The organism is Pseudoflavonifractor phocaeensis, assembly GCF_016901735.1.
Taxonomy (GTDB): Bacteria; Bacillota; Clostridia; order Oscillospirales; family Oscillospiraceae; genus Pseudoflavonifractor_A.
Window position 1 is genome coordinate 1 of sequence record NZ_JACLZC010000001.1, and the last position, 54,842, is coordinate 54,842.

Annotated in this window: 60 protein-coding genes, 2 tRNA genes, 1 other RNA gene and 1 riboswitch (1 of these 64 running past the window's edge); of the genes, 52 read left to right on the forward strand and 11 right to left on the reverse strand. The window is 63.2% G+C overall.

Annotation, left to right across the window (positions count from 1 at the left end; all coding sequences use genetic code 11):
- Nucleotides 1-127 precede the first annotated feature (127 nt).
- From H7U37_RS00005 to H7U37_RS00035, 7 genes are all read left to right on the forward strand, one after another.
- A complete protein-coding gene (locus H7U37_RS00005; RefSeq protein ID WP_204872594.1) occupies nucleotides 128-313 on the forward strand; it encodes a hypothetical protein in 186 nt (61 codons plus the stop codon).
- A complete protein-coding gene (locus H7U37_RS16540) occupies nucleotides 310-1,866 on the forward strand; it encodes a peptidoglycan recognition protein family protein (protein ID WP_204872596.1) in 1,557 nt (518 codons plus the stop codon). Before H7U37_RS00005 ends, H7U37_RS16540 begins: the two co-directional genes overlap by 4 nt.
- Nucleotides 1,866-2,339, forward strand: a complete 474-nt coding sequence (locus H7U37_RS00015; protein ID WP_204872598.1) for a phage holin family protein — start codon at nucleotides 1,866-1,868, stop codon at nucleotides 2,337-2,339. The genes H7U37_RS16540 and H7U37_RS00015 overlap by 1 nt, the downstream gene beginning before the upstream one ends.
- 743 nt (nucleotides 2,340-3,082) lie before the next feature.
- Nucleotides 3,083-3,310, forward strand: a complete 228-nt coding sequence (locus tag H7U37_RS00020; RefSeq protein ID WP_204872600.1) for a hypothetical protein — start codon at nucleotides 3,083-3,085, stop codon at nucleotides 3,308-3,310.
- Nucleotides 3,311-3,388: 78 nt separating this feature from the next.
- Nucleotides 3,389-3,613 carry a hypothetical protein gene (locus tag H7U37_RS00025; protein WP_204872602.1) on the forward strand — a complete coding sequence of 75 codons (225 nt, stop codon included), beginning with the start codon at nucleotides 3,389-3,391 and terminating at the stop codon, nucleotides 3,611-3,613.
- Nucleotides 3,610-3,933, forward strand: coding sequence for a hypothetical protein (locus tag H7U37_RS00030; protein WP_204872604.1), 324 nt, complete (start codon nucleotides 3,610-3,612; stop codon nucleotides 3,931-3,933). Before H7U37_RS00025 ends, H7U37_RS00030 begins: the two co-directional genes overlap by 4 nt.
- A gap of 13 nt (nucleotides 3,934-3,946) precedes the next feature.
- Nucleotides 3,947-4,168, forward strand: coding sequence for a hypothetical protein (locus H7U37_RS00035; RefSeq protein WP_204872606.1), 222 nt, complete (start codon nucleotides 3,947-3,949; stop codon nucleotides 4,166-4,168).
- Nucleotides 4,169-4,371: 203 nt separating this feature from the next.
- On the opposite strand, the gene H7U37_RS15960 is transcribed toward H7U37_RS00035, so the two are convergent.
- Complete coding sequence (locus H7U37_RS15960) at nucleotides 4,372-4,500, reverse strand: hypothetical protein (RefSeq protein ID WP_272873439.1); 129 nt, start codon at nucleotides 4,498-4,500, stop codon at nucleotides 4,372-4,374.
- Between the two features lie 264 nt (nucleotides 4,501-4,764).
- Between H7U37_RS15960 and nusB the strand changes: the two genes are divergently transcribed.
- The 14 genes from nusB to tyrS all read left to right on the forward strand — a co-directional run bounded on the left by nusB (nucleotide 4,765) and on the right by tyrS (nucleotide 17,254).
- Entirely contained in the window at nucleotides 4,765-5,268 is a 504-nt protein-coding gene (nusB, locus tag H7U37_RS00040; RefSeq protein WP_204872608.1) for a transcription antitermination factor NusB, read from the forward strand.
- Entirely contained in the window at nucleotides 5,265-6,194 is a 930-nt protein-coding gene (locus H7U37_RS00045) for a Kae1-like domain-containing protein (protein ID WP_204872610.1), read from the forward strand. The genes nusB and H7U37_RS00045 overlap by 4 nt, the downstream gene beginning before the upstream one ends.
- Complete coding sequence (gene xseA, locus H7U37_RS00050) at nucleotides 6,191-7,420, forward strand: exodeoxyribonuclease VII large subunit (RefSeq protein WP_204872612.1); 1,230 nt, start codon at nucleotides 6,191-6,193, stop codon at nucleotides 7,418-7,420. The genes H7U37_RS00045 and xseA overlap by 4 nt, the downstream gene beginning before the upstream one ends.
- Nucleotides 7,398-7,634, forward strand: a complete 237-nt coding sequence (xseB, locus tag H7U37_RS00055; protein WP_204872614.1) for an exodeoxyribonuclease VII small subunit — start codon at nucleotides 7,398-7,400, stop codon at nucleotides 7,632-7,634. Before xseA ends, xseB begins: the two co-directional genes overlap by 23 nt.
- The gene (locus tag H7U37_RS00060; RefSeq protein WP_204872616.1) at nucleotides 7,631-8,509 is read left to right on the forward strand and encodes a polyprenyl synthetase family protein; all 879 of its coding nucleotides are present in this window, start codon (nucleotides 7,631-7,633) and stop codon (nucleotides 8,507-8,509) included. The genes xseB and H7U37_RS00060 overlap by 4 nt, the downstream gene beginning before the upstream one ends.
- A 16-nt stretch (nucleotides 8,510-8,525) precedes the next feature.
- Nucleotides 8,526-8,999: a divergent PAP2 family protein gene (locus H7U37_RS00065; protein ID WP_204872618.1), complete on the forward strand. Its 474-nt coding sequence runs from the start codon at nucleotides 8,526-8,528 to the stop codon at nucleotides 8,997-8,999.
- A 48-nt stretch (nucleotides 9,000-9,047) separates the two neighbouring features.
- Nucleotides 9,048-10,889, forward strand: a complete 1,842-nt coding sequence (gene dxs / locus H7U37_RS00070) for a 1-deoxy-D-xylulose-5-phosphate synthase (protein WP_272873447.1) — start codon at nucleotides 9,048-9,050, stop codon at nucleotides 10,887-10,889.
- The gene (locus tag H7U37_RS00075; RefSeq protein ID WP_204872622.1) at nucleotides 10,882-11,694 is read left to right on the forward strand and encodes a TlyA family rRNA (cytidine-2'-O)-methyltransferase; all 813 of its coding nucleotides are present in this window, start codon (nucleotides 10,882-10,884) and stop codon (nucleotides 11,692-11,694) included. Before dxs ends, H7U37_RS00075 begins: the two co-directional genes overlap by 8 nt.
- The gene (locus H7U37_RS00080; protein ID WP_204872623.1) at nucleotides 11,691-12,557 is read left to right on the forward strand and encodes an NAD(+)/NADH kinase; all 867 of its coding nucleotides are present in this window, start codon (nucleotides 11,691-11,693) and stop codon (nucleotides 12,555-12,557) included. Before H7U37_RS00075 ends, H7U37_RS00080 begins: the two co-directional genes overlap by 4 nt.
- A 10-nt stretch (nucleotides 12,558-12,567) precedes the next feature.
- Nucleotides 12,568-13,020 (forward strand): arginine repressor, encoded by a 453-nt coding sequence (locus H7U37_RS00085; protein ID WP_204872624.1) that lies wholly within the window; start codon nucleotides 12,568-12,570, stop codon nucleotides 13,018-13,020.
- A 148-nt stretch (nucleotides 13,021-13,168) separates the two neighbouring features.
- Nucleotides 13,169-14,866: a DNA repair protein RecN gene (gene recN / locus H7U37_RS00090; protein WP_204872625.1), complete on the forward strand. Its 1,698-nt coding sequence runs from the start codon at nucleotides 13,169-13,171 to the stop codon at nucleotides 14,864-14,866.
- Nucleotides 14,856-15,380, forward strand: a complete 525-nt coding sequence (locus H7U37_RS00095) for a YcxB family protein (RefSeq protein WP_204872626.1) — start codon at nucleotides 14,856-14,858, stop codon at nucleotides 15,378-15,380. The genes recN and H7U37_RS00095 overlap by 11 nt, the downstream gene beginning before the upstream one ends.
- A 327-nt stretch (nucleotides 15,381-15,707) precedes the next feature.
- A complete protein-coding gene (locus tag H7U37_RS00100; RefSeq protein WP_204872627.1) occupies nucleotides 15,708-16,007 on the forward strand; it encodes a zinc ribbon domain-containing protein in 300 nt (99 codons plus the stop codon).
- Between the two features lie 17 nt (nucleotides 16,008-16,024).
- Nucleotides 16,025-17,254 carry a tyrosine--tRNA ligase gene (gene tyrS / locus H7U37_RS00105; protein WP_204872628.1) on the forward strand — a complete coding sequence of 410 codons (1,230 nt, stop codon included), beginning with the start codon at nucleotides 16,025-16,027 and terminating at the stop codon, nucleotides 17,252-17,254.
- 330 nt (nucleotides 17,255-17,584) lie between these two features.
- Here the strand turns inward: tyrS and dapB are convergent, their stop codons facing one another.
- From dapB to asd, 3 genes are read right to left on the reverse strand one after another with little or no spacing between them, the layout of a single operon-like run.
- Nucleotides 17,585-18,340: a 4-hydroxy-tetrahydrodipicolinate reductase gene (gene dapB / locus H7U37_RS00110; protein ID WP_204872629.1), complete on the reverse strand. Its 756-nt coding sequence runs from the start codon at nucleotides 18,338-18,340 to the stop codon at nucleotides 17,585-17,587.
- Nucleotides 18,341-18,347: 7 nt separating this feature from the next.
- Nucleotides 18,348-19,241: a 4-hydroxy-tetrahydrodipicolinate synthase gene (dapA, locus tag H7U37_RS00115; RefSeq protein WP_204872630.1), complete on the reverse strand. Its 894-nt coding sequence runs from the start codon at nucleotides 19,239-19,241 to the stop codon at nucleotides 18,348-18,350.
- A 4-nt stretch (nucleotides 19,242-19,245) separates the two neighbouring features.
- A complete protein-coding gene (asd, locus tag H7U37_RS00120; protein ID WP_204872632.1) occupies nucleotides 19,246-20,337 on the reverse strand; it encodes an aspartate-semialdehyde dehydrogenase in 1,092 nt (363 codons plus the stop codon).
- A 175-nt stretch (nucleotides 20,338-20,512) separates the two neighbouring features.
- Nucleotides 20,513-20,695, reverse strand: a riboswitch (Lysine riboswitch).
- Nucleotides 20,696-20,798: 103 nt separating this feature from the next.
- Between asd and H7U37_RS00125 the strand changes: the two genes are divergently transcribed.
- The 10 genes from H7U37_RS00125 (at nucleotide 20,799) to xerD (ending at nucleotide 29,768) form a co-directional block, all read left to right on the forward strand.
- Nucleotides 20,799-22,442 (forward strand): SpoIID/LytB domain-containing protein, encoded by a 1,644-nt coding sequence (locus H7U37_RS00125; protein WP_204872633.1) that lies wholly within the window; start codon nucleotides 20,799-20,801, stop codon nucleotides 22,440-22,442.
- Between the two features lie 3 nt (nucleotides 22,443-22,445).
- Entirely contained in the window at nucleotides 22,446-23,492 is a 1,047-nt protein-coding gene (queA, locus tag H7U37_RS00130) for a tRNA preQ1(34) S-adenosylmethionine ribosyltransferase-isomerase QueA (RefSeq protein WP_204872634.1), read from the forward strand.
- Between the two features lie 304 nt (nucleotides 23,493-23,796).
- A complete protein-coding gene (locus tag H7U37_RS00135; protein WP_204872635.1) occupies nucleotides 23,797-24,192 on the forward strand; it encodes a hypothetical protein in 396 nt (131 codons plus the stop codon).
- Nucleotides 24,193-24,205: 13 nt separating this feature from the next.
- Nucleotides 24,206-25,336: a tRNA guanosine(34) transglycosylase Tgt gene (gene tgt, locus H7U37_RS00140; protein ID WP_204872636.1), complete on the forward strand. Its 1,131-nt coding sequence runs from the start codon at nucleotides 24,206-24,208 to the stop codon at nucleotides 25,334-25,336.
- Between the two features lie 69 nt (nucleotides 25,337-25,405).
- Nucleotides 25,406-25,744, forward strand: a complete 339-nt coding sequence (gene yajC, locus H7U37_RS00145; RefSeq protein WP_243413706.1) for a preprotein translocase subunit YajC — start codon at nucleotides 25,406-25,408, stop codon at nucleotides 25,742-25,744.
- Between the two features lie 75 nt (nucleotides 25,745-25,819).
- Nucleotides 25,820-26,236 (forward strand): TIGR04086 family membrane protein, encoded by a 417-nt coding sequence (locus H7U37_RS00150; protein WP_204872637.1) that lies wholly within the window; start codon nucleotides 25,820-25,822, stop codon nucleotides 26,234-26,236.
- A 64-nt stretch (nucleotides 26,237-26,300) separates the two neighbouring features.
- Nucleotides 26,301-26,441, forward strand: coding sequence for a six-cysteine ranthipeptide SCIFF (scfA, locus tag H7U37_RS00155; RefSeq protein ID WP_204872638.1), 141 nt, complete (start codon nucleotides 26,301-26,303; stop codon nucleotides 26,439-26,441).
- A gap of 168 nt (nucleotides 26,442-26,609) precedes the next feature.
- Nucleotides 26,610-27,971: a thioether cross-link-forming SCIFF peptide maturase gene (scfB, locus tag H7U37_RS00160; RefSeq protein ID WP_204872639.1), complete on the forward strand. Its 1,362-nt coding sequence runs from the start codon at nucleotides 26,610-26,612 to the stop codon at nucleotides 27,969-27,971.
- Between the two features lie 259 nt (nucleotides 27,972-28,230).
- Nucleotides 28,231-28,863: a hypothetical protein gene (locus H7U37_RS00165; protein ID WP_338049719.1), complete on the forward strand. Its 633-nt coding sequence runs from the start codon at nucleotides 28,231-28,233 to the stop codon at nucleotides 28,861-28,863.
- Nucleotides 28,864-28,883: 20 nt separating this feature from the next.
- Nucleotides 28,884-29,768, forward strand: a complete 885-nt coding sequence (xerD, locus tag H7U37_RS00170; protein ID WP_204872643.1) for a site-specific tyrosine recombinase XerD — start codon at nucleotides 28,884-28,886, stop codon at nucleotides 29,766-29,768.
- A 273-nt stretch (nucleotides 29,769-30,041) separates the two neighbouring features.
- Here the strand turns inward: xerD and H7U37_RS16145 are convergent, their stop codons facing one another.
- From H7U37_RS16145 to H7U37_RS00190, 4 genes are read right to left on the reverse strand one after another with little or no spacing between them, the layout of a single operon-like run.
- Nucleotides 30,042-30,638 (reverse strand): DUF4340 domain-containing protein, encoded by a 597-nt coding sequence (locus H7U37_RS16145; RefSeq protein ID WP_204872645.1) that lies wholly within the window; start codon nucleotides 30,636-30,638, stop codon nucleotides 30,042-30,044.
- Nucleotides 30,557-32,047 (reverse strand): DUF7088 domain-containing protein, encoded by a 1,491-nt coding sequence (locus H7U37_RS00180; protein WP_204872647.1) that lies wholly within the window; start codon nucleotides 32,045-32,047, stop codon nucleotides 30,557-30,559. The genes H7U37_RS16145 and H7U37_RS00180 overlap by 82 nt, the downstream gene beginning before the upstream one ends.
- Before the next feature lie 15 nt (nucleotides 32,048-32,062).
- The gene (locus tag H7U37_RS00185; RefSeq protein ID WP_204872649.1) at nucleotides 32,063-32,767 is read right to left on the reverse strand and encodes an ABC transporter permease; all 705 of its coding nucleotides are present in this window, start codon (nucleotides 32,765-32,767) and stop codon (nucleotides 32,063-32,065) included.
- The gene (locus H7U37_RS00190; protein ID WP_204872650.1) at nucleotides 32,764-33,777 is read right to left on the reverse strand and encodes an ABC transporter ATP-binding protein; all 1,014 of its coding nucleotides are present in this window, start codon (nucleotides 33,775-33,777) and stop codon (nucleotides 32,764-32,766) included. Before H7U37_RS00190 ends, H7U37_RS00185 begins: the two co-directional genes overlap by 4 nt.
- 236 nt (nucleotides 33,778-34,013) lie before the next feature.
- On the opposite strand from H7U37_RS00190, the gene H7U37_RS00195 reads away from it, so the two are divergent.
- Nucleotides 34,014-34,101 (forward strand) — tRNA-Leu (locus tag H7U37_RS00195).
- Between the two features lie 82 nt (nucleotides 34,102-34,183).
- On the opposite strand, the gene H7U37_RS00200 is transcribed toward H7U37_RS00195, so the two are convergent.
- A tRNA-Leu gene (locus tag H7U37_RS00200) sits at nucleotides 34,184-34,270 on the reverse strand.
- A gap of 138 nt (nucleotides 34,271-34,408) precedes the next feature.
- Here H7U37_RS00200 and ruvC point away from each other — a divergent pair.
- The 11 genes from ruvC (at nucleotide 34,409) to H7U37_RS00255 (ending at nucleotide 42,805) form a co-directional block, all read left to right on the forward strand.
- Nucleotides 34,409-34,939, forward strand: coding sequence for a crossover junction endodeoxyribonuclease RuvC (gene ruvC / locus H7U37_RS00205; protein WP_204872651.1), 531 nt, complete (start codon nucleotides 34,409-34,411; stop codon nucleotides 34,937-34,939).
- A gap of 32 nt (nucleotides 34,940-34,971) precedes the next feature.
- The gene (gene ruvA / locus H7U37_RS00210; protein ID WP_204872838.1) at nucleotides 34,972-35,577 is read left to right on the forward strand and encodes a Holliday junction branch migration protein RuvA; all 606 of its coding nucleotides are present in this window, start codon (nucleotides 34,972-34,974) and stop codon (nucleotides 35,575-35,577) included.
- A gap of 115 nt (nucleotides 35,578-35,692) precedes the next feature.
- A complete protein-coding gene (ruvB, locus tag H7U37_RS00215; RefSeq protein ID WP_204872652.1) occupies nucleotides 35,693-36,751 on the forward strand; it encodes a Holliday junction branch migration DNA helicase RuvB in 1,059 nt (352 codons plus the stop codon).
- A gap of 43 nt (nucleotides 36,752-36,794) precedes the next feature.
- Nucleotides 36,795-38,147, forward strand: a complete 1,353-nt coding sequence (gene glmM / locus H7U37_RS00220; RefSeq protein ID WP_204872653.1) for a phosphoglucosamine mutase — start codon at nucleotides 36,795-36,797, stop codon at nucleotides 38,145-38,147.
- 87 nt (nucleotides 38,148-38,234) lie between these two features.
- On the forward strand, nucleotides 38,235-38,906 hold the full coding sequence (locus tag H7U37_RS00225; protein WP_204872654.1) for a sigma-70 family RNA polymerase sigma factor: 672 nt from the start codon (nucleotides 38,235-38,237) through the stop codon (nucleotides 38,904-38,906).
- Between the two features lie 79 nt (nucleotides 38,907-38,985).
- Nucleotides 38,986-39,264: a zinc-ribbon domain containing protein gene (locus H7U37_RS00230; protein WP_204872655.1), complete on the forward strand. Its 279-nt coding sequence runs from the start codon at nucleotides 38,986-38,988 to the stop codon at nucleotides 39,262-39,264.
- A 159-nt stretch (nucleotides 39,265-39,423) separates the two neighbouring features.
- Nucleotides 39,424-39,627 (forward strand): DUF1858 domain-containing protein, encoded by a 204-nt coding sequence (locus tag H7U37_RS00235; protein WP_204872656.1) that lies wholly within the window; start codon nucleotides 39,424-39,426, stop codon nucleotides 39,625-39,627.
- Nucleotides 39,628-39,693: 66 nt separating this feature from the next.
- A complete protein-coding gene (locus tag H7U37_RS00240) occupies nucleotides 39,694-40,398 on the forward strand; it encodes a tRNA (adenine(22)-N(1))-methyltransferase (protein ID WP_204872658.1) in 705 nt (234 codons plus the stop codon).
- A complete protein-coding gene (locus tag H7U37_RS00245; RefSeq protein ID WP_204872660.1) occupies nucleotides 40,395-41,192 on the forward strand; it encodes a Nif3-like dinuclear metal center hexameric protein in 798 nt (265 codons plus the stop codon). The genes H7U37_RS00240 and H7U37_RS00245 overlap by 4 nt, the downstream gene beginning before the upstream one ends.
- A gap of 252 nt (nucleotides 41,193-41,444) precedes the next feature.
- Nucleotides 41,445-42,173, forward strand: a complete 729-nt coding sequence (locus tag H7U37_RS00250) for a YebC/PmpR family DNA-binding transcriptional regulator (RefSeq protein WP_204872661.1) — start codon at nucleotides 41,445-41,447, stop codon at nucleotides 42,171-42,173.
- 257 nt (nucleotides 42,174-42,430) lie between these two features.
- Entirely contained in the window at nucleotides 42,431-42,805 is a 375-nt protein-coding gene (locus H7U37_RS00255; RefSeq protein ID WP_204872662.1) for a DUF6291 domain-containing protein, read from the forward strand.
- A gap of 56 nt (nucleotides 42,806-42,861) precedes the next feature.
- Here the strand turns inward: H7U37_RS00255 and rnpB are convergent.
- An RNA gene (gene rnpB, locus H7U37_RS00260) (RNase P RNA component class A) lies at nucleotides 42,862-43,216 on the reverse strand.
- Nucleotides 43,217-43,349: 133 nt separating this feature from the next.
- Between rnpB and murD the strand changes: the two genes are divergently transcribed.
- From murD to ligA, 8 genes are all read left to right on the forward strand, one after another.
- Nucleotides 43,350-44,750: a UDP-N-acetylmuramoyl-L-alanine--D-glutamate ligase gene (gene murD / locus H7U37_RS00265; RefSeq protein ID WP_204872663.1), complete on the forward strand. Its 1,401-nt coding sequence runs from the start codon at nucleotides 43,350-43,352 to the stop codon at nucleotides 44,748-44,750.
- A 12-nt stretch (nucleotides 44,751-44,762) separates the two neighbouring features.
- Nucleotides 44,763-45,797: a zinc-binding metallopeptidase family protein gene (locus H7U37_RS00270; protein ID WP_204872664.1), complete on the forward strand. Its 1,035-nt coding sequence runs from the start codon at nucleotides 44,763-44,765 to the stop codon at nucleotides 45,795-45,797.
- Complete coding sequence (locus H7U37_RS00275) at nucleotides 45,791-46,816, forward strand: M42 family metallopeptidase (RefSeq protein ID WP_204872665.1); 1,026 nt, start codon at nucleotides 45,791-45,793, stop codon at nucleotides 46,814-46,816. The genes H7U37_RS00270 and H7U37_RS00275 overlap by 7 nt, the downstream gene beginning before the upstream one ends.
- A 13-nt stretch (nucleotides 46,817-46,829) precedes the next feature.
- Entirely contained in the window at nucleotides 46,830-47,825 is a 996-nt protein-coding gene (locus tag H7U37_RS00280; RefSeq protein ID WP_204872666.1) for a M42 family metallopeptidase, read from the forward strand.
- Nucleotides 47,826-47,905: 80 nt separating this feature from the next.
- Nucleotides 47,906-49,156, forward strand: a complete 1,251-nt coding sequence (locus H7U37_RS00285) for a methionine gamma-lyase family protein (RefSeq protein WP_204872667.1) — start codon at nucleotides 47,906-47,908, stop codon at nucleotides 49,154-49,156.
- 71 nt (nucleotides 49,157-49,227) lie between these two features.
- Entirely contained in the window at nucleotides 49,228-49,899 is a 672-nt protein-coding gene (locus H7U37_RS00290) for a sporulation protein YunB (RefSeq protein ID WP_204872669.1), read from the forward strand.
- 32 nt (nucleotides 49,900-49,931) lie between these two features.
- The gene (locus H7U37_RS00295; protein ID WP_204872671.1) at nucleotides 49,932-50,561 is read left to right on the forward strand and encodes a VanZ family protein; all 630 of its coding nucleotides are present in this window, start codon (nucleotides 49,932-49,934) and stop codon (nucleotides 50,559-50,561) included.
- Nucleotides 50,524-52,503, forward strand: coding sequence for an NAD-dependent DNA ligase LigA (ligA, locus tag H7U37_RS00300; protein ID WP_204872673.1), 1,980 nt, complete (start codon nucleotides 50,524-50,526; stop codon nucleotides 52,501-52,503). Before H7U37_RS00295 ends, ligA begins: the two co-directional genes overlap by 38 nt.
- 137 nt (nucleotides 52,504-52,640) lie before the next feature.
- Here the strand turns inward: ligA and H7U37_RS00305 are convergent, their stop codons facing one another.
- Nucleotides 52,641-54,197, reverse strand: a complete 1,557-nt coding sequence (locus H7U37_RS00305; protein WP_204872676.1) for a nitrite/sulfite reductase — start codon at nucleotides 54,195-54,197, stop codon at nucleotides 52,641-52,643.
- 134 nt (nucleotides 54,198-54,331) lie between these two features.
- Between H7U37_RS00305 and H7U37_RS00310 the strand changes: the two genes are divergently transcribed.
- Nucleotides 54,332-54,842 carry the beginning of an alanyl-tRNA editing protein gene (locus tag H7U37_RS00310; RefSeq protein ID WP_204872678.1) on the forward strand. The gene runs 656 nt beyond the window's last position, so 511 of the gene's 1,167 nt are visible here — the first part of the coding sequence; it begins with the start codon at nucleotides 54,332-54,334; its stop codon lies off the right edge, out of view.

Genomic DNA, 54,842 nt, shown 5'->3' on the forward strand with positions numbered 1-54,842 from the left:
CGCTGGCGGTGGAGGAGACGCCCACCGAAGCGGAGCGCATCCGGCGCCTGGAGGAGACCAAGGCGGAGCAGGCCGACGTGGACGAGCTCCACGAGGCCCTGGACATGATCTTGACGGGAGTGGTGGAATGAAGGAAGAGCTGAGGGCTAGGATCATCGCCTATAACCGGGCCGTGGCCGCCAACCGGGAGAAAGCCGAGGACCTCATGACCATCCTGGGCGCGCTGCCGCCCGGACAGGTGAAAAACCTCCTGAAGGACGAGACCATTGGCCCCATCCTGGAAAAGTACGGAATCACGGAGGAGGACAAATGAGTAAATTGATTGCAGATATTCCAATGGATCAGGTTGTGGCCATTGAGCTCTATCTGGGCTACTGTCGGGAGACGCTCTCTCAGGTGGCGGCCAAGGCCAGAGCCCGCCGGCCTGACTGCAAGGTGTACGTCATTAACGGCGGAATGTGGAACCCCGACGGCTCCGCCTGCCCGCTTCTCAAGGCGGAGGGTGACTGGATCTCCGGCAAGCCTTGGACAGCCTACGGCTACGGCTGGGACACCGGGCCGGATGTATGCCTGACGCTGGAGCGGGATCGCTACGCTAATTTTTGGACGACCACACCGCTGATCGGTCCCTCCGGCCCCATCACCTCTTTGAGCTATGCCGCTGCCCAGGGCGGCATCCGTGGCCGGAGCGGCATGGGAATGAAGCTGGGATACCTGCGGCTGTATGCCTCCCAGGACGGCACAAAGGATGCCCGCACCCCGGAGGGACTGCGAAACGACATGGCCGCGGATGGCTGCACCTCCTTCGTCATGGGAGATGGCGGTGGGTCCGCTCAGTGCTGGTTTGACGGACAAGTCATCCCCGGAGACGGCCGGAAGTGCCACAACTATATCGTGGTTTATGCGAAAAACAAGAAGGAGGACAAGCCTGTGGATGAAATCACCAGCACCATCATGACTGGGTCAGCCTGCTATAAGGCGGGGAAGACCATCACCCCCAGGGGCATCATGGTACATAGCACCGCAGCGCCCGGCGTCATGGCCGACAGCCTGAGGGCCACCTGGAACAACTCCAACACCGACGCGGCAGTCCACGCCATCATCGACGACACCCAGACGCTCCAGACGCTGCCCTGGACCTGCCGGGGCTGGCACGCCGGCGTCGGCTCCGGCGGAAAGAGCGCCAACGACACCCATATCAGCTTTGAGATCTGCGAGCCGGAGGAGTGCCGCCTGCTGCCGGCGGAGTGGGTGGCGCTGTACCGGGGCAACACCAACCCCGCCTGGGCAGTGACGCGGCTCCAGCTGGAGCTCCAGGCCAGGGGGTATGATCCCAAGGGCGTGGACGGCTCCTTTGGCCCGGGGTGCGAGGCGGCGGTGAAAGCCTACCAGGCCGACGCCGGTCTTACGGTGGATGGCTCCTGCGGCCCCGCCACCCGGGCGGCGCTGGCCACCCGGTCTGGCAGCTATCTGGCCTATAATCCCCAGGAGGTGGAGGACTATTTCCAGGCGGTCTGGACCCGTGCCGTGGCGCTGTGCGCCAAGCTGTGCCGGGACTACGGACTGGACCCTGTGACGGATATCCTGTGCCATGCGGAGGGCTGCCGGGTGGGCATCGCCTCCAACCACGCCGACGTGGAGCACTGGTTTCCCCAGCACGGCAAGAGCATGGACGATTTTAGGCAGGAGGTAAAGGAGAAGATGGAAGGGAAGACGGAGACCACCGCACCCTGGTATGCTGACGCCCAGAAATGGGCTATGGAAATGGGTATTGCAGACGGCACCCGGCCCACGGACCCCTGCACCCGGGCCGAGGAGTGGACCATGCTCCAGCGGCTTTATCGCCTCATCAAGGAGGGGAAGTGATGGACAAGGTCAACGCCTTCAAGGCGACTGTCTCCGCCGTCTGCGCCGCCCTCACCGCCCTGTGGGGCTGGTTTGGCTGGGTGGTGTTTGCCTGGGTCTGCTTTATGGCCATTGACTACCTCACCGGCTCCGCTGCCGCCTGTAAAAACGGCGAGTGGTCCAGCGCTGTGGCCCGGGAGGGCATCTGGCACAAGGCGGGGGAGATCGTGGCCGTGATGGTGGCCGGGCTCCTGGATCTGGTGGTGGGGCACCTGCTGGGCAATATCCCGGTGACCCTGCCGTTTGCCTATACCGTCCTCATCTGCCCGCTGGTGGTCACCTGGTACATCCTCACCGAGGCGGGAAGTATTATCGAAAATGCCGGCGCCCTGGGTGCGCCCATTCCGTCCTGGATGGCCAAGACCGTGGACGCCCTCCAGGACGCCGTGGATGAGGCAGGGGACAAGATCACACCGGAGGAAGAGGATAAATAGGTATCCAGATACGGAATGGGCAGCGCAAAAAACGTGGCGCTATGACCGTTCAAAAAAACATTTTATAGTTAGCAATACAGTTAGCGAATTTCTTCAATCCATTGCGGCACAACGGGTTTTCAGCCCCTGCTAAGGGAGTAGTGTGGGAAACCGCAGCGAGGGTTCAAATCCCTCCTTCTCCGCCAAAGAGGACTGAAATCAACGAAAAGACGTTGGTTCCAGTCCTCTTTTTTGTTTCCGGCAATTTTTAATATCCATATCCAGGCTGCTGGAATAATATATATAGTATATATAGTATATGTGTATATCTGATGAGATGGACGAATAAAACGGTTGAAAATTCCTATGAAGAAGGGTATTATAGATTCAAAAAGATATTCAAAAAAGATGTGACGGAGTTGGTCTTTGACGGGGAAATCAATATAGACATGGACGGATACCATGAGACGTGAGTAAGGCGTGTGAATTTTTGTATGGCCGACAAAAGAAAAATCGATCATAGCCACCCGGACTATGTCCAATACAGGGAGCAGTGTAACGTGCTGTTGTCAGACTACCAGGCACAGGCGGAACAAATCGAGCGGGAAGGGCGTAAGCAGTATCCGGATTGGCATGGTAGGGACACTCCGTGGGGCACGCAAGAAAATGAGGCATTACAGGTATTGTTTTGTCGGTTAAATGCCCTTCAAGAGAGATACGAATACCTGTTTATTCAAGATGGAAGCACTTAGTGAGAAAAGACGATGAAGATAAAATATCCAGACGATTACTTTGGAAAGAAGCTCCGTATCCACGACGTGGATGGAAACATTTATACTGGCGAGCTGTACGGTTATAACTTTGATTATGACGATGCAGGAAACCAATTTGCGGAAATCGACCTGGAAACGGCGTCTCATATCATAGGGTTCACGGAGATGGAAATCGCTCATATCGAAGTTCTGGACGATGAGAAAAAGAACGATGCATGAGATACTTCAGGCCATTGAGGCCATTCTCCGGCGAGGCAACGGCGCCGAGGTTCGCCGGAAGGGAGCGAAGGCACGCAAATGAGGTATACAGAAAAGGACCTGTTTGACTATATGGATTCCGGCCGGGTTCTGCGCGTGACCGTATGCGGCGGCCAGACGTTTGCAGGGCGGTGTTGGGCCTACGGGGCTGTGGTAAGCAAAGAAGAATTTGGCATTGCAGAGCCTTGTCTGGATGTTGGATGCAGTACGGTGCTTGCGCTCAGTGAAATTGAACGTATTGCATTTGCGGGTGATGCGACATGACGGATGAGATGATGAAAGCCATCGAGGACATCCTCCTTTCTGATATGTCCGACAGGAATTTAACGTTAGAGCAGTTCTGGAAACTGCCCGAGCAGGAACGCGGGAGAAGATACGCGGATTTGTCGGAGGAGGAGCGGCTGAACGTACGGCTTCATATGTTGCCGGGTGTGATTCATCCACTGTGTAATATATGTAGATACTATCACGGCTCTGCAACTTGTGAGGCTTTTCCCAATGGAATCCCGGGAGAGCACATCCGAATGGTGATGGATGACCCAGGCATCGTATGTAGGGGAGGCTATCATTATCAACAAAGATAAAATCGGTTCTACTATGAGCGCAAAAGAATTATTTGACTGGATCGACAGCCTGGCCCAGGATATTGACTTTGAGTATCATGGGAAATCCGGCTCCATCTGCCCGTTCAGCCGGTCTGATATATCCCTTTGCTACAACGGGGAAGAAGTAACGGTTCATTCCGTGGAAGCGGCCATGCGGGAACCCTTTCTTGACGGTCATTCACTGGAAGAACTCGCGGAGGAGCTGCGGCTCTGAAAGGGACATAATTGACTTCAGGAACTGAGTGTTGGAGGCACAGGTACAAATGAAAGTAAGGTATATGGGGAAATCAGACCCGCTCACGTTGACCCATGGAAAGGTTTATGAGATCATTGAAAAAAGCGGAAAAAACCGGCCTCTCCTCTGATCGGGATAGGCCGGTTTTCTGTGCCGCCGGACGGGAAAAGGAAGGCGGAATTTCATAACCCAGCCGCCCGGATCTCGGTGTCCCGGCTCAGGAGCGCCCCGGCCTCCGGGTCCACATACCGGCCCTGGACCTTCTGGCCCAGCTGTTGGGCGGCCGGATAGCGGATGTAGTTTTTCCCCAAAATATAATTGCGGAATATTGTCCAAATGTCAGCCGTCAGCGACAGGCTGGTTACAAATGCGTGACAGGAGAATGGAACCGCGGCACGCAAAGACGGCGAAACAGTACAAAAGGCGGAGGCATGACCGGAAAACGCCACAGCGAAAGTCCATAAAACCCGCCGGTCCAAAGATAGGGCTTTCCTTTTTGCATATTCTTGTGTATAATAGAATGGATATTGGATATACCGGGCGGCAGGGAAAGCGGCCCGGATTGGAGGCAAAACATGACTAGAACCAATGCCCGCGAGATCGCGGTCCATTTTACCTTTGAGCTGGGTTTTTTCCATGAAACGGCGGACGAACTGCTGGACGCCATGCTGACCCCCGCCACCTTCGCCCAGATCGGGGGGGAGGAGCCCCTGTACGCCAAGTTCCCCGATGAGGAGCAGCAGGCTTATATCCGCACCCTGGTGCGCGGGGTCTACGCCCACTGCCCGGAGCTGGACGAGTATATTTCCCGCTACGCCATCGGCTGGAAATTCGCCCGCATCCCCCGGGTGGCCATCGCCATCATGCGGGTGGCCATGTACGAGATCCTGTATATGCAGGACATCCCCAACGCCGCCGCCATCAATGAGGCGGTGGAGCTGACCAAGCGCTATGAGAGCCCCGAGGTGGTGTCCTTCGTCAACGGCATTTTGGGCACCTTCGTGCGCAGCGAGTGCCTGCCCGAGCGGCAGAGCCCCATCGCCCCCAAGCAGGAGACAGGGGAGGAGCAGCCCCAATGAGCGGCCGGTTCCTGGGCCTGGACACCAGCAACTATACCACCTCCGCCGCGGTTTTTGACGGCGAAACGGGCCTCAACTGCGGCAGGCTACTGGAGGTGCCCGCCGGCGCCCTGGGTCTGCGGCAGAGCGACGCCCTCTTTCAGCACGTCAAGGCTCTGCCCGGACTCATCGCCCGGCTGCGGGCGGAGGGGTGGCTCACGGGGCTGAAGGGGGTGGCCGCCTCGGTGCGGCCCCGTCCGGTGGAGGGGTCCTATATGCCCTGCTTTCTGGCGGGAGAGGGACAGGGGAGAGCCATTGCCGACGCGCTGGGGGCGCCCTTTTTCCCGGTGTCCCACCAGCAGGGGCACCTGGCCGCCGCCGCCTGGTCCGCCGGCCGCCTTGACCTGCTGGACAGGCCCTTTTTGGCCTGGCACCTTTCCGGCGGCACCACCGAGCTGCTGCGGGTGGAGCCGGCGGGCAAAAACGTGTCCATTGAAAAGCTGGGGGGCACCAGCGACATCTCCGCCGGCCAGCTCATCGACCGCACCGGCCAGAAGCTGGGATTAAACTTTCCGGCGGGTAAGGCGCTGGACGACCTGGCCGCTCGGTCCGACTGCGCCGACGGGTTCAAGGTCAAGCGCAGCGGCCTGACCTTCTCCCTGTCCGGGGTGGAGAATCAAGTACAAAAACGCATCGACCAGGGGGAACCGCCCGCCGACGTGGCCCGGTTCGCCCTGAATACCATAGCCGACATTGTGCGCCGCACCACCGAGGCGGCCAGGGAAGGGGAGAGCGGGCTGCCGGTTCTCTTTTCCGGCGGGGTGGCGTCCAACCGGATTTTAAGACAGTATATGGCCGGCGCCCTCTTTGCCGAGCCCCGCTACTCCACCGACAACGCCATGGGGGTGGCCATTCTGGCCAGCCGCCTTTGGGAGGAAGGACGATGAACAGCGTCTATACCGTTTCCCAGATCAACCAGTATATCAAGAGCCTGCTGGACGGTGACCGGGTGCTGGGGGGCGTGATGATCCGGGGCGAGCTTTCCAATTATAAGGTGTACCCCTCGGGGCACCACTACTTCTCCCTGAAAGATGGGGAAGGAGCCATACGCTGCGTGATGTTCCGGCGGGAGGCGTCCGCCCTGCGCTTTCGTCCCCAGAACGGGATGCAGGTGGTGGCTTTCGGCCGGGTGACCGTCTTTCCCCGGGACGGGCAGTATCAGCTCTACTGTTCCCAGCTCTCGCCGGAGGGGGTGGGGGAGCTGCACTTGGCCTTTGAAGCCTGTAAGGAAAAGCTCTACCGGGAGGGCCTCTTTGACCCGGCCCATAAAAAGCCCATCCCCCGCTATCCGGCGCGCATCGCCCTGATCACCTCGGCGGCGGGCGCGGCGGTGCGGGACATGCTGCGCATTCTGAAAGCCCGGTGGCCCATGAGCGAAATTTTTGTGCTCCCCGTGCGGGTGCAGGGGGCCGAGGCCCCGGCGGAGATCGCCGCCGCCCTGGGGTGGGCCAACCGCTACCGGGTGGCTGACCTCATCATCACCGGCCGGGGCGGCGGGTCCATGGAGGATCTGTGGTGCTTCAACGACGAGGGGGTGGCCAGAGCCATCTATGCCTCGGAAATCCCGGTGATCTCGGCGGTGGGCCACGAACCGGACGTGACCATCGCCGATTTTGTGGCCGACCTGCGGGCCGCCACCCCGTCCAACGCCGCCGAGCTGGCGGTGCCCGACCAGAGCGAGGTCTCCGGGGGGCTCATGCAGCTCCAGCGGCGGATGCAGCGGGCCATGGTCCGGCAGCTGGAGCGGGCCGGGAGCCGGCTGGAGCAGCTGGCCCGGCGGCGGGCGCTCACTGACCCCATGGCCCCCATCCAGGACCGCCGCCTGCTGCTGGACTACCAGCGGGAACGGCTCTCCGGCGCGCTGCGGCGGAGACTGAGCGGAGAACGGGAGCGCCTGGCCGCGCTGGCGGCGGGGCTGGACGCCATGAGCCCCCTGAAGGTGCTGGGCCGGGGCTACGCCGTGGCCCGGAAGGCGGACGGCACCGTGGTGCGCAGCGCCGGACAGGTGGCGCCGGGCGACGGACTGTCTCTCCGCGTGGCGGAGGGGACCATTTTCTGCCGTGTGGCGGAGGGAGAAAGGAGCCAGGACCATGGCTGTGAAGAAAAGCTTTGAAGAGGCCGCCGGCCGGCTGGAGGAGATCGTCCGCCGGATGGAAGAGGGGGACGTCTCCCTGGAGGAGTCCATGGCCCTCTTTGAGGAGGGGACGGCGCTGATGAAGCAATGCACCACCATGCTCAACCGGGCCGAGCAGAAGGTCCGCAAGCTGGTGGCCGGACCGGACGGCGCGCCGGTGGAGGCCCCGATGGAAGGAGAGGACGGACAATGAACTTTGCCCAACAGATGAAGGAGGATACCGCTCTGGTGGAGGCGTGGCTCCACGAGGCGTTCCGGGAGCGGGAGACCCGGGCGGACCTGTACGACGCCATGCGGTACAGTCTGCTGGCCGGCGGCAAGCGGCTGCGCCCGGTGCTGATGCTGGAGACCTGCCGGCTGTGCGGCGGCGATCCGGAGCAGATTCTGCCCTTTGCCTGCGCCATTGAGATGCTGCACACCTATTCCCTCATCCACGACGATCTGCCCAGCATGGATAACGACGACCTGCGCCGTGGCCGGCCCACCAACCACAAGGTCTACGGCGAGGCCACCGCCATTCTGGCGGGCGACGCGTTGCTGACGGCGGCCTTTGAGACCATGCTGGAGAGCGGCTGCGATTTGCCGGCCCAGCGGGTGCTGGACGCGGCGGCCTGTCTGGGCCGGGCGGCGGGCGCCCGGGGCATGGTGGGCGGACAGGCGCTGGATATGGCCGGCGAGGGCCACGCCCTGGCGCTTTCCGAGGTGGAGGAGTTACAGCGGCTCAAGACGGGGGCCCTCATCTCGGCGGCCTGCGAGATGGGCTGCATCCTGGCCGGCGGCAGCCCGGAGGAGCGGAAGGCGGTGGTCAAATACGCCCAGAAGCTGGGTCTGGCCTTCCAGATCCGGGACGACATGCTGGACGTGGAGGGCGACGCCGCCACCCTGGGCAAGCCCATCGGCTCCGACGCGGCCAACGAAAAGACCACCTTTGTGACCCTCAAGGGCCTGGAGCAGTGCCACAAGCTGGTGGAGCAGCTCACCGCCGAGGCCGAGCGCGCCCTGGACGGCTTTGCCCAGCCGGAGTTTCTCCGCTGGCTGGCCCGCACCCTGGTGGGCCGCAACAATTGAGGGAGGAGAGGGACCGATGCCCATTGACGTTGAGAACGTGACCCATGTGCTGACGGGAAATCTGATCCTGAATCTCTCCATTCTGGCCTGGGCCCTGGCCCAGATCATCAAGTTTTTCGTGGTGCTGGTGCGCAACCGCCGGCTGGACTGGCGGCACATCCTGTCCAGCGGCGGTATGCCCAGCTCTCACTCGGCTTTTGTGTGCGCCTGCGCCTCGTCGGTGGGGGTGATGGAGGGGTGGACGTCGGTGGCCTTCGCCATTTCGGCGGTGGTGGCCATCGTGGTCATGTACGACGCCTCCAACGTCCGCCGGGCGGCGGGCGAAATGGCCAAGATCCTCAACTATATGATGGACCACTGGCAGGAGATGCGCCCCCAGTTTTTCACCAAGGAGCTCAAGGAGCTTTTGGGCCACACCCCGTTTCAGGTGGTCATGGGCGCGCTGCTGGGCGTGGCCGTGGGTCTGGGCGGCATGTGGCTGTGGGGGTGAACACGGCGGACGGCGGGAAGCGCACGGGGAGGTGTTAGTATCGTCACGCTGGAAGAGGAAGAACGAAACATGAGAGAACTTACGGACCAGGAGGCGGAGGCCCTCTGCACCCGCCTCCGGTCTTTTTTGATTGACAGCGTGTCGCGGACGGGGGGACATCTTGCCTCCAATCTGGGCGCCGTGGAGATCACGGTGGCCATCCACCGGGTCTTTGACACCGGCCGGGACCGGCTGGTCTTTGACGTGGGCCACCAGTGCTATATTCACAAAATCCTCGCCGGCCGTGCCGGGCAGATGGACACGCTGCGCACCCTCAACGGTCTGGCGGGCTTTCCCAAGCCGGCGGAGAGCGTCCATGACGCCTTCATTGCGGGCCACGCCTCCAACTCGGTGTCGGTGGCGGTGGGCATGGCCCGGGCCCGGACGCTGCGGGGGGAGGATTATCAGGTCCTGGCCCTCATCGGCGACGGGGCCCTCACCGGCGGTCTGGCCTACGAGGGCCTGTCCGACGCGGGGAGCAGCGGGGAGCCGCTCATCGTCATTTTGAATGACAACGGCATGTCCATCACCAAGAACGTGGGGGGCGTGGCGGAGCATCTGGCCCGCCAGCGGCTAAAGCCCCAGTATCTCCGCTTCAAGGCGGGCTACCGGAAGGTGATGGGGGTGCTGCCCGGGGGCAAGCGGATCTACCGGATCACCCACGGCATTAAGACCGCCATCAAAGGGACGCTGCTGCCGTGCAGCATGTTTGAGGACATGGGCTTTGCCTATCTGGGCCCGGTGGACGGCCACGACGTGCGCCGTCTGACTCGTCTGCTCCAGTACGCCAGGGAGCTGAAGGGTCCGGTGCTCCTCCATATCCGCACCACCAAGGGCAAGGGCTATCCGCCCGCCGAGCGCAACCCGGACAAATTCCACGGCGTGGGCCGGTTCTGCGTGGAGAGCGGCGAGGCGGTGAGCCGGGGCGGGACGGATTTTTCCGCCGTCTTTGGTCAGACCCTCTGCGCCCTGGCGGAGGAGGACGAACGGGTGTGCGCCATTACGGCGGCCATGCAGTCGGGCACCGGTCTGGACGGTTTTTTTGCCCGGTATCCCCAGCGGTCCTTTGACGTGGGCATTGCCGAGGGGCACGCCACCGCCATGGCGGCGGGCATGGCCAAGCAGGGCATGATACCGGTATTCGCGGTATACAGCACCTTTTTGCAGCGCTCCTGTGATATGCTGCTCCATGACGTGGGCATCCAGAAGCTGCACGTGGTCTTTGGGGTGGACCGGGCCGGCCTGGTGGGGGCCGACGGCGAGACCCACCACGGGGTATTCGACATCGGTCTCCTGTCGCTGGTGCCGGGCATGACGGTATACTGTCCGGCCAGCTTTGCCGAGCTGCGCCGCGCCCTCCGGCAGGCGGTGGCGGAATGTACCGGCCCGGTGGCCATCCGCTACCCCAGAGGGGGAGAGGGCCCCTGGCAGGGAGACGCTGGCCCCGCGCCCGCGGCGGTGCTGCGGGAGGGGAAGGATATCACGCTGGTGAGCTACGGCACCCTCATCAACCAGGTGCTGGACGCCGCACGGCTGCTGGAGGAGAGAGGGATCTCGGCGGAGGTTGTAAAGCTTTACCGCATTACACCCTTTGACGGGGAGCTGCTGTGCGCCTCGGCGGCAAAGACGGGCTGTGTTTTGGCGGCGGAGGAGTGCGCGGCGGGCAGCGCCGTGGGCCCCCGGATCGCCGCCGCCCTGCTGGAGGGCGGAATTGCCGTAAAGGGATTTGCTTTACAGAACTTGGGGGACAAGTATGTGCCCCACGGAACGGTGGACGAGCTGCGCACTCTGTGCGGACTGTCGCCGGAAGCCATAGCGAAACGAGCGGAGGAGGTTCTGGGCCGTGGCTAAGAAGAGATTGGATGTACTGCTCACCGAGCGCGGGCTGTTTGAGAGCCGGCAGAAGGCCCAGGCCACCATCATGAGCGGGCTGGTATTTGTGGACGGGCAGCGGGTGGATAAGGCGGGCGCCGGGGTGTCGGAGGACGCCCAGATCGAGGTGCGCGGCAAGGCCATCCCCTATGTGAGCCGGGGCGGTCTGAAGCTGGAAAAGGCCATGGCGGTCTTTCCGGTGGACCTGAAGGGCAAGGTCTGCGCCGACATTGGGGCGTCTACCGGGGGCTTTTCCGACTGTATGCTGCAAAACGGCGCGGGGAAGGTCTACGCGGTGGACACCGGCTATGGCAAGCTGGACTGGAAGATCCGCACCGACCCCAGGGTGGTGGCGCTGGAGCGGACCAACGCCCGCTATCTGACCCATGAACAGATCCCGGAGGAGCTGGATTTTGCGTCGGTGGACGTGTCCTTTATTTCGCTGCGGCTCATTCTGCCGGCCCTGCGGGGGGTGCTCTCGCCCACGGGGCAGGTGGTCTGCCTGGTGAAGCCTCAGTTTGAGGCCGGTCGTGAGAAGGTGGGCAAAAAGGGGGTCGTCCGGGACCCCAAGGTCCATCTGGAGGTGCTGGAGCATTTTCTGGACTACGCCAAAGAGGCGGATTTTACCGTAAAGGATATGGACTTTTCACCCATCCGGGGACCGGAGGGGAACATCGAATACCTGGCATACCTCCACGTGGGGGCCGGCGGGGCCGGCTGGACGGGCGACCTGTGGGCGCTGGTGGAGGAATCCCATCGGGTACTGGAGGGAACGGGACATTGAAGATCATACTCAGCCCCAATCCCTACCGGGATAAGGGCCTGAAGGTGGCCCAGGCGGCCATGCGGGTGCTGGCGGGGGCCGGCGCGGAGACGTGTATCTGCCTGCCCTTTCTGCCGGAGGGGAGCAGCGCCACCGAGCTGCCCCGCCATCTGGACTACGCCAACATGGAGGAGGAGCTGCCCACGGCGGAGGCGCTGGTCTGCTTCGGGGGAGACGGCACCATCCTCCACGCGGCCAAGGACGCGGTGGCCCACAAGGTCCCCATTTTGGGGGTGAATCTGGGCAGCGTGGGCTTTATGGCCGAGGTGGAACAGGGGGAGCTGTCCATGCTGGCCCGGCTTCCGTCAGGCAAGTTCACCGTGGAGACCCGCATGATGCTGGAGGTGGAGGTGCGCCGGGAGGGAAAGACGGTCTTTTCCGACCTGGCCCTCAACGACGCGGTGGTGACCAAGGGCGCGGTGTCCCGGGTGGTGGATGTGGAGGTCCGGTGCGACCGGGCGCCCATCATGGCCTTTTCGGGGGACGGCGTCATCGTCAGCACTCCCACCGGCTCCACGGCCTACTCCATGTCGGCGGGGGGGCCTCTGGTGGAGCCCACGGCGGACAATATCATCGTCACCCCCATCTGTCCCCACGCGGTCAATGTGCTGCCCTTTGTGCTGGACCACCGCCGTCAGGTGACGGTGAAGATGAAGGCCCTGTCCCGCAAGATCGCCTACCTTTCGGTGGACGGGGGCAAGGCCTTCCGGCTCAGCGGCGGGGACATCATGCTGGTCCGGCAGGCGCGGGTAAGGACCCGTCTGATCCGTCTGACCGGACGCACGTTTTATGAAGTCATGACCCATAAACTAGGAAGGATGTGAGCTTCACCACATGAAAGCCAAACGACAGCAGGAGATCCTGCGCATCATCCAGGAGCAGGAGGTAGAGACCCAGGACCAGCTTTTGGCGGAACTGCGGGACCGGGGAGTCCAGTCCACCCAGGCCACCATTTCCCGGGACATCAAGGAGCTCCATCTCATCAAGGAGCTGACCGGCCACGGCACCTACCGCTACGCGGTCTCGGAGCGGAAGGTCTCCCTCAATGTGGCGGGCCGGCTGCGCACGATTTTCAAGGAGGGGGTCACCTCCTTTGATGTGGCCCAGAACATCGTGGTCATCAAGACCATGCCGGGCCTGGCCTCCGCGGCCTGCGCCGCCATCGACGGTATGGACATCGACGGCCTGGTGGGCAGTCTGGCGGGAGACGATACCGCCCTGCTCATCATGCGCACCAGCGAGTCGGCCATGGAATTCAGCGACGAGATCCACAAAATGCTGCAATAAAGAGTGGAGAGTGGAGATAGAAGAGTGCAGATATGGAATTCGCCTGCGGCGAATGAGTTGAAATCGGTCCGGCTCTGCCGGACACAATATCTCCACTCTTCACTCTTAAACTCTCCACTCTTCTTATCTAGTTTGTCCGGAGGTACTTATGCTTTCGCTGCTCCACATCGAAAATATCGCCGTCATCGAACGGGCAGACATCCAGTTCGACGGCGGCTTTAATGTCCTTACCGGCGAGACCGGCGCGGGCAAATCCATCGTCATCGACGCCATCGGTGCCATCACCGGCGGGCGGACCAGCCGGGATCTGATCCGCACCGGGGCCCGGTCGGCCCGGGTGGAGGCCCAGTTCACCGGCGTGGAGGCGCTGCCCGAGCTGTCCGACATGGGCATCACGCCGGAGGGGGGCGAGCTCCTGCTCCAGCGGGAGATCCAGGGGGACGGCAAGAACGTCTGCCGGATGAACGGCCGGCTCATCACGGTGGCACAGCTGCGGGAGGTGGGCCGGTCTCTCATCAACATCCACGGCCAGCACGACGGCCAGCAGCTGCTGGACGAGCGCTGTCACCTGTCCTACCTGGACAGCTTCGGCGGGACGGAGGCATTGCTGGACGGGTTTCAGCGGGCCTACGGGGTGCTGAGCGATTTACGGCGGCAGATCGCCGCACTCCAGATGGACGACGCGGAAAAAGCCCGGCGGGTGGACAGCCTGACTTATCAGATCGGGGAGCTGGAGCGGGCCGGGCTTCGGCCCGGGGAAGAGGCGGCCCTCACCGAGCGGCGGACCCTGCTGCGGGGCGCGGAAAAGATCATCGAGGGGGTGCAGGCGGCCCACTTCGCCCTGTCCGGCGACGATGACGCCCCCGGCGCGGCGGCGCTGGCCGGCGAGGCGTACGGGGCGCTGTCCGCGCTGTCGGACATGAGCGGCGAGCTGTCGGCGGCGGCGGACCGGCTGGCGGAGCTGTCGGCGGCGGCGGAGGAAGCGGCCGAGCTGGTGCGGGATTTAAGGGAGACCTTCGACTTTGAGCCGGGGGAGCTGGACGAGATCGAGAGCCGGCTGGACGTACTCTACCGGCTGAAGAAGAAGTACGGCGACACGGAGGAGGAGATGCTGGCCTATCTGGACAAGTGCCGGGCGGAGCTGGACCAGATCGCCTATTCGGACGACGCCATCGCCCGGCTGGAGACGGCCCGGGCCCAGGCGGAAGGGGAGGCCCGGCAAAAGGCGGAGATTTTGTCCGCCGCCCGCAAGGAAGCGGGGAAGGCGCTGCAAGGGCGCATCCAGCGGGAACTCTCCCAGCTGGATATGCCCAAGGTGCGGTTTGAGACCCAGTTCCGGCCCAAGGGGGGCGCGCTGGGTATGGACGAGACCGGCATGGACGAGGTGCAGTTCCTCATGTCGGCCAACGTGGGGGAGGATCTGAAACCCATTCAGAAGATCGCCTCGGGCGGCGAGCTGTCCCGCATCATGCTGGCACTGAAAAATGTACTGGCGGAAAACGAGCCTATCGCCACGCTGATCTTTGACGAGGTGGACACCGGCGTCTCCGGCCGGGCGGCTCAGCGGGTGGCGGAGAAAATGTCGGACGTGGCCCAGCACAAGCAGGTGCTGTGCGTGACCCATCTGGCCCAGATTGCCGCCATGGCGGACACCCATTTCTCGGTGGAGAAGGGGGAGCGGGACGGCCGGACCTATACCCGGGTGGACCGGCTGGACCGGGAGCAGCGCAAGGGAGAATTGGCCCGGCTCACCGGCGGGGCCCACATCACGCCGGCCATTCTGGCGGGGGCGGCGGAGCTGCTGGACGAGGCCGGCCGGTACAAGGAGGGACAGCATGGAGGATGAGATGGTGCGTCTTTCCTTCCGGCTGACCAGGAAGGAGTACACAAAGGCGGTGCGGTTTTATCTGCGCAAGAGCTGGCGGGTGAGCTGGCTGCAAGGCGTGGTGCTGGTCCTGGCTCTGGCGGGGGTGCTCTGGTCGGCCTGGGCCATGGGCGCGCTGGACCTGCTCCACACCTTCGCGCTGGTCCTTCTGCTGCTGGTGGCGGGTGTGTTGGGGTGGGTCTATCTGATCCAGCCGGGCCGGACCTTTGCCCGGGACCCCCAGCTGTCCCAGCCGGTGCGCTTTTGCTTTTCGGCGGAGGATATCGTCCGGGAAACGGAAGAGAAGGCGGAGTATCTGGACTGGCAGGTCAAACGCTTTTGGCGGAGCCGGCAGTTTTACTATCTCTTCCAGGCCGACGGCAGCTGGCTTTTGCTTCCCCGCCGGGCGTTCGGGAGCGCCCAGGACCAGGGAAAATTTGAGGACCTGGTCCGCCGGGTCAACGGAGAGGCCCAGGTCCGGTTTTTCGGCTCTTGACAAAGGGGAGAAAGGCGGATATAATACCATCTGATACAGCCACTGTGAGGAAAAGGCAGAGTAGCGGAGCCCTGTCCCGCCCAGAGAACCCCCGTTTTGGTGTAAGGGGGAGGGGACGGGCCGTGAATACACCTTGGAGCAGCCGCCTGAACGCGGGAGGACCGTTATTAGGGCTGAGTCGGGCGCGCCCGTTATCGCGCAGCCGTGTGTTGGCACGGCCCGAGGTCATTCCCGCGAGGGAGTGGCGAACCAGAGGTGGTACCGCGTATCAAAGACGCCCTCTGTCCGAACGGACAGGGGGCTTTTTTGCGTCAAAGGAGGGGAAAGATGGACCGGAGCGTTTGTATCCGCTGCGGCGGGACCATGGTCTCCATGGGACGGCAGCTGCTGCGGAAAGGGAACCCCGGCTGGCATCTGCGGGGGGACTTTGAGCACGAGAGCGCGGAAAGCTCTCTTCCGGTGGAGGTGTGGCGCTGCACGAGCTGTCAGCATCTGGACTTCTATCTGGCCGAACGTACCGCGCCGGGACCCGGTTCCGGCATCGCCCAGGCGCCCTGTCCCTACTGCGGCCAGCTCCACGAACTGGACGACCCCAAATGTCCCCACTGCGGGAAACGGTTATTCTGAATAAAGGAGTAATGAACATGACTTGTTACGAAGAACTGAAGGCCCGGGGCCTCATCGCCCAGGTGACCAACGAGGAAGAGATTTCCAGGATGATCAACGAGGGGAAGGCGGTCTTTTACATCGGCTTTGACCCCACCGCCGACTCCCTCCATGTGGGCCACTTCATGGCCCTGTGCCTGATGAAGCGCCTCCAGATGGCGGGCAACCGGCCCATTGCCCTCATCGGCGGCGGCACCGGCATGGTGGGCGACCCCTCCGGCCGGTCCGATATGCGCCAGATGATGACCCCCGAGACCATCCAGCACAACTGTGACTGCTTCAAAAAGCAGATGGAGCGGTTTATCGAGTTCGGCGAGGGCAAGGCCCAGATGGTGAACAATGCCGACTGGCTCCTCAAGCTCAACTATGTGGAGCTGCTGCGGGACGTGGGCGCCTGCTTCTCGGTGAACAACATGCTCCGGGCCGAGTGCTACAAGCAGCGCATGGAGAAGGGCCTCAGCTTCCTGGAATTCAACTACATGATTATGCAGTCCTACGACTTTTACCATCTCTTCCAGCACTACGGCTGCAACATGCAGTTCGGCGGCGACGACCAGTGGTCCAACATGCTGGGCGGCACCGAGCTCATCCGCCGCAAGCTGGGCAAGGACGCCCACGCCATGACCATCACCCTGCTGCTCAACTCCGAGGGCAAGAAGATGGGCAAGACCCAGTCGGGCGCGGTGTGGCTGGACCCCAACAAGACCAGCCCATACGACTTCTATCAGTACTGGCGCAACGTGGGCGACGCGGACGTGCTCAAGTGCCTGCGGATGCTCACCTTCCTGCCCATCGAGCAGATCGACGAGATGGACAAGTGGGAGGGCGCCCAGCTCAACACCGCCAAGGAGATCCTGGCCTTTGAGCTGACCCAGCTGGTCCACGGCACCGAGGAGGCCAAAAAGGCCCAGGACGCGGCCAAGGCTCTGTTTGTGGGCGGCGGCGACATGAGCAACGTGCCCACCACCACCCTCACCGCCGCCGACCTGACCGACGGTTCCATCGGCGTGCTGGACCTGATGCTCAAATGCGGCCTGATCCCCTCCAAGAAGGAGGGCCGCCGTCTGGTGGAGCAGGGCGGCGTGGCCGTCAACGGCGAGAAGGTGTCCGATGTGAATACCGCGTTCACCGCCGATTCCTTCGGCGAGGAGGGCCTGATGATCAAGAAGGGCAAGAAGGTATTCCACAGAGCAAGCCTGGAAAGATAAGAGATAAAAGATAAAAGATAGAGGACCGCGTCGGGGGACAGGAAAGCGTACCGCCTCTGACGCGGCCTTTTCTTTCTTCTCTTTATTCAACAAAACAAAACTTTTGTGTAGTTTGTAGGGGCGGCCTTTATGGCCGCCCGCGTAATCCCGTGCATGGACGGCGGGCGACCACAAGGATCGCCCCTACGGGCTTTTTATATCAAGAGGGCAGAGCATAAAAAAGTCCCCGTGATATGCAAACACGCATACCACGGGGAAAGGGACAAGGAGCGGGACAGGGAAGCGGTCTCCACCAACCTTCCCTATCTCCTATCTTCTATCTCCTCACTCCTAACTCACAATCTCTCCCATGTCGTACAGCCCCGGCTCCTGGACGGTGGAGAGGAACTTGGCGGCCCGTACCGCGCCGGAGGCAAAGACCTCCCGGCTCATGGCGGAGTGGCGGAGTTCGATGACCTCGTCCCGGCCGGCAAAGATGATCTCGTGGTCGCCCACGATGTTGCCCCCCCGGACGGCGGAGATGCCGATCTCGTGGGGGTCCCGCTTCTGACGGACCGACTGGCGGTCGTAGACGTAGTGGGCCTCGTAGGGGAGGGCCTGGGCGGCGGCGTCGGCGATCATGAGGGCGGTGCCGGAGGGGGCGTCCACCTTGCGGTTGTGGTGGCGCTCCACGATCTCCACGTCGTACCCGCCCCCCAGCACGGCGGCGGCCTTTTTCACCAGGTCCAACAGCACGTTGATTCCCAGAGAGAAGTTGGCCGAGCGGAAAATGGGGATGACCTGGGCGGCGTCGCTGATCTGGGCGATTTGCTCCTCCGAGTAGCCGGTGGTGGCCAGGACCAGGGGGACCTTTTTGTCCTTGCCGAAGTCCAGCAGGCCGTCCAGGGCGGCGGGGGAGGAGAAGTCGATGAGGGCGTCGGCCTGGCCGGTAAACTGGGCGGGGGAGGAAAAGACGGGGAAGGGCCGGTCGCCGGCGCCCAGCAGGTCGAAGCCGGCCGCCACCTCCACGTCGGGGTCCTCGGCGCAGATGTCGGCCACCACCCTGCCCATGTGGCCGTTGCAGCCGGAAATGAGTAGTTTCGTCATGGCGTTCTTATCCTCCGATGACGCCGGCGCGGACCATGGCGGCCTTAAGGACCTCCAGGTTTTTGTCCGAAATGTCGCACAGGGGGAGACGGAGTCCGCCGGCCTGATGTCCGGCCAGATTCATGGCGGCCTTGATGGGGATGGGGTTGACCTCGGTGAAGAGGGCGTCGATCAGGTCCATATAGCCGATCTGGAGCTGGGCGGCCTCGGTGAACCGGTCCTCCAGGCAGAGGTGGCTCATCTTGACCATGATCTCGGGCACCAGGTTGGAGGCCACCGAGATGACGCCCTTGGCGCCCAGGCTCATCATGGGCACCACCTGGTCGTCGTTGCCCGACCAGATGTAGAAGTCGTCGGGGCAGACGCAGCGGGTGTGGGCCAGGAGGGAGAAGTTGCCGCTGGCCTCCTTGACGCCGTTGATCTGGGGATTTTGGGCCAGATACTTGTAGGTCTCGGCGGTGAAGGAGACGCCGGTGCGGGAGGGGACGTTATAGAGGATGATGGGCAGGTCCACCCGGTCGGCGATGTACTCATAGTGGCGGATAAGGCCGGTTTGGGTGGCCTTATTATAATAAGGTGTCACATGGAGGAGGGCGTCGGCGCCGGAGTCCTGGGCGTGCTGGGAGAGGTAGACGGCGGCGGAGGTGTCGTTGCTGCCCGCGCCGGCGATGATCTTCACCCGGTGGTTGGCCCGCTTGACGCAGAATTCCACCACGGCGATGTGCTCCCGGATGCTCATGGTGGCGCTCTCGCCGGTGGTGCCGCAGACGCAGATAGCATCCACGCCCCGCTGGATCTGGTTGTCGATGAGGGCGCCGAAGGCGTCGTAATTGATGGCGCCGCTCTCGTCGAAGGGGGTGACGATGGCGGTACAGGTACCGGTGAAAATGGGCTCTCTCATGGCGTTACCTCCTTGTAATATATTGCTCGGCGCACAGCAGCTCGGCCAGCAGCACGGCGCCGCCCGCCGCGCCTCTCAGGGTGTTGTGGGAGAGGCAGACGAACTTATAGTCGTACTGGGTGTCGGGGCGGAGGCGACCGGTGCAGATGGACATACCGTTTTCGGTCATCCGGTCCAGGCGGGTCTGGGGACGGCTGGGATCGGTAAAGTAGTGGATGAACTGCTTGGGGGCGGAGGGGAGGTCCAGCTCCTGGGCGCGGCCCCGGAAGGACTGCCAGGCGCTGAGAATCTCCTCCTCGGTGGGCTTTTTGTCAAAGCTGGCAAAGACGGCGGCCATATGGCCGTTGGAGGCCGCCACCCGGAAGCACTGGGCGGTGATGGAGGGGGTGTCGGCGTTGACGATGACGCCCTGTTCCATGTCCACGCGGCCCCACAGCTTGAGGGGTTCCTTCTCGCTCTTTTCCTCCTCGCCGCCGATGTAGGGGATGACGTTATCCACCATCTCGGGCCAGGACTGGAAGGTCTTGCCCGCGCCGGAGATGGCCTGATAGGTACACACCAGCACCTTGGAGAGGCCGAAGGCCCGCAGGGGATGGAGGGCGGGGACGTAGCTCTGGAGGGAGCAGTTGGATTTTACCGCGATGAAGCCCCGCCGGGTACCCAGGCGGCGGCGCTGGGCGGCGATGACCTCCAGATGCTGGGGGTTGATTTCGGGCACCACCATGGGCACGTCGGGCGTCCAGCGGTGGGCGGAGTTGTTGGACACCACGGGGCACTCGTGCTTGGCGTAGGCCTCCTCCAGGGCCTGGATCTCCTCCTTTTTCATGTCCACGGCGGAGAAGACGAAGTCCACCATGGAGGCGATTTTTTCGATGTCGGCCTCGGCGTTGAGGACCACGAGGTTTTTCGCCTCCTGGGGGATGGGGGTATCCATGGCCCAGCGGCCCTCCACGGCCTGGGCGTAGGTCTTGCCGGCGGAGCGGGGGCTGGCGGCCACGGCGGTGAGCTTGAACCAGGGGTGGTTTTCCATGAGGGTGACGAAGCGCTGGCCCACCATACCGGTGCAGCCGATGACGCCTACCTTATACTGTTCCATTGTTGCAAAAACCTCCAATAACCATACTCTATTCAGAAAAGCCTGAAATAGTCCAGAAAGAGGGGCGGACGGGCGGTCCGTCCCGGGCGGGGAAAAAAAGAAAATCAGCGGGTTTACAGACCGGCTGATTTTGTACTATAATGACAGGGATATGATGCCCCGCCACCATATTGCAAAAGCAGACAGCGCTCCACCGGGCCCAACCGGTGACAGCCGCGGCGCTGTTCGCCACCGCGTCCAGAGAAAGCCCTCCCGAGCGGGACTTCTCTTCGGCGGCGTTCCCCTTCGCGGTACGGATCGGCGGGCCCTGGGAGCCCTCCCCGCGCTACACATGAACGCCGCAACCTCTATCTTGCTTATTTTCTTCATACTAACACAGCCGGAAAGGGATGTCAATACGCTTTGCCGGAGTAAATCGAAAAATCAAACCACATTTCACCCGAGAGAACAGGAGTAGAACCATGAACGCAAAGATCTGGAAGAAGGCACTGGCCCTGTGTCTGGGCGGGGCGCTGCTGCTGCCGGCGGTTCCGGTGCAGGCTGCCGCCGCCGAGACCGACGTCATCCGCATCGGCCTGGCCTACGGCAGCACCGCGCTGCCGGCGGCCAACCTGCAAAACAGCGTGGGCTCGGGCTACCGCCTGGGCTACTTTGACAGCGACGGCGATTTTGTCCAGCTGGCCGCCGTCACCGGCATTGACAAGCTGACCATGCTCAAGGCGGAGAACCTGTATCTCTCCGGCGGCAGCTACACCGCCACGGCGGGGGGGACCCTGGTGGGCTGCTGGTACTTGCAGCTGCCCGGGGCCTACGCCGACTTTGACGCCGCGAAAAAGGCGGCGGCTGCGCTGAGCGGCGGCTTCCCGGCCTGGGTGGCGGGGGAGTGGCAGGTGCGGGTGGGCAGCTGGGCCAGCAAGGCCGACGCCCAGGCCGCCCAGACCGCCCTGGGGCTGACCGACGCCCAGGTGGTGGAGGCGGGGGACTACGCCGTGTCGGTGGTGGAGACGGGCAAGACCGCCATTCTCTTCCACTTTGACGGCGGCTCCAGCCAGGCGCTGGGGGTGCTGCCCGACACCACCGGCAAGAGCGACCCGGTGACCTGGTTCAAGGGATATAAATACTACGGCGGCTTTCGGTATGAGCGCATCAACGGCGGGGACCTGACGGTGGTGAACATGGTGGATCTGGAGGACTACATCTCCTGCGTCATCACCTGGGAGATGAGCGCCTCCTGGCCGGTGGAGGCCCTGAAGGCCCAGGCCTGCTGCGCCCGGACCTACGCCCTGCGCAACCTGAACAAGCACAGCACTTATCACTTCGATTTGTGCTCCGAGACCGACTGCCAGGCCTACCACGGCACCAGCCAGGTGACGGCCAACAGCAACGCCGCCGCCGCGGCCACCGAGGGGGAGTGCATCTGGTATAACGGCTCCCTCATCGAGGCCACCTACTTCTCCAGCGACGGCGGGGCCACCGAGAACTCGGAAAACGTGTGGACCAACACCGTGCCCTATCTGCGGGGGGTGGTGGACCCCTATGAGGCGTCCGTCGCCAGCGAGATCACCAACTACAACTGGACGGTCCGCTATACCGCCAGCGAGCTGGCCGACAAGCTGCGGGCCAAGGGCTATTCCTGCGCCTCCATCGCCTCCTTCCAGGTGTCCCAGCTCACCCCCACCGGCAACGTAAAGTCGGTGAAGGTGGTGGACACGGCGGGCAAGTCGTGGACCATTCCCGGCGCCACCCTCCGCTCCATTCTGGGTACCTCCGTCCTCCGGTCCATCCGCTTTTCCATCACCAGCACCGGCGGCACCGGCGGCAGCGTCTCGCTGGCGGGTGGGAGCACGGCGTCCAGCCTCAGCGGGCTGTATGCCATCTCGGGGGACGGCAGCGTGTCCCAGCTGCCCGACCTGCCCTACGTCATCACCAGCAGCGGGGTCTCGGCCATGACCACCGCCGGCGGCGGCAGCACCTACACCCTCTCAGGCACCGGCTGGGGCCACAGCGTGGGCATGAGCCAGTACGGCGCCAAGGCCATGGCCAAGCAGGGGTATACTTATGATGAGATTCTGGAATTTTATTACACAGGAGTGGACGTTTACTAAGCTATGAAAACATCGGATTTTAACTTTGACCTGCCGGAAGAACTGATTGCACAGACCCCGCTGGAGCGGCGGGACGCCTCCCGGCTGCTGGTGCTGGACAAGGCCACCGGCGAGACGGCCCATATGCACTTTTACGACCTGCCCAAGCTGCTCCGCCCCGGCGACTGTCTGGTGCTCAACGACTCCCGGGTGCTGCCCGCCCGTCTGCTGGGCCACCGGGCGCCGGGCGGCGGCGCGGTGGAGGTGCTGCTGCTCATCGACCGGGGGGAGAAGGTGTGGGAGTGTCTGGTCCGTCCCGGCCGGAAGGTGCGGACGGGGGCCAAGCTCTCCTTTGGGGACGGGGCCTTGACCGCCGAGGTGACGGAGGTGCTGGAAAACGGCAACCGGCTCATCCGCTTTGACTACGAGGGGATTTTTCTTGAAACCCTGGAAAAGCTGGGCAAGATGCCCCTGCCGCCCTACATCAAGGCGGAGCTCAACGATCCGGAGCGGTATCAGACGGTCTACTCCCGGGAGGTGGGCTCGGCGGCGGCGCCCACGGCGGGGCTCCACTTCACCAGGGAGCTGTTGGCGGAGCTCCAGGCCATGGGGGTCCGGCTGGCCTATGTGACCCTCCATGTGGGACTGGGCACCTTCCGGCCGGTGAAGGAGGACGAAATCACCGACCACGAGATGCATTCGGAGTACTGCATGATCTCCAAGGAGACGTCGGACATCATCAATAACACCCGCAAAAACGGGGGACGGGTGATCTGTGTGGGCACCACCTCCTGCCGGACCATTGAAAGCTGGGCGGCGGAGGACGGGACCCTGAAGGAGAGCGCCGGGTGGACCAACATTTTTATCTATCCGGGTTATAAGTTCAAGGTGCTGGACTGCCTCATCACCAATTTCCATCTGCCCGAGTCCACCCTGGTGATGCTGGTGTCGGCGCTGGCGGGGCGGGAGCACATCCTGAGCGCCTATCAGGAGGCCATTGAACAGAGATACCGCTTTTTCTCCTTTGGGGACGCCATGTTCATCACGGATGAGATAAAAGATAAGAGATAAGAGATAAAAGATAGGGCGGGCTGGTTCGTAGGGGCGGCCTTTATGGCCGCCCGTGTTCTCCCTGCAACGCTGGCGGGCGACCACAAGGGTCGCCCCTACAAATGGGTGGAAAGTTTTAGCCCGTGTCCCCGCCGCGCCTGCCATTCCTGTAATTGACAAACCGGGGCCGGATAGGGTACAATAAATAAAATGGCGAGTTTTCGGACACGCTGAAGAAATTGGATGAGAAAGGGCCCCTCAAACGGGGCTTTTCTCTGTTCCGGTCCTGCCGCGTGGCGGGGCCGGCCGAGAGGGGAGCTCTTTCATGGACTGCGCTACGGTATCCGTGCTGGAATTTCTGTTGGAATCCCTGCTGCACCCGCTGAACGCCGGATGGGCCACCTGTCTGGGCATTTTGATGCTGGGCCTGTCCGGCTTTTTGCTTCAGATGCTGGCCATCACCCGGATCAAGCAGACGGCGCTGCGGGTGCTGCCCCTGTTGACGGCGTTTCTGTTCTGCCTGTACGGGGAAGCCCGGTGGAACGGCTGGTTTTTGTCGGCGGAGCAGATGGCCTCTCTGCCAACGGACCGGTTTTCCGGCTTTATTTTCTGCTTTGTGGGTCTGCCCATGCTGATCGGGGCGGGCCTGGCCTGGCTGGTGCGGGCCATCCGCCGGTGGAAGGCGGCCAAGGCGGAGCAAGAGGACGCACACGAGGAATAACGGAGGGTTACGTTTGTTTACTGTCATCAAGCAAGAGGGACGTGCGCGCCGGGGTGTGTTCACCTGTGCCCACGGCACGGTGCAGACCCCGGTTTTCATGAATGTGGGCACCCAGGGCGTCATCAAGGGCGCGGTGTCCGCCCACGATTTGAAGGACATCGGATGTCAGGTGGAGCTGTCCAACACCTATCACCTCCACCTGCGCCCCGGCGACCAGGTGGTCAGGGCCATGGGGGGGCTGCACAAGTTCATGGACTGGGACGGTCCCATTCTCACCGACTCGGGGGGATTCCAGGTCTTTTCCCTGGCCGGCCTGCGGAAGATCAGGGAGGAGGGGGTCACCTTCGCCTCCCACATCGACGGCCGTAAAATCTTCATGGGCCCCGAGGAGTCCATGCAGATCCAGTCCAATCTGGGCAGCGATATCGCCATGGCCTTTGACGAGTGCGTGGAAAATCCCGCCGCCTACGAGTACGCCAAAGCCTCCTGTGAGCGGACCCTCCGGTGGCTGGCGCGGTGCAAGGCGGAGCATGACCGGCTCAACGCCCTGCCCGACACGGTGAATCCCCGGCAGATGCTCTTCGGCATCAACCAGGGGGCCACCTACCCGGACCTCCGGGTGTGGCACATGCAGGAGACCGCCAAGATCGACTGCGACGGCTACGCCATCGGCGGCCTGGCGGTGGGGGAGCCCACTCAGGTGATGTACGACGTCATCGACGCGGTGGAGCCCCATATGCCCAAGGACAAGCCCCGCTATCTCATGGGGGTGGGCACGCCGTCCAACATCATCGAGGCGGTCCACCGGGGGGTGGACTTCTTCGACTGCGTCATGCCCGCCCGCAACGCCCGCCACGGCAAGCTCTACACCTGGGAAGGGGCCATCAACATCAAAAATGAGAAGTACAAGCTGGACGAGCGCCCCATCGACCCCACCTGCGACTGTCCGGCGTGTCAGCACTTCTCCCGGGCCTATCTGCGCCACCTCTTCGCGGCCGGCGAGATGCTGGCCATGCGCCTGGCGGTGCTCCACAACCTGCATTTTTATAACACCCTCATGGCGCGCATCCGGGAACATCTGGACAACGGTTCTTTTGAGGACTTCCGGGCGGAATATTCCGCCAAGCTGGAACAGAAGCTGTGAGAAAAGGACTTGCCAAACGATACGGTCTGCTTTATAATAAGTAGGAATTGATTTTTGGAGGAGATTCATTTGACCATCGATCTGTTGCGTGCGGTATTGTCCGCCGAGGCCGCCACTGATAACAGCGGCAGCTGGATTTCCATGGGCGTGTCCCTGGTGGTGCTCATCGCCGTGTTCTACTTCATGCTCATCCGCCCGGAGAACAAGCGGAAGAAGGAAGCGGCCAAGATGCGCTCCGAGCTGGCGGTGGGAGACGTCATCACCACCATCGGCGGCATCGTCGGCACCATCTGCGCGGTGAAGGAAGAGACCATCGTCATCGAGACCGGCGCCGACCGGGTGCGGATGGAGTTCACCAAGTGGGCCATCTCCAACAAGGGCGCCCAGACCAGCGAGAACGCAAAGTAAAAACGTCCGGCATGGACACCGCCCTCCCGTCATAGACTTCCCGTGGGAAGCTCTGTGAAAGGGAGGGCGTTTTTTATGGGTAAGGAGGAACATCAGGGGACAAGGGTGCTGCGCTACGGGGGCGGCGTGCTGCTGGGCGGCGGAGTGGCGTTTGCCGCGGCGCTGGCGGTGCTGCTGGCCTGCGCCTGGGCCGTCTCCATGGGCTATGCGCCAGAGTCGGCGGGGTATCAGCTGGCGGTGGGAGCCTGCGTGACGGGCGGTCTGGCCGGCGGGATCACGGCGGCGGTGCGCTGTGCCCGCCGTTCGCTGCCGGTGGGTCTGGCGGCGGGGGGCGTGCTGTTTCTGCTGATTTTGACGGTGGGGGCGCTCTGGTTCCAGGCGCTCCCCCTGGAAAAAGGGGGCCTGGGCCTGCTGTTGGGGGCGCTGTGCGGCGGCGGCTGCGGCGGCCTGGTGAGCCGGGCGGCGCTGGGCCGGAAAAAAAGACGAAAATAAATTGAAATCCTTTGGAGGCTATGCTATAATAAATGCGATATCCTAGACATGGGAGGGAAAATAAATGAAGCATATCAAGACGCTCAACGGCGCGACTCTCAAGCAGAGCGCCGCTCACGGTGGCTGCGGCGAGTGCCAGACCTCCTGCCAGTCCGCCTGTAAGACTTCTTGCACCGTGGCCAACCAGAAGTGCGAGAACCGGTAATTGCTTGACCTTTGGCAGAGAAAAGGGGCGGGAGAGATCCCGCCTCTTTTTGTGAGTTAGGAGTTATGAGATAGAAGATAGGAGATAGCGCTGTCTTTCTGTTTGGATGTCTGGGTATATAGATGAAGATGCAAATGCTACAAATATAATTTGGAGGAAGAATAGAACATGGTACATACGTTTCAGGCTCTTGGGGTAAACATCGCGGTGGACGTGAACAGCGGCGCGGTCCACGTGCTGGACGAGCTGACTTACCATCTCCTGGAGCAGGCGACGCCCCCCATGGCGGAGCACTGCCCGGCGGACATCGCGGCCAAGCTCCCCCAGTACGCCCCGGCGGATCTGGAAGAGGCGTGGCAGGAGCTGCGGGGTCTGGCGGAGCAGGGGCTGCTTTTCGAGGAGGACGACTACATCGACCGGGAAAAGGCCGCGTCCATGCAGCAGCAGGCCCTGGTCAAGGCCCTGTGTCTCCATGTGTCCCACGACTGCAACCTGCGGTGTAAATACTGCTTTGCCGGCACCGGCGACTTCGGCACCGGACATCGGATGACCATGAGCGTGGAGACCGCCAAAAAGGCCATCGACTTCGTGGTCCGGAAGTCCGGCCCCCGGCGCAACATCGAGGTAGACTTCTTCGGCGGCGAGCCCCTCATGGCCATGGACACCGTAAAGGAGACGGTGGCCTACGCCCGCTCTCTGGAGGAGCAGTACAACAAGCATTTCCGCTTCACCATCACCACCAACGGGATGCTGCTCAACGACGAGAACATCGCGTATATCAACCGCGAAATGTCCAACGCGGTGCTGTCCATCGACGGCCGTAAGGAGGTCAACGACGACCTGCGCCCCACCGCCGGGGGACAGGGGAGCTACGACGTCATCGTGCCCAAGTTCAAAAAACTCATCGCGGAGCGGGGTGACAAGGAATATCACCTGCGGGGCACCTTCACCCGCTTCCATAAGGACTTCGCCGAGGACGTGAAGGCGTTGACCGAGATCGGCAAGTATGTGTCGGTGGAGCCGGTGGTGGGGAAGGAGAGCGACCCCTACGCCATCCAGGAGAGCGACCTTCCCGAGCTGAAGGCGGAATATGAGCGCCTGGCGGAGTACCTGAGGGACCGGCGGGACGTAAACTTCTTCCACTTCAACGTGGATCTGTCCCAGGGCCCCTGCGTCATCAAGCGGCTGCGGGGCTGCGGGGCCGGCTGCGAGTATGTGGCCATCACCCCCGACGGGGACATCTATCCCTGCCACCAGTTCGTGGGCAACGAGGAATACAAGCTGGGCTCGGTGTATGACGGCACCTTCAACAAGGAACTGTCCAGCCGGTTCGCCGGTCTGAACATCTACACCCGGGAGGAGTGCCGCAACTGCTGGGCCCGGTTCTACTGTTCCGGCGGTTGCTCGGCGTCTAACCTGCTGGTCAACGGCAACATCCAGCATCCCCACAAGGTGGGCTGCGAGTTGGAGCGCAAGCGTCTGGAGTGTGCCATCGCCATCAAGGCTATTGATGCGGGCCTGGCGGACTGAGGAAAACGGAATACGAGATATAGCGGTATACGTTTTGTATACCGCTATATTTTGTGTCTTTTTAGAGAGGGCGGGAGGACCTCACTTTTTACCAGTTTATAAAGTTTACATAATATAGTATACATAACATGGTATACAGAGCGTATAAAACGGGGAGGGGCGGCAGGAACCGCTTGCATAATCGGACGGGGTGGGGTATAGTATTACAAAAAGGAATCACCACATAACCCCACCCGCCGGCGCATAGGATAGCCGGGAGGTGAGGCGGTTGAAAACAGGAAAGGGCTGGACGGCCGGCGATGGGCGCCTGACGGCGCTGGCGGTGCTGTCCCTGTGTTTTTTGGGGGGCGGGCTGCTGGGCGTTCTGTCCGCGGCGGGCGCGGAGGAGGAAGCGGCGGCCGGTCTGGCGTCCTATTTGTCCGCCTTTCTGGCCACGGCCCAGGCCGGGACCCTCAGCGTGCCCGGTCTGCCCGCCCAGGTCTGGTCCGTGATCCGCTGGCCGCTGCTGGTGCTGCTGCTGGGCTTCAGCGCGGTGGGACTGGTGGGCATCCCGGCGGTGTTCGGCGTCCGGGGCTTTTTGCTGGGCTTCTCCATCGGCTCCTTCGTGCGCTTTTACGGCGGGGCGGGGGGACTGCTGGCGGCGCTGGTTTTTGGGGTGTCGGGCTGCGTGGCGGTGCCGGTCCTCTTTGTGCTGGGGGTGCAGAGCCTGCTGGCCGCCCGGACGCTGGCGCTGCGCATGGTGGAGGAGCGGCGCAGGCTGCTGCCCTACGGACGGCGGTACTGGCTGTGCTGCGGGGTGTGCGCCGGGGGGCTGGCGGTGTGTGTGCTGCTGGAATGGGCGGCGGTGCCGTCGCTGGTGATGGGCGCCGCCCGGCTGCTCCGGTTATCCTGAAAAAGAAGAGGATGGTGGGTATGGACTGCTATGAAGCCTTTGCGCGTTACCTGCTGGAGGAAAAGAAAGCCTCGCCCAACACGTCCAGCTCCTATCTGCGGGACGTGCGGCAGTATCTGCACTGGCTGGAGGTACGGGGCATCCCGGCGGAGGGCGCGGTGCGCGCCGACGTGGAGGGGTACAGCCACAGCCTGTTTGCCCAGGGAAAATCGGCGGCCACGGTAACCCGGTCGCTGGCCTCGCTGAAATCCTTTTACGGCTATCTGCTGCGGGAGGGGGCGGTGGAGGAGAACCCGGCCCGTGGTCTGACGTCGGTGCGGGTGGAGCGCAAGCTGCCGGCCATCCTGACCCGGAAGGAGGCGGAGCTCTTTTTGGACCAGCCCGACATGAGCGAGCCCAAGGGCTGCCGGGACAAGGCCATGCTGGAGGTGCTCTACGCCACCGGTATCCGGGTCAGCGAGCTCATCGCCCTGGATGTGGACCACGTGGATCTGGCGGGGGGACTTTTGCGCTGTCCGGGCCGGAAGGAGCGGCTCATTCCCCTCTATCCGGCGGCGGTGCGGGCGTTGAAAGCCTATCTGACCCGTGTGCGCCCCCAGGTCATCGAGCGGCCCGACGAGACGGCCCTCTTTGTGAACATGAGCGGGGAGCGGATGAGCCGGCAGGGCTTTTGGAAGATCATGAAGCAGTACCAGGAAAAGGCGGGCATCCAAAAGGACATCACCCCCCACACCCTGCGCCACTCCTTCGCGGCCCATCTGCTGGAGAACGGGGCCGATCTGCGGGCCATACAGGAGATGCTGGGCCATGCGGACATCTCGTCCACCCAGATCTACACCCAGGTGGTGGGGCGGGACCTCAAGCAGCTCTACCGCCGCACCCATCCCAGGGCGAAAATCGGATAAAGAAAAAGAAAAGGTCAGGAACCCGGAAAGTTGGGTCCCTGACCTCTTTTCATAGGAACACTGTGGGCTTGCCGCCATCGGCGGGGCAAATCTTTGTGTTTGTGTAGGGGCGGCCTTTATGGCCGCCCGCATTACCCTCTGCAAGGCCGGCGAGCGACCACAAGGGTCGCCCCTACAGGGCGGGAGAGGATCGCAGTACCCCGGCGTGGATTCCGTAGCTTCTTACGTCGTTTGGGTCCCGGCCTCTTTTTGACCTGGGTCAGATTCGTTTTGTCAGGACGCGGCCTCCTCGGTTTCCGTATCGGCGGCCAGCAGGCTGTCGGCGGTGGCGGAGAGGAGGTCCTCCACAATGCTCTCGTTGATGCGGTGGATGGCATCGGAGCCGTTGAGCACGGCGTAATAGTAGCTGCCGTCGTCGGTGGCGCCGCCGATTTCCAGCTTCATGGCCGAGCCGTCGCTGCAGGTGACGGTAATGGTGACGGGATCGTCCAGCCCGCAGGCGGCCTGTTCCTCCGCGTCGGACCGATAGTCGTAGCAGGAGGAGAAATAGAGGTAGGAGAGGCTGGAGAGCATCCCGCTCAGGACGTCGTTGTCCGCGTCGATGTCCTGCCCGTCCAGGGACCAGGTGTAGGACGAGACGGTCTCGCCGGAGTCCTCGTCGGTCTCGGTGGAGGTGCGCTTGGCGAGGGTCAGGGTCTGACCGTCCCGCTGGATGGCGATGGTCTCCATATTGTCCTCGCTCAGATCGGGGAAGGTCTCCACCTGGGCCAGGTCCATCAATTCCACGTTCAGATCATCGGCCAGGGTGGAGGAGATGGTGTAGACGGTGGTTTTGCCCTCCACCTGGGCGTAGTTGTAGGCGCTGTCCACGCTGTTGCCGATGAGGACGGTCTCCTGGTTTCCGGCGCTGTCGGAGAGGGTGATCTCATATTATAGGTCACCGACAGGCTCTTGGCGGGGATGGAGAGGTTGGACAGATCGTCAAAGCCGCAGGTCACGCCGTTCATGAAGATGGTCTCGTTGGCGAGGCTGGGATTGGAGGCGAGGATCTCGCCGTCCAAAAAGCTGGTGCTGCCAAAGACGGTGAGCCGTCCGCCCGCCGCGGTTTCGTCGGTGGTCTCATCGGTGGTTTCATCGCTTTCATTGGAGGTCCAGGTACACACCGCGCCCAGCAGGTAGGAACCCTGGACCTGTCCGTCCTCGGTGACGGCGTAGGCGTTATCGCTGGTGGTCATGAAGGGGGTGACGGTGACGGCGGCGTCCTCACTCTGGCTCTCGGCGGTCTGGGTAAAGCCCCGGCTGTTGGCCAGGTAGGTGACGGAGTTGGCGTCACAGCCGTCGCACAGGTCGGCGGCGGTGCTCAGGGTGGCGTAGAGGTAGAAGGGGGAGCCGAACTGGGGGAAGTACTGGGACAGGTCGGCGATATATCCCTCGGCCACCTCCAGGCCGCAGTCATAGAGGAAGCCCTCCCAGTTGGGCAGGGAGGCGTCGCTCTGGGCCAGGAGGAGGATCATCTGTCCGCCGCTTGAGAGGTAATTTTGGAACATGGTCACCTCGTCGGCGGAGAGGTCGCTGGTGGGGCCGTTGACGATGAGCAGGTCGCAGTCCTCGGGGACGCCGCCGTTGGTGAGGACGCTCACCGAGGAGAGGGAGAGGTTTGCCTTTTCAATGGCGTCGGTGATGGCGGAGGGGAGGTCGGCCTCGCCGTGGCCGGTGAGGGTGTAGAGCAGCTTTTGGGTGTCGCCGGTGACGTAGTCGATGGCGGAGGTGAGCTGGCCGTCGGCGTCGAAGGTATCCTCCACATAGGAGAAGGAGTTCATGTCCACGGTGTAGGTGATGAGCTCGGAGAAGGAGATGACCCGCTCCTTGCCGGTGGCGGCGCAGGTGACCACGAGGGAGTCCTCGTCGGCGTCATAGGCGCTGGCCTGGCTGGGGTAGGCCACCGGGTCCAGGGCGGTGAGGGTGATGTGGTCGGAGCAGGCGGCGTAGTTGTACAAAAACTTTTCGATCCGCTGGTCCACGGCGCCTTCCTGGGCCAGGACCACGATCTCCACGTCCTCCTCCAGCCCGGCCAGGAATTCCCTGGAGGTGTCGGAGACGGCGTAGAGGCTGTTGTCGGTCAGGTCGAACTCCCGGAGGTTGGAGGGGAGCTGGCCGGCGATGAGGTTGACCAGGATCACCAGCACGACAGCCAGGGCGGTCATACCGGCCAGGTAGCCGCCCCGCTTCCAGGCGCGGCGGGTATAGGCGCTGGGCTGGTTGGGTTTATGCAGTATCATGATGACAGCTCCTCCTTAATTCCAACGCCGCTTTTGCAGGGTCTGAACGGTGAGAAAGAGGAACAGGAAGGCCATGGAGAGATAGAGCACCAGGCCGCCCAGATCAAAGACACTGTAATCGGCGAAATTATAAAAGACGGTGCGGAAGGCAAAGACCGACAGCACATTGGACAGGGCGTCGGGCAGGAAGCTCATCAGGTCCTCCCAGAGAAAGAGGATGAGGAGCACGGCGAAGGTGCCCACGGCGGCGATAATCTGACTTTCGGTCAGGGAGGAGATGAACATGCCGATGGCGATGAACACGCAGCCCATGAGGAAGAAGGCGAAGAGGGAGGCGTAATCGGAGAGGAGGTAGGCCTGGCCGTTGGCGGCGATGATAAGGGGGCAGAAGGCGGCCAGGACCACCGGCACGGCCAGCACCGTCACCATGGCCAGGTATTTGCCCACCACCACGCCGGTGAGGGAGACAGGGGCGGTGAGGAGGAGCTGATCGGTTTTGCCCCGCCGCTCGTCGGCCATGGACTTCATGGTCAGGATGGGGATGGTGAACATCAGAATGTTCATCAGGCTGATGAGGGAGATGGAGAAGTGGGGATAGCCGCTGAAGATGTTATAGGCCATGAAATAGATACCGGTGAAAAAGACCAGGGCGGCGATGAAGATATAGCCGATCATGGAGTTGAAATAGGAGCTGAGCTCCCGCTTGTAGATGGCGGTCATTGGGCTTGCTCTCCTTCCTGCGTTGGGGCGGCGGCGGACGTGTCCGGCGTCCGGGAGACGCCGGGCTGCTGTCCGGGGTCGTCGCTGGTGAGGCGGAGGAAGATATCCTCCAGGGTAAGGGCGTCCCGGCGGAGGGCCAGAATGGGCAGACCGGCCTGGGCGCAGGCGTGGAAGAGGTCCTCCCGGATGTCGGCGCCGGTGGCCTGTTCCAGGCGATAGGAGACGGCGTTTTCCTCCCGGGTGGGGAGGGGGGAGAGGGCGGCGACGGAGGGCACCCCGGCCAGCATGGCCCGGGCCTGGCTGTCGGTACCCCGGAGGGTGAGCTCCAGGGTGGGCTCGTCGGCCAGCTCCCGCTCCAGCTCGTCGGGCGCGCCGCAGGCCACCTTCCGGCCGTGGTGGATGATGAGCAGGTGATCGCAGACCTCCTGCACCTCGGAGAGGATGTGGGAGCTGAGCAGGATGGTATGGTTTTTGGACAGGGAGCGGATGAGGGTGCGGATCTCCAGGATCTGCTTGGGATCCAGGCCTACGGTGGGCTCATCCAGGATGAGGACCTTGGGGAAGCCCAGCAGGGCCTGGGCCAGACCCACCCGCTGGCGGTAGCCCTTGGACAGGTTGCGGATGAGCCGTCCCCGGACGGTCATGGTGCCGGTCATCTCCATGACCCGGTCCACCTGGCTGTTCCGGTCCTTCCGGGACACCTTTTTCAGCCCGGCGGCAAAGAGCAGGTATTCCTCGCAGGTCATGTCCATATAGAGAGGGGGCAGCTCGGGCAGATAGCCCACGGAGCGTTTGACCAGCTCCGGTTCGTCGGTAATGCTGTGGCCGTCCACCAGGACTTCCCCCTCGGTGGCGCCCAGGTAGCCGGTCATGATGTTCATGGTGGTGGATTTGCCGGCGCCGTTGGGGCCCAGGAACCCGAAGATCTGGCCGTCCGGCACAGAGAAGCTCAGGTGATCCACGGCCAGGTGCGCGCCGTATCGCTTCACCAGATCGCGTACTTCGATCAAGACAAAAATCCTCCTTTTGCGTCAGCTGCGTCTCCCGCCGGGAGGCGCGTCTTTCGTAATGGTAGTCCGCCAAGTTGAAATAAGCCTGAAAATCCTGTAAACAATCTGTGAAGGAAGCGGAGAAGGGGGGCGCGAAAAAAAGAGAAAAAAGGGGTTGACAGGGGAGGGAGGGCGTGGTATTATAATACCCGTCGCTGAGAGCAAGCCGAACGGCGGGCCGGACGCGACGGAACAATGCGCGAGTGGTGGAATTGGCAGACTCGCTAGATTCAGGTTCTAGTGTGCATTACGCACGTGCGGGTTCAAGTCCCGCCTCGCGCACCAAAGAAGGACATCCGTATGGATGTCCTTCTTTTTTGCCATGGGCATAAAAAGACGTGGTCGCAAAGCGGACTTTGCGACCACGTGGTGCCGGTAGTCGGACTCGAACCGACACGATGTCGCCACCAACGGATTTTGAGTCCGTCACGTCTACCAATTCCATCATACCGGCCTATCAGCGTTCTTCATTATAGCGGATTTGGACCGGTTTGGCAAGTACAAAATTCCGGTCCCAGAAAAAAATACTTCCCATGAGGTGGGAAGCGTGATAAAATGAACTGATATGCGGGAAAAAGGAGGGGGGAGCGGAATGCGGATTCTGGGGATTGACCCGGGCTTTGCCATTGTGGGCTTCGGCCTGCTGGAGAGCGGCGGGGGAGTGCAGCGGCTGGTCACCTGCGGAGCCATCACCACCCCGGCCGGGGAGCCGCTGCCCAGCCGTCTGGCGCAGATCGCCGACGATATGGATACCCTCCTGGAGCGGTTCCGGCCCGACGCCATGGCGGTGGAGGAGCTCTTTTTCAACAACAACATCACCACCGGCATCAGCGTGGCCCAGGCCAGAGGGGTGATCCTCCTCAGCGCCCAGCGGGCGGGGGTGCCCATCTTTGAGTACTCCCCCTCCCAGGTCAAGCAGGCGGTGGCGGGCTACGGCAAGGCGGAAAAGCGGCAGGTCATGGCCATGGTCAAGCGGCTGCTGGGCTTAAACGCCGTCCCCAAGCCGGACGACGCCGCCGACGCGGTGGCCATCGCCCTGTGCCACGCCCGGTCCTTTACCTCCCGCCTGTCCCTGCTGGACTCCGCCCGGCCGGGCAGCGGCCGCTATGCGGTCCGGCGGTGAGAAACACCAAACACATCGGAGTGGGAGAAGCCATGTTTTACTACCTCAACGGCACGGTGGCCCATGTGGCCCCCTATCTGGCCGTCATCGACTGCAACGGGGTGGGCTACGCCTGCCGCACCACCCATCAGACCCTGGCCCAGCTCCAGAAAGGGGAGCGGGCCAAGCTTTATACCTACCTGAACGTCCGGGAGGACGCCATGGAGCTCTATGGCTTTTATACCGAAAACGAGCGCAGCTGCTTTGAAATGCTCATCGGGGTGTCTGGCGTGGGGCCCAAGGCCGCCATTTCCATCCTGTCCTCCACCACGCCGGAGGGACTGGCCATGAGCATCATCACCGGCGACGAAAAGGCCCTCACCGTGGCCCCGGGCATCGGCAAAAAAATTGCCCAGCGCATCATCCTGGAGCTGAAGGACAAGCTGGCCAAGGGGCAGCTCAGCCCGGGCGGCGAGACCTACGGCGGCACCGGCGTAACGGTGATTCCGGAGAACAAGAGCAGCGAGGCGGCGGCGGCGCTGGCGGTGCTGGGCTACTCCCAGGGGGAGATCGCCGCGGCCCTCAAGGGCCTGGACGTGGAGGGCATGACGCTGGAGGCCCTCATCAAGGCGGCGCTGAAGAAAATGGCCCAACCCTGAGAGAGATAAGAGATAAAAGATAAGAGAGCGGGAAAGCGGGGGAGGGACCCACGGTTCGCGTCCGCTGTCCGCTGCCCTTTGGCTTGCATACGGAATATAAAGGAGGGAAACTTCCATGAGCATCGATTTTTCGGACACCGGCGGCTTCGAGACCGAAGAACCGCTGGTGACCACGTCCCTCACCCGGGACGACGAGAACGAGGGTTCCCTGCGTCCCAAGACGCTAAAGGAATACATCGGCCAGAAGAAGGCCAAGGGCAACCTGGAGGTGTTCATCCAGGCGGCCAAAATGCGGGGCGAGCCGCTGGACCATGTGCTCCTCCACGGCCCGCCCGGACTGGGCAAGACCACCTTAAGCAACATCATCGCCAACGAGATGGGGGTCAATATTCGCATCACCTCCGGCCCGGCCATTGAAAAGCCCGGCGATCTGGCGGCCCTGCTCACCAACCTTTCGGAAAACGACATCCTCTTTGTGGACGAGATCCACCGGCTCAACCGCTCGGTGGAGGAGATCCTCTACCCGGCCATGGAGGACTACGCCATTGACATCATCATCGGCAAGGGTCCGTCGGCCAACTCCATCCGGCTGGATCTGCCGAAATTCACCCTCATCGGGGCCACCACCCGGGCGGGGCAGCTTTCCGCGCCTTTGCGGGACCGGTTCGGTGTGACCCTGCGGCTGGAGCTCTACACCCCCGAGGAGCTGGCCCTCATCGTCAAGCGCTCGGCGGGCATCCTGGAGGTGCCCATTGAGGACGAGGGGGCCATGGAGATCGCCAGGCGGAGCCGGGGCACCCCCCGCATCGCCAACCGGATGCTCCGCCGGGTGCGGGACTTCGCCCAGGTCAAGGCGGGAGGGGTCATCACCCGGACGGTGGCCGACGCGGCTCTGACGGCCCTGGAGGTGGACCATCTGGGGCTGGACAGCGTGGACCGGCGGATGCTTTTGAGCATCATCGAGCACTACGGCGGCGGGCCGGTGGGCCTGGAGACCCTGGCCGCCACCATCAACGAGGAAGCGGTGACCCTGGAGGACGTGTACGAGCCCTATCTCATGCAGATGGGTTTTTTGACCCGCACTCCCCGGGGGCGCTGCGTGACCCAAAGGGCCTATCAGCATCTGGGCCTTTCCGTGCCCGGCGGGACGGGGCTGGACCAGCTGCGCTTTTGACTTACATTTCTCTATATTCTTAAATCAGAAAGAGGTAATCAATATGGGTAAATTGTTTGGGACCGACGGTATTCGCGGTGTGGTCAACGCCGGTTTGGACGCCATGCTGGCCTTCCAGGTGGGTCTGGCCACGGCGCAGGTCATGCGGGAGGAGACAGGGAAGGACCGTCCCCGGGTGGCCATCGGCAAGGACACCCGCATCTCCTCCGACCTGCTGGAAAACGCCCTGGTGGCGGGTCTCTGCTCCGCCGGGGCCGACGTGCTCCATCTGGGCGTCATGCCCACCCCCGGCGTGGCCTGGATCACCGTGGAGACCGGCGCAGACGCGGGCATCGTCATCTCCGCCTCCCACAACCCCTTCGAGCATAACGGCATCAAAATCTTCAACAGCCAGGGCTACAAGCTGCCCGACGCCCTGGAGGAGCGCATCGAGGACATCATCCTCAACCACAAGGAGGTGCCCCTCAAGACCCACGGGGACCTGGGCCGCATCATCCACGCCGACCAGGAGGAGAAGGCCGCCTATGTCAAGCACCTGGCCTCCACCGTGGACGACGACTTCGACGGCCTGCGCATCCTGGTGGACTGCGCCAACGGCGCCTCCTCCGCCACCGCCCCCGCTCTGTTTGCCTCCTTCCCCAAGCTGAAGGCCGACATCATCTACGCCGACCCCGACGGGGTGAACATCAACAACGGCTGCGGCTCCACCCACCTGGGCCAGCTCAAGGAGAAGGTGGTGGCCGGCGGTTATGATCTGGGCCTGGCCTTCGACGGTGACGCCGACCGCTTCCTGGCGGTGGACGAGAGGGGCGAGGAGATCGACGGCGACCAGATCATGGCGGCCTGCGCCCGGGTGCTCCAGGCGGAAGGGAAGCTCAACGGCAACACCATGGTGGGCACCGTCATGAGCAATATGGGCCTGCATATTTTTGCAAAGGAGCACGGCATGAATCTCTACTGCACGCCGGTGGGCGACCGCAACGTGCTGGAGAAGATGCTGGACGGGGACTACGTCATCGGCGGCGAGCAGTCGGGCCACACCATCTTCCGGGCCTACGCCACCACCGGCGACGGCCAGCTGACCGCCCTGCAATTTTTGCAGGTATTCCACCGCTCCGGCCTGAAGGCGTCGGAGCTGGTGGCCGACTGCAAGCGCTATCCCCAGGTGCTCATCAACATCCCCGTGGCCAGCAAGGAGAAGAAGGAGGAGATCATGGCCGCCCAGTCCCTGAAGGACGCCGTGGCCGCCAAGGAGGCCGCGCTCAACGGCACCGGCCGCATCCTGGTCCGACCCTCCGGCACCGAGGCCCTGCTGCGGGTCATGGTGGAGGCCCAGACCTCCGAAGCGGCCCAGAACTGCGCCGAGGAACTGGCAGAACTCATAAAAAATCTGTGAGCCAACGGGGAGTCTTATAAATAATTTGCATAAACACTTGACAAACCCACCGTTTCCTGGATATAATACTGGTCAAGGAGATTTGGCATGGATGCAATCCACCCCCCACAGCAGGATAGGGTCCAGCGGCAGGATGCCGCCGTCCGGCGGGACGGGTCCGACGAGGCCCTGTGTGCCTTGGCAGTCTCGGGCGACCGGGACGCCGAAGAGACTCTGGTTCTCCGGTATAACCGGATGGTGCGTATCTGCGCACGGCCGTATTTCCTGGCGGGAGGGGACAGCGAGGATCTGATCCAGGAGGGTATGCTGGGTTTGATCCACGCCATCCGGGAGTACGACCCCAACCGGTCGGCCGCCTTCCGCACCTATGCCGAGCGCTGCATCCGCAGCCGCCTCATCTCCGCCATCAAGGCAGCGGCACGAGATAAACATACGCCGCTCAATGATGCGATTTCTTTCGAAACCCCACTTTTTGACGGATCTACCATCCATAATGCCTGCGGTACCGACTACCGTCGCCTGGAGAACCCGGAGGATGCTTTCATCTGCCGGGAGGAGCATCAGGAACGCATGCGTGTGCTGAAGGGACAGCTGTCTGGTTTCGAAGCCAAAGTCCTGGCCTGTTATCTTGGCGGTCTTTCCTATGCCGAGATCGCCGCTCAGGTCAAACGGTCCCCCAAGTCGGTGGACAACGCTGTCCAGCGCATCCGGCGCAAAGTGGCACAGCACTATTTTCCCGGCGAAGTCAGCGAAAGCTGAGCGCAATATAACACTGTCCCAGCAAATCTCGGTATCAAAATCCGGACCTGGGCAAACGAGTCAAAGAGAGGGTATTATCATGTACGAAGACAAGACACTTGTATGCAAGGAATGTGGCCAGGAGTTCGTGTTCACCGCCGGTGAGCAGGAGTTCTACGCCGAGCGCGGCTTCCAGAACGAGCCCCAGCGCTGCAAGGCCTGCCGTGACGCCCGCAAGGCCGCTTCCCGCGGTCCCCGCGAGTACTTCACCGCCACCTGCGCTTCCTGCGGCGGCGAGGCCCGGGTGCCCTTCGAGCCCAAGTCCGATCGTCCTGTGTACTGCAGCGACTGCTTCGCCCGTATGCGCGGCGAGCGGTAATCGATCCGATTACCTTTCCATGGCCGCCGGTCCCGTACCGGCGGCCATTTTTTTATGTACGCCAGAGGGCCGTGCCGCCGGCGCGGTGAAAAAGACGGTTGAAAAAAAAGCAGAAATAGGGTATACTACCGACATACTATGATTTGGAGGTCCGACAACATGGCTCAGATTACGAAAGATACCATCATCGGCGATATCCTGGACATTGCCCCCGAGACCGCGCCCATCTTCCTGTCCATCGGCATGCACTGCCTGGGCTGCCCCTCTTCCCGCGGGGAGACGGTGGAGCAGGCCTGCATGGTCCATGGCGTGAACGTGGACGCGCTGCTGGAGGAGCTGAACAAGTCCATCGCCGCGCACTGATTGCAGGATAAAAAAGAAGGGGAGCGGCTGCGGCCGCTCCCTTTTGGGTCTGGGGGAGGTGTGTTTATGAGACCCATTGAGCTCTCGCCCCGCCTGCGGGCGGTGGCAGATCTGGTCCCGGCGGGCACAAAATTTGTGGACGTGGGGACCGACCACGCCTATCTGCCCGTCTATCTCATCCAGCAGGGGGTGTTGGACCGGGCGGTGGTGTCCGACCTGCGGAGCGGTCCCCTGGACCGGGCCCGGCAGACGGCGGCCCATTACGGGCTGACCGAGCGGCTCTCCTTCCGGCTGTGCGACGGCTTGGCCCGGGTGGCGCCGGAGGAGGGGGAGACCATCGCCATCGCCGGCATGGGCGGGGAGACCATCGCGGCCATTCTCAACGCCGCGCCCTGGACCAAGCTGGGCAAGCGGCGGCTCATCCTCCAGCCCATGAGCGCCCTGCCCGATCTGCGGGGCTGGCTGGAGGGGGCCGGCTACGCCATCGTGCGGGAGGTTTTGTGCCAGGAGGGGAAGAACCTCTATACGGTGCTGCTGGCGGAGCCGGGGACCATGCCGCCCCTCACCCCCGCCGAGCGCTGGGTGGGACGGCAGGAGACCGGCAGGGGAGACCCGCTGCGGCCCGCGCTGCTGGAGCGGCAGCGGCGCCGGGTGACCCGCGCCCTGGAGGGCATCGCCCACTCCACCCGTCCGGAGGATATCCCCTGGCGGGCCGAGCTGCAAGCGGTGCTGACCGGACTGGAAGCCATGGAAAAGGAGTTGGAAGTATGACCACAGTCAATGATATTTTTGTGTATCTGGATGAACAGGCCCCGTTTTCTCTTCAGATGAGCTTTGACAACGCGGGCTTTCTGGTGGGCCACCGGAACGCGCCGGTGAAGAAGGTCCTCATCTCGCTGGACATCACCGAGGAGGTGGCCAGGGAGGCGGTGGAGACAGGCGCGGAGCTGATCGTCTCCCATCATCCGGTGATCTTCCATCCGGCCCGTTCGGTGACCGACGCCGACCCGGTGGGACGGACCCTGCTGACGCTGGCGGAGGGCCATGTGGCGGCCATCTGCGCCCATACCAACCTGGACGCGGTGGCAGGCGGCGTCAACGACGCCTTGGCCCGGCAGCTGGGCCTGGTGAAGATTGAGCAGCTCCATCCCGACGGGGTGGACGCTTCGGGCCGGCCCTACGGCATCGGCCGGGTGGGGCTTACCGAAGGGGTGCCGCTCTACGCCCCCGCCTTTGCCGCCAAGGTCAAGGAGCTGCTGGGGGCCAACGGAGTGCGCTATGTGGACGCCGGCCGTCCGGTGCGCCGGGTGGCGGTGGGGGGCGGCGCCTGTGCCGATATGCTCACCGACGCCCTCAAGCTGGGCTGCGACACCTTCGTCACCTCCGACGTGAAGTACAACGGCTTCCTGGACGCCCGGGACTGGGGGATCAACCTCATCGACGCGGGCCACTATCCCACCGAAAACGTGGTCTGCCCGGTGCTGGAGAAGTGGCTCCGGGCCGGCTTCCCTGGCGTGGAGATTGTTCATACCGCCAAGCACTCAGAGGTATTTCAATACCTCTGAGAAGAGTGAAGAGTTGAGAGTGAAGAGTTGAGAGTGAAGAGTTGAGAGATGGAATTCGCCTGCGGCGAATGATTTCAAATCTGTCCGGCGGAGCCGGACGCCGTATCTTCCCTCTCCACTCTCCAATCTTCACTCTAAAATCAAGTATGGTCTTGTCAAGAGCGGGAAAAAGTGATAAACTAGTTGCGCTGTTTTTGCAGATCGTCTTTTTATCAAGGCAGATACATAGGATTTTCAGAAGGGAACGATAGTATGTCTGGACATTCCAAGTGGCATAATATTCAAAAGACCAAGGGCGCGGCGGATGCCAAGCGCTCCCAGCTCTTCACCAAGATTGCCCGCGAGATGATCGTGGCCGTCAAGCAGGGCGGCAGCGGCGACCCGGCCAATAACTCCCGTCTGGCCACCGTGGTGGCCAAGGCCAAGGCGGCCAACATGCCCAACGACAACATCAAGCGCACCATCGAAAAGGCCCTGGGCTCGGGCAGCACCGACAGCTATGAGACCGTGGTCTACGAGGGCTACGGTCCCTCCGGCGTGGCCGTCATCGTGGACGCCCTCACCGACAACCGCCAGCGCACCGCCCCCGAGGTCCGTCACCTGCTGGACAAGTACGGCAAGGGCCTGGGCGCCACCGGCTGCGTGTCCTGGTCCTTTGACCGCAAGGGCGTCATCGTCATGGAGCGGGAGGACCTGGACGAGGACACCGTCATGATGGACGCCCTGGAGGCCGGCGCCGACGATATGCAGGCCGAGGAGGAGACCTTTGAGATCTACACCGACCCCGACGCCTTCGGCGACGTGCTGGCCAAGCTGGAAGAGAAGGGCTATACCTTCCTCCAGGCCGCGGTGGAGATGGTCCCCCAGACCTACGTCAAGCTGGAGGACCCCGAGGACATCAAGAACATGGAAAAGCTCATCGACCTCCTGGAGGAAAACGACGACGTCCAGAACGTCTGGCACAACTGGGACCAGGACTGAGGCCGTAGGGGCGACCCTTGTGGTCGCCCGCCGTATAGTACGCAACCGAAAAGAAGAGGTCAGGACTGCTGTATGGGCAGGGCCTGGCCTCTTTTTCATTCAAAAAAATTTCTCTTCTCAGCCGCCCCGCGCCGGGGCGCTATGACGATAACTATAACCATATCTATATCTATTACTATAACTATATGGCGGCCCATTGTGTACGCAAACGTGCAAAAAACGGGGGTGGACGGCGTATGGTATCAGGAGGTGATACCATGGCACAAAAAAGAAGTTTTTTGCTGTATTTTGATAACTATCCCATCATACAGGGCTTGTCCAATGAGCAGCGCGGGCTGCTGCTGACAGCGCTCTTCCACTACGCCATTGCCGCCATACAGCCGGTTGGAAAGACGATCGAACAAGTAATAGAAACTTTTCCCGCCATGAGTGATGAGACAAAAATGGCGTGCCGCTTCATGTGCGCCAATATCGAACGGGATACACAGCGTTGGCTGAGCCGCCAGCAGGGCTGCGCCCGCAAAAAGGAAGAACAGGGAAGCGGCGCGCTGTCGTCTGAAGGCAAACACCGACAGGTGGAGGAAGTGGAGCGGATGCGCCGCGACATGGCCAAATGGCGGGTGGTGGAATGACCGATGGATGAAAAAAACAGACAACCCCCCGAAAAAGGGATGTTGTCTGTTCTTCTGGTACAAGCAGGCCTGTAAGCCGGGTTCTGTCCTTTAAGACAGCCATCTATCTCGACGCACCGTTGCCGGTACGCTCCAGCCGCCTCCCCGGGACGGTCGGGCCGACCATCTGTCCCTCCACGGCGTTGCTCCGGATAGAGTTTACAGCGACGGACGCTTCCACGCCGTCGGGTGAGCTCTTACCTCACCTTTCCACCTTTTCCGGCCCGGAAACCAGGCCGGTAGTCTATTTCTGTTGCACTTTTCCTAGGGTCGCCCCCGGCGGGTGTTACCCGTTATCCTTGCCCTGCGGAGCCCGGACTTTCCTCACCCAAAGGCCGTTGGGCCAGTGGGCGCGGCTGTCCAGCCTACTTGCAGAGGGTATTATACCTGATTTTTGCGCTTGTGTCAAATGGCGCGTGGGAATGATTGAAATCTCCCCTGGGGCGCGGTATAATAAATCCTGTATGACTATCTCAGTCTGAAAAGACGGGAAGGAGCAGATGTTATGGACTCCATGATACAACAATATTTGGATGACCTCCACGGCAAGCGTGTGGCCGTCATCGGCATCGGCGTCTCCAATACGCCCCTCATCCAGCTGCTGGTCCGGGCGGGGATCGACGTCACCGCCTGTGATAAACGGCCCCGGGAGGCCTTCGGCGGCCAGACCGAGGCCCTGGAGAGCCTGGGCGTCACCCTCCGCCTGGGGGAGGACTACCTGGACGGGCTGGATCAGGACGTCATCTTCCGCACCCCCGGGATGCGGCCCGACGTGCCACAGCTGCTGGCGGCCCGTGACCGGGGCGCGGTCATCACCTCCGAGATGGAGGTTTTCTTCCAGGTCTGTCCTTGCCGGACCATCGCCGTCACCGGCAGCGACGGCAAGACCACCACCACCACCATCATCGCCGAACTCCTCAAGGCGGCGGGCTACACCACCTATGTGGGGGGCAACATCGGCCGGCCCCTCCTCTCCGACGTGGAGGGCATGGAGGGGGACGACATCGCCGTGTTGGAGCTCTCCTCCTTCCAGCTCATGACCATGGACCAGAGCCCCGACATCGCAGTGGTCACCAACCTGGCCCCCAACCATCTGGACGTACACCGGGACATGGCGGAGTACGTGGCCGCCAAGGAAAATATCTACCTCCATCAGAGCGAGGAGGGCCTGGTGGTCCTCAACGCCGACAACGAGATCACCCGCTCCTTTGCCCCCAAGGCCAAGGGGCAGGTCACCCTGTTCAGCCGCCGGCAGGAGCTGGAGAAGGGCGTTTTTGTGCGGAATGGGACCATCTGGGTGGCCGACGAGAAGGGGAGACGGCCGGTGCTGGCCCTGGACGGGATTCTGCTCCCCGGCGTCCACAACGTGGAGAATTATATGGCGGCCATCGGCGCCCTCAACGGCATCGTGCCCGACGAAGTCATCCGGACATTCGCCGCCAAATTCCAGGGGGTGGAGCACCGCATCGAGCTGGTGCGCACCCTGGACGGGGTGCGGTACTATAACGACTCCATCGCCTCCAGCCCCTCCCGGACGGCGGCGGGCCTGCGGTGCTTTGCCGAAAAGGTCATCCTCATCGCCGGCGGCTACGATAAGCACATCCCCTTTGACCCCCTGGGTCCTGAGATCACCGCCCATGTGAAGAAGCTCTTCCTCACCGGCGCCACCGCCGCCAAGATCCGGGCCGCCGTGGAGCGGACCCCCGACTATACCCCGGGCCATCCGGAGATACTGGAATACAGCGACTTTACCGCCGCCGTCCTGGCCGCCAGCCGGGCCGCCAAGCCGGGGGACGTGGTGATCCTCTCGCCGGCCTGCGCCTCCTTCGACAAGTTCAAGAACTTTGCCGAGCGGGGGGCCGCCTTTAAGAAGATCGTGTATGAATTGGAATCGACAGGGAAGTGAATGAGTTTGGATATGAGAAACGCGCTGGAGCGGCTGTGCGGTCAGAACGCCCCCTCCGGCTTTGAGGGCCCCGCCGCCGCCGTGGCGGCCCAGCTGCTCTCCCCCCTGGTGGACGAGGTCACCGTGGACCGGATGGGCAACGTCATCGGCCTGCGCCGCTGCGGCAAGCCCAACGCCAAAAAGCTGCTGCTGGACGCCCATCTGGACGAGATCGGCCTGATGGTCACCGGCATCGAGGAGGGCTTCCTCCGCTTCCGCACCATCGGCGGAGTGGACCCCCGGATGCTCCCCGACCGGGAGCTGACCGTTCTCACTGAGCCCCCCATGCTGGGGGTGGTGGCCTGCCTGCCCCCCCACGTGCTCAAGCCGGAGGACGCCGACAAGGCGCTGCCCATCCGGGAGCTCTATGTGGACGTGGGCCTCTCTCAGGAGGAGGCGGAAAAACAAATTCCCATCGGCACCCCCATGGTGTTCCGGGGGAGCTGCTTCCCCCTGGGGAAGCGGGATATGTGCGGCAAGTCCATGGACGACCGGTCCTGCTTTGTCACCCTCCTGCGCTGCGCGGAGCTGCTGAAGGAGAAGAAACTGGATGTGGACCTCTATATCATGGGCTCCACCCGGGAGGAGATCTCGGGCACCGGGGCCCAGTGCGCCACCTTTGCCATCGCCCCCGACTACTGCGTGGCGGTGGACGTGACCCACGGCCGTACGCCCGACGGGCCGGCCGACCGGAGCTGCACGCTGGGCGGCGGCCCCGCCATCGGCGTGGGGCCCAATATGACCCGCTGGATGACCCGGCGGATGATCGAGAAGGCCAAGGAAAACGGCATTCCCTATCAGCTGGAGGTCATGGCGGGACACACCGGCACCAACGGCTGGCATATGCAGATCTGCCGGGAGGGCATCGCCACCTCGGTGGTGAGTCTGCCCCTCAAGTATATGCACAGCCCCATTGAGGTGCTGCGGGTGAAGGATATGGAGCGGGTGGCCCAGCTGCTGGCCGCCTTTGCGGAGCATCTGGGAAAGGAGGCGGGGAGCCTGTGCTGAAGCTGGTGAAAGAACTTTGCGCCCTGCCCGGCGTGTCCAGCTCTGAGGACGCGGTCCGCGCCTTCCTGATGGAGCGGGCGGCGCCCTTTGCCGACGAGATGCGGGTGGACGCCATGGGCAGCCTGATCGTGTTCAAGAGAGGCAAAAAGCCCACGGGGAACAAACTCATGCTGGCCGCCCATATGGACGAGGTGGGGCTTATCATCCGCTCCATCACCGAAGAGGGCTATCTGAAATTCGACGCCATCGGGGGCATCAACCGCCGGGTCCTGCTGGGCAAGGCGGTGGAGATCGGCCCCAACAAGGTCAAGGGCGTCATCGGTCTCAAGGCCTACCACCTGGTCAGCCGGGAGGAGGAAAAGACCGTCCCCAAGCTGGAGACCTTTTATATCGACATCGGCGCGAAAAACAAGGCCAAGGCCGAAAAGCTGGTGTCGGTGGGGGACTGCGGCGTCTTTGTCAGCGACTGCGTGGAGTTCGGCGCGGGGATGCTCAAGGCCAAAGCCCTGGACGACCGCATCGGCTGCGCGGTGATGCTCAAGCTGCTGGAGGAGGAGCTGCCCATGGACTGCACCTTTGTCTTTACGGTGCAGGAGGAGGTGGGCACCCGGGGCGCCTTCGGCGCGGCCTTCTCGGTGACGCCGGAGCTGGCCCTCATCCTGGAGACCACCACCGCCGCCGACCTGCCCGGCGTGGAGGGCCACCAGAAGGTGTGCTCTCCCGGCAAGGGTCCGGTGATCCCCTTTATGGACAACGGCTCGGTGGCTGACCGGGGTCTGTTCGAGCTTCTGCGGGACACCGCCGAGGAAAACGGCATCCCCTGGCAGACCAAGCACTATATCGCCGGCGGCAACGACGCCTCGGCGGTGCAGCGCAGCAAGGCCGGCGTCCGTACCGTCACCCTCTCGGCGGCGGTGCGCTACCTCCACGCCCCCGCCAGCGTGGCCAGCATCCAGGATATGGAGCAGATTTTGAAGCTGACCCGGCACTTCCTCAAGGCCGTGGCGGATCGCGTATAAAGGAGAGACGAACATGGATATTTTGACCACCCTCCAGGCCCTCAACGCCTGCCACGGTCCCGCCGGCGACGAGAGCGGCGTGGCCCAGGTCATCCGCACGCTGGCGGCGCCTTATGCCGACAACATCACCACCGACGCCATGGGCAACCTGATCGTCCACAAAAAGGGCATCGGCCCCAAGGTCATGATCGCCGCCCACATGGACTCCATCGGCTGCATCGCCACCTTCGTGGACGAGAAGGGCTTTATTCGCTTCGGCCGTCTGGGCGGCCTGGACGTGCCCGAGCTGCTGTCCACCCCGGTGCGCTTCAAAAACGGGGTCCACGGCGTCATCCGGGCCGAGGAGCATACCGACCCCAAGGACCTGAAGCTGGACAAGCTCTTCATCGACATCGGCGCCGAGGATGAGGCCGAGGCCAGAGCCCAGGTGCTGCCCGGCGACACCGCCGTCTTTGACACCCCCGTCCAGGGGGTGGGCCGCCGGCTCCTCTCGCCCTATCTGGATAACCGCATCGCCTGCGTGATCCTCCTCATGGTGCTGGAGGAGCTGCGGGACCGGTCCAACGACCTCTACTTTGTCTTTACCGTCCAGGAGGAGCTGGGCCTCCGGGGGGCCCGGCCCGCGGCCTACGCCATCGAGCCGGACTACGCCATCGCCGTGGATGTGACCGACTCGGACGACACCCCCGGCTCCCAGCACGACGGCACCGCCGTCCTGGGCAAGGGAGCCGCCATCAAGGTGATGGACGGCTCGGTTTTGTGCCACCCGTCCATGGTGGCCAAGCTCCGCACCCTGGCCAAAGAGAAGGGCATCGCGGCCCAGACCGACATCATCCGCTCCGGCGGCACCGACGCCGGGGCCATTCACCAGAGCCGGGGCGGCGTGATCACCGGCGGCATCTCGGCGCCCTGCCGCTATATCCACTCCCCCCAGGAGATGGTGGACGCCGGCGACGTGGAGGCCTGTGCCGCCCTGCTGACCGCCTTCGTGCAGAGCAAGCTGGACTAAGCCCAAAAATTAGTGCCCCAATTGGTGAAAAGCCAATATACTTTACAGATTATACAGAAGATTGGAATGGATAAAGCAAAATGCCTTTACAGATAAGCGAGCGAGTAAAAGCCCTGGCCGCCCAGGCCCAGGCCGATTTGAAAGAGCAGTTTGACCGGATTGACGCCATTGCCGAGGAGAACACCCAAAAGGTGCTCTCCGCCTTTCAGAAGCACCGGGTGGCGGAGGCCTATTTTGCCGGCACCACCGGCTACGGCTATGACGACCTGGGCCGGGACAAGCTGGACGAGATCTTTGCCGACATCTTCCACACCGAGGACGCCCTGGTGCGGGTGCAGTTCGTCAACGGCACCCACGCCATCTCCTGCGCCCTCTTCGGGGCCCTGAAGCCGGGGGACACCCTGGTGTCCGCCGTGGGGGCCCCCTACGACACCATGCTGGGGGTCATCGGCGTGGTGGACAAGGGACCCGGTTCCCTCAAAAGCTACGGCGTCAATTATAGGCAAGTGGAACTCCTTGACAATGCGCCAGACCCGGCGGGCCTGGCGGAGGCCGTGAAGGACCCCGCCGTCAAGGCGGTGCTCATCCAGCGCTCCAAGGGCTACTCCACCCGCGCCTCCCTCTCGGTGACGGAGATCGGGGCCCTTTGCCGGGTGGTGAAGGAGCACAACCCCAACGCTGCCATTTTGGTAGACAACTGCTACGGCGAGTTTGTGGAGACCCTGGAGCCCACCCAGGTGGGAGCCGATCTGGTGGTGGGCTCCCTCATCAAGAATCCCGGCGGCGGACTGGCTCCCACCGGCGGCTACATCGCCGGCCGGCGGGACCTGGTGGAGGGGGCCGCCATGCGCCTCACCACCCCCGGCATCGGCAAGGAGTGCGGCTCCACCTTCGGGGCCAACCGGAGTCTCTATCAGGGGCTGTTCCTCGCCCCCCACACCACCGCCCAGGCGGTCAAGACCGCCGTCTTTGCCGCCCGTATCATGGAGCTTTTGGGCTACCGGACCGAGCCCACCGCCCAGATGGAGCGCCATGACATCATCCAGATGATCCACTTTGGCGCGCCCGAGCCTCTGAAGAAGTTCTGCAAGGGCATCCAGTTCGGTGCGCCGGTGGACTCCTTCGTCACCCCAGAGCCCTGGGACATGCCGGGCTATGACTGCCAGGTCATCATGGCGGCGGGCGCGTTCATCCAGGGCGCATCCATCGAGCTTTCCTGCGACGCCCCCATGCGGGAGCCGTACACCGCCTATTTTCAGGGCGGCCTCACCTACGAGAGCGGCAAGGCCGGCGTGATGCTGGCGGTGGAGGAACTTTTGGCCGAAAAGTAAAAACACTTTACAGATAAAAAGGGCATACCAGCCCCCGCCGCCGCATAGGGTGGGCGGGGAGGTGGGCGCCCATGCGGAAGAAGCCCTTTGGGCGGGTCTGGCTGCGGCCTGCCGGACGGCAAAGACCGGTGCCTCTGCCCGGCTGGCTGCCGGCGCTGGCGGGGGTCCTGCTGGCGCTGGGGCTGTTCCTGTGTCTGGACAGCGCGCTGCGGGAGCCGGTGGAGGGTCTGGCGGTCTACCGGTTCACCAATACGGTGCAGGGCATCGTGGAGCAGGCAGTCAGCCAGGCGCTGGACGGTCTGGACGGCGGCGCGCTGGTCTCACTGGAACGGGACGGGCAAAACACGGTAACCGCCCTCCACGCCGACACCCTGCGGATCAACGCCGTCCGGAGCGCGGTACTGGAGGAAATACTCCGTAAAGTTGAAGCGCTTGACAGTACAGAGCTGGGGATTCCCCTGGGGGATCTGACCGGCCTGACGGTGCTGATGGGCCGCGGTCCCTCCATCCCGGTGCGGGTGGTGGGGGGCTGCGGAGTTTCCGCCCAGGCGGTAAGCCAGTTCAGCGGGGCGGGCATCAACCAGACCCTCCACCGGCTGGCGCTGGAGGTGAGCGTCGAGGCCACGCTGCTGCTGCCCGGCGGACAGCGGGCGGTTTCCTTCACCGTCTCCGCGCCCCTGGCCGAGACGGTGGTGGTGGGGCAGGTGCCCGGCCTGGTGACGGGACTCACCCCCGGGCCCTGAGAGAAAGAGAGAATCCTTTGATCTATTACTATATGGATTGGACCTTGGACTATTTGAGGGAGATGCTCCCTTGCGCCCTGCTGGCGGCGGCGGGCTTTTTCGCCCTGCTGCCTGTCCGGAAAAAGCGCCTGGCCCGGCTGGGACTGTTGAGCCGGCGGCGGCGGGAAGGGGCGCTCTTCCTCTTCGTCCTTTTCTGCGGGGGCCTCATGGCCCTGACTTTGTTCCCCGCCGGCTTTTGGGGAACGCTGCTGGACGGCCGTCTGCCGGAGCGGGGCTGGTTTGCCTGGCGGGGCGGCGGGATGGAGCTCCGCCTCACCCTGCTGGAGGACGCGGCCCAGGGAGGCGCGTGGACGCGGTTTCTGCTGCTGGGCAACGCTTTGATGTTTGTGCCCATCGGTTTTTTCCCGGCCCTTTTGTGGCGGCGGGGACGGTGGTGGAAGTCGGCCCTGGCGGCGGGGGGCGCGTCCCTTTTGATAGAGCTTTGGCAGCTGTTCATCGACCGGAGCAGCGACATCAACGATCTGATCCTCAATACCCTGGGCGGACTGCTGGGCTTCTGGCTCTATTGGCTGCTGGCCCGGCTGCTGCCCGACCGGATCGGAAGGTTCCAAGTGGAGGAGCAACATGGACGAGAAACAGGAAATTCTGGCCCTGCGGCGTGAGCTGGAGGAGGCCAACTATCAATATTATGTACTGGACGCCCCCGAGATGAGCGACTACGACTTTGACCACAAGCTCCGCCGCCTGGAGGAGCTGGAGGCAAAGCACCCCGAACTGGCCTCGCCCGATTCTCCCACCCAACGGGTGGGCGGCGCGGTGGCCGACGGCTTCGACGAGGTGACCCATCCGGTGCCCTTGGAGAGCTTGCAGGACGTGTTCTCCCTGGAGGAGCTGGAGGAGTTCGGCCAGCGGGTGGAGGAGGCGCTGCCCGACGGCGTGGCCTATGACGTGGAGCCCAAGGTGGACGGCCTCTCGGTGGCGCTGGAGTATGAAAACGGCGTCTTTGTCCGGGGCGCCACCCGGGGCGACGGCCGGGTGGGAGAGGACGTGACGGAAAATCTGCGCACCGTCCGCGCCATCCCCCTGCGCCTTCCCGAGGCGCTGCCCCGGCTCATCGTCCGGGGGGAGGTCTATATGCCCAAGCAGGTCTTTGAGGCGCTGAACGCGGACCTGGAAGTGCAGGGCAAGCAGCCCTTTGCCAACCCCCGCAACGCCGCCGCCGGGTCTCTCCGGCAGCACGACCCCAAAATCGCCGCCTCCCGCAGGCTGGACATCCAGGTCTTTAATATCCAGCTGGCGGAGGGGAGGACCTTCCAAACCCACACCGAGACCCTGGACTACCTGAAAAGCCAGCGCTTCAAGGTCATCCCTCACACGCTCTGCGCCACCATCGCCCAGGTGGGGGAGCGCATCGCCGCCATCGGCGACGGCCGGGAACAGTATCCCTTTGATATCGACGGCGCGGTGGTGAAGGTCAACGACCTCTCCCAGCGGTCCGTTCTGGGCTCCACCGCCAAATTTCCCCGCTGGGCGGCGGCCTACAAGTATCCGCCGGAGCAAAAGCCCTCCAAGGTGGTGGACATCGTCATCCAGGTGGGACGCACCGGCGTGCTCACCCCCAAGGCGGTGGTGGAGCCGGTCCGTCTGGCGGGCACCACCGTCACCAACGCCACCCTCCACAACCAGGATTTTATCGCGGAAAAGGACATCCGCATCGGCGATACGGTGCTGGTCCAGAAGGCGGGGGAGATCATTCCCGAGATCGTGGCGGTTTTGAAGGAGCAGCGCCCCCAGGGGACGGAGCCCTACCGCTTTCCCGAGACCTGCCCGGTGTGCGGCGCGCCAGTGGCCCGGGACGAGGACGGGGCCCACATCCGCTGCACCGGCGCCGAGTGTCCCGCCCAGCTGCTGCGCCATCTGACCCACTTTGCCAGCCGGGACGCCATGGACATCGAGGGCCTGGGCCCGGCGGTGGTGGAGAGCCTGGTGAACGCGGGACTGGTGAAGGGCCCCGGCGACCTCTACGCCCTGAAGGCCGAGGACGTGGCCAACTTGGAGCGGATGGGCAAAAAGAGCGCGGACAATCTGATGGCCGCCATTGCCCGCTCCAAGGAAAACGATTTGTCCCGGCTGCTCTTTGCTTTCGGCATCCGGCAGGTGGGACAGAAGGCGGGGCAGGTGCTGGCCCGGCAGTTCGGCAGCCTGGACGCCCTGATGGCGGCCGACGCGGAGGCCCTGACGGCGGTGCCCGATATCGGCGGCATCACCGCCCGGAGCATCGTGGACTGGTTCCAGAGCGAGCAGAGCCGCCACCTCATCGAGACCCTGCGGGCGGCGGGGGTGAATTTCGAGAGCCACGCCCAGCCGGTGGGGGACGCCTTGGCGGGCAAGACCTTCGTCCTCACCGGCACGCTGGAGCAGTTCACCCGGGAGGAGGCCAAGGCCATGATCGAGGCCCAGGGGGGCAAGGTGTCCGGGTCTGTCTCCAAAAAGACCGCCTATGTGGTTGCGGGAGAGGCCGCCGGCTCCAAGCTGCGCAAGGCCCAGGAGCTGGGTATCCCGGTGCTCAGCGAGAGCGACCTGCTCACCATGCTGGGAAGATAAGAGAGAAAAGATAAGAGATAGGGGAAGTTGGCCGTAGGGGCGACCCTTGTGGCCGCCCGCATTATCATAAAAAGAGCGAGATCAGGACCTTTTGTCAGGTTCCGATCTCGCTCTTTGTGTCTGACTGCTTGGATTGCTTATACCAGGAAGTCGGCGGCGATGGTCTCCATCGCGCCGGGGTTGGCGGCGCACCAGGCGTCGAAGTCCAGGCCGGAGGCCTCCACGGTCCGGCCCAGCCTGACCAGGAAGGAAGGGATGTCCCTGGCCAGCAGCATACCCACCTGCTTGCCGAAGCGCTCCTGTCCCTGCCTGTCGCTGCCGTAGAGGTGGAGGGTAAAGGCGGGGGTGGGCGCCTTGTCGATGACCTTGACGCCGCCGTGGAAGCCGATGACGCCGATCTGATGGGTGCCGCAGGAGGAGGGACAGCCGGAGATGTGGATCTGGGGCAGAGCGCCGTCCTTCAGGTGAGCGGCGCGGACCGCCTCCACACAGTCGCGGAGCAGCTTTTGGGAGTCGCCCACGCCCTGCTGGCAGATGGAAGCGCCGATGCAGGCCACCGAGGTTTCAAAGAGATCCCGGGCGCTGTCGGCGGTTAGCTCCGCCACGGCCATGGCCTCCTGACCGGTGAGGTTGACGATATAGGCCGACTCGTCGGGGGCGAGGCGCAGCTCCGCGCCGGGCATACCGGAGAGCAGGTCGCTCAGGGCCGCCATCTGCTCCGGCGCGGGACAGCCGCCCAGGGGGTGGTAGTGGACGGCGTACAGGCCCTCCTGCTTCTGGGCCAGAATCCGCCGTCCGGCGGCAGAGGAGCCGTCGCCCGTTTTGGGGATGGGAGCGGGGGAGACCTCCAGCACCAGCTCGGGGTGCTCCGCCTTGACCTTGGCCAGGGTCTCCCGGTAAGCCGCGATGTAGCCCTCCGCGCCCAGCGTGTCCTGCATATAGCGGGTGCGGGCCTTGGCCCGGTTTTCGTAGTTGCCATGGGCTAGGAAGAGCTCCCACATGGCCCGGATGTGGAAGAGAATCTCACAGGGCGGCACGGCTTCGGCTACCTTCAGGCCCAGCTTGGGGTTGATGCCCAGGCCGCCGGCGCTGTACACGTCAAAGGTACCGTCCGGCCGGGCAGCAAAGCCCAGGTCCCGGAAGGTGGCGTGGGGCAGGTTGGCCGGGCCGTTGGAGAAGCCCACCTTCAGCTTGCGGGGCATTTTTTGGGCCTTGATGAAGGTCATGAGATATTCGCTGGCCGCCTCGGCCCAGGGCATGACGTCGAAATACTCGCCGGGCTCCACGCCGGAGAGGGGAGAGACCATGGCGTTGCGGGGGAAGTCGCCGCCGCCCCCACGGGTGACGATGCCCACGTCCAGCGCCTCCTCCATGATGGCAAAGAGGACGTCGGGCTGGAGGTCGTGGAGCTGGATGGTCTGGCAGGTGGTAAAGTGGAGCTTGTCCACCCCATACTGCCGGACGCAGCGGGCCACAAAGGCCAGCTTTTCCCGATTCAGCCGTCCGCCGGGGGTGCGCAGGCGGAGCATACTGGCCTTGCCGCCCTTCTGGGCGTAGCTGCCGAAGCCGCCGGAGATGCCCTTATACTCCTTGACGGAGGCGTCCCCGGCGTAAAAGCGGCGGGTGGCCTCCTGAAAGACAGGCAGGTCGGCTTTCCAGCTCTGGGGGTCGATGCGGAAATCTTGTTGTGTCATAGTTGATAAGTCCTAACATAAAAAATTTTGAAGTCAATTGAACCGACGGGTATTGTATCACGTCTGAAGGGACTTGTCATCCCTTTTTATGGCCCTTATAATGTCTTTGTATGACAGTACAAAGGAGGAGACCCATGGAAACGGAACGTATCTACGATCTGGACAGTCACGCCGCCCAATGCGCCGCCCGGGTGACGGCCTGTCGGGCCGAAGGGGACGGCTTTTGGGCGGCGCTGGACCGGACCTGTTTTTTCCCCGAGGGCGGCGGACAGTACGGCGACCGGGGAACGCTGCGCACCGACGGCGGCGCGGAATACCCGGTGACCGACACCCAGGAGAAGGCGGGCCAGGTGTGGCACGCCATTCCACGGCCGCTGGCGGTGGGGACCGAGGTGACCGCTCTGCTGGACTGGAAATTGCGCTTTGCCCGGATGCAGTGTCATTCCGGCGAGCATATTTTGTCCGGACTTTTTCACCGTATCCATGGTCTGGACAATGTGGGCTTTCATCTGGGGGACGAGGAGATGACCCTTGACCTGTCCGGACCGGTGACCTGGGAGGAGATACAGGAGATCGAGCGGCTGGCCAACCGGGCGGTGGGGGAGGATGTACCCATTACGGCGGAGTACCCGGACGGGGAGACCC

Bases quoted from the DNA above. Each gene is read 5' to 3' on its own strand.
- H7U37_RS00240 (WP_204872658.1), top strand. From the start codon at position 39,694: ATGAGACCCATTGAGCTCTCGCCCCGCCTGCGGGCGGTGGCAGATCTG.
- glmM (WP_204872653.1), top strand. From the start codon at position 36,795: ATGGGTAAATTGTTTGGGACCGACGGTATTCGCGGTGTGGTCAACGCC.
- H7U37_RS00245 (WP_204872660.1), top strand. From the start codon at position 40,395: ATGACCACAGTCAATGATATTTTTGTGTATCTGGATGAACAGGCCCCG.
- H7U37_RS16540 (WP_204872596.1), top strand. From the start codon at position 310: ATGAGTAAATTGATTGCAGATATTCCAATGGATCAGGTTGTGGCCATT.
- recN (WP_204872625.1), top strand. From the start codon at position 13,169: ATGCTTTCGCTGCTCCACATCGAAAATATCGCCGTCATCGAACGGGCA.
- ruvA (WP_204872838.1), top strand. From the start codon at position 34,972: ATGTTTTACTACCTCAACGGCACGGTGGCCCATGTGGCCCCCTATCTG.
- H7U37_RS00295 (WP_204872671.1), top strand. From the start codon at position 49,932: ATGGATTGGACCTTGGACTATTTGAGGGAGATGCTCCCTTGCGCCCTG.
- H7U37_RS00045 (WP_204872610.1), top strand. From the start codon at position 5,265: ATGAGCGGCCGGTTCCTGGGCCTGGACACCAGCAACTATACCACCTCC.
- xseA (WP_204872612.1), top strand. From the start codon at position 6,191: ATGAACAGCGTCTATACCGTTTCCCAGATCAACCAGTATATCAAGAGC.
- H7U37_RS00100 (WP_204872627.1), top strand. From the start codon at position 15,708: ATGGACCGGAGCGTTTGTATCCGCTGCGGCGGGACCATGGTCTCCATG.
- scfB (WP_204872639.1), top strand. From the start codon at position 26,610: ATGGTACATACGTTTCAGGCTCTTGGGGTAAACATCGCGGTGGACGTG.
- H7U37_RS00230 (WP_204872655.1), top strand. From the start codon at position 38,986: ATGTACGAAGACAAGACACTTGTATGCAAGGAATGTGGCCAGGAGTTC.
- dapA (WP_204872630.1), bottom strand. From the start codon at position 19,241: ATGAGAGAGCCCATTTTCACCGGTACCTGTACCGCCATCGTCACCCCC.
- ruvB (WP_204872652.1), top strand. From the start codon at position 35,693: ATGAGCATCGATTTTTCGGACACCGGCGGCTTCGAGACCGAAGAACCG.
- nusB (WP_204872608.1), top strand. From the start codon at position 4,765: ATGACTAGAACCAATGCCCGCGAGATCGCGGTCCATTTTACCTTTGAG.
- H7U37_RS00290 (WP_204872669.1), top strand. From the start codon at position 49,228: ATGCGGAAGAAGCCCTTTGGGCGGGTCTGGCTGCGGCCTGCCGGACGG.
- H7U37_RS00020 (WP_204872600.1), top strand. From the start codon at position 3,083: ATGAAGATAAAATATCCAGACGATTACTTTGGAAAGAAGCTCCGTATC.
- H7U37_RS00185 (WP_204872649.1), bottom strand. From the start codon at position 32,767: ATGACCGCCATCTACAAGCGGGAGCTCAGCTCCTATTTCAACTCCATG.
- H7U37_RS00025 (WP_204872602.1), top strand. From the start codon at position 3,389: ATGAGGTATACAGAAAAGGACCTGTTTGACTATATGGATTCCGGCCGG.
- H7U37_RS00270 (WP_204872664.1), top strand. From the start codon at position 44,763: ATGAGAAACGCGCTGGAGCGGCTGTGCGGTCAGAACGCCCCCTCCGGC.
- H7U37_RS00125 (WP_204872633.1), top strand. From the start codon at position 20,799: ATGAACGCAAAGATCTGGAAGAAGGCACTGGCCCTGTGTCTGGGCGGG.
- H7U37_RS00085 (WP_204872624.1), top strand. From the start codon at position 12,568: ATGAAAGCCAAACGACAGCAGGAGATCCTGCGCATCATCCAGGAGCAG.
- H7U37_RS00150 (WP_204872637.1), top strand. From the start codon at position 25,820: ATGGGTAAGGAGGAACATCAGGGGACAAGGGTGCTGCGCTACGGGGGC.
- H7U37_RS00065 (WP_204872618.1), top strand. From the start codon at position 8,526: ATGCCCATTGACGTTGAGAACGTGACCCATGTGCTGACGGGAAATCTG.
- ruvC (WP_204872651.1), top strand. From the start codon at position 34,409: ATGCGGATTCTGGGGATTGACCCGGGCTTTGCCATTGTGGGCTTCGGC.
- asd (WP_204872632.1), bottom strand. From the start codon at position 20,337: ATGGAACAGTATAAGGTAGGCGTCATCGGCTGCACCGGTATGGTGGGC.
- xerD (WP_204872643.1), top strand. From the start codon at position 28,884: ATGGACTGCTATGAAGCCTTTGCGCGTTACCTGCTGGAGGAAAAGAAA.
- H7U37_RS00005 (WP_204872594.1), top strand. From the start codon at position 128: ATGAAGGAAGAGCTGAGGGCTAGGATCATCGCCTATAACCGGGCCGTG.
- dapB (WP_204872629.1), bottom strand. From the start codon at position 18,340: ATGACGAAACTACTCATTTCCGGCTGCAACGGCCACATGGGCAGGGTG.
- H7U37_RS00255 (WP_204872662.1), top strand. From the start codon at position 42,431: ATGGCACAAAAAAGAAGTTTTTTGCTGTATTTTGATAACTATCCCATC.
- H7U37_RS00035 (WP_204872606.1), top strand. From the start codon at position 3,947: ATGAGCGCAAAAGAATTATTTGACTGGATCGACAGCCTGGCCCAGGAT.
- xseB (WP_204872614.1), top strand. From the start codon at position 7,398: ATGGCTGTGAAGAAAAGCTTTGAAGAGGCCGCCGGCCGGCTGGAGGAG.
- tyrS (WP_204872628.1), top strand. From the start codon at position 16,025: ATGACTTGTTACGAAGAACTGAAGGCCCGGGGCCTCATCGCCCAGGTG.
- scfA (WP_204872638.1), top strand. From the start codon at position 26,301: ATGAAGCATATCAAGACGCTCAACGGCGCGACTCTCAAGCAGAGCGCC.
- H7U37_RS00235 (WP_204872656.1), top strand. From the start codon at position 39,424: ATGGCTCAGATTACGAAAGATACCATCATCGGCGATATCCTGGACATT.
- ligA (WP_204872673.1), top strand. From the start codon at position 50,524: ATGGACGAGAAACAGGAAATTCTGGCCCTGCGGCGTGAGCTGGAGGAG.
- H7U37_RS00015 (WP_204872598.1), top strand. From the start codon at position 1,866: ATGGACAAGGTCAACGCCTTCAAGGCGACTGTCTCCGCCGTCTGCGCC.
- H7U37_RS00095 (WP_204872626.1), top strand. From the start codon at position 14,856: ATGGAGGATGAGATGGTGCGTCTTTCCTTCCGGCTGACCAGGAAGGAG.
- H7U37_RS00180 (WP_204872647.1), bottom strand. From the start codon at position 32,047: ATGATACTGCATAAACCCAACCAGCCCAGCGCCTATACCCGCCGCGCC.
- murD (WP_204872663.1), top strand. From the start codon at position 43,350: ATGGACTCCATGATACAACAATATTTGGATGACCTCCACGGCAAGCGT.
- H7U37_RS00135 (WP_204872635.1), top strand. From the start codon at position 23,797: ATGGACTGCGCTACGGTATCCGTGCTGGAATTTCTGTTGGAATCCCTG.
- H7U37_RS00225 (WP_204872654.1), top strand. From the start codon at position 38,235: ATGGATGCAATCCACCCCCCACAGCAGGATAGGGTCCAGCGGCAGGAT.
- H7U37_RS00305 (WP_204872676.1), bottom strand. From the start codon at position 54,197: ATGACACAACAAGATTTCCGCATCGACCCCCAGAGCTGGAAAGCCGAC.
- H7U37_RS00060 (WP_204872616.1), top strand. From the start codon at position 7,631: ATGAACTTTGCCCAACAGATGAAGGAGGATACCGCTCTGGTGGAGGCG.
- queA (WP_204872634.1), top strand. From the start codon at position 22,446: ATGAAAACATCGGATTTTAACTTTGACCTGCCGGAAGAACTGATTGCA.
- H7U37_RS00250 (WP_204872661.1), top strand. From the start codon at position 41,445: ATGTCTGGACATTCCAAGTGGCATAATATTCAAAAGACCAAGGGCGCG.
- H7U37_RS00280 (WP_204872666.1), top strand. From the start codon at position 46,830: ATGGATATTTTGACCACCCTCCAGGCCCTCAACGCCTGCCACGGTCCC.
- H7U37_RS00030 (WP_204872604.1), top strand. From the start codon at position 3,610: ATGACGGATGAGATGATGAAAGCCATCGAGGACATCCTCCTTTCTGAT.
- H7U37_RS00285 (WP_204872667.1), top strand. From the start codon at position 47,906: ATGCCTTTACAGATAAGCGAGCGAGTAAAAGCCCTGGCCGCCCAGGCC.